A 57,671-nucleotide genomic window follows, 5' to 3' on the forward strand; every position below is an offset into this window, starting at 1 on the left:
ATGCTCATGATTGAAGAACATCGGAAAGCCGTATGAGGGAAAACTTCATGTACGGTTTGATGAGGAGGGGCTGAATATTCAGCCCTTTACTCTAGTTACATAATGGCAATTGTACAAGTAAACTGGTAAAAATCCATAGTATGAATCGTATATTCATAATCCGTATAAAGGAGAGGATAAATATGGCTTGTGGCGCGCAAGCTTTGGGGGTTTGCTCTGAGGCAGAAGGAAATAGTACCGTTGCGAGTGGAGATTATTCTCACGCGGAAGGCTTGGGTACGTTGGCGAGTTCTCTTGCTTCTCATGCGGAGGGATATGTAACCCAAGCGTCGGGTCCTGCTTCTCACTCAGAAGGCAGTGGTGCTACGGCTCTTGGTGTATACTCACATGCAGAAGGTCAGTCAACAAGTGCTGAAGATTTGGCGGCTCATGCAGAAGGTTTTTTGACCCGAGCGCAGAGTTTTGCTTCTCATGCCGAAGGCAGTGGTGCCCGTGCAATTGGACTTCATTCACATGCTGAAGGGCAGCTCACTAGAGCCGATGGCATTAATGCCCATGCAGAAGGAGAGTTGACGCATAGCTAGCGGTCAAAACTCCCATGCGGAAGGTGCATTGACAACCGCGAGTGGCTTCACTTCCCATACCGAGGGTGTTAACACATTGGCGAATAGTTTTTTTTCTCATGCGGAAGGACAAGGAACTTCAACGAACAATTTGGAAGGTGTGCACATCATGGGGCAATTTGGTGCCGCGAATGAGCTGACCTATTCTTGGTACTTAGCCAACGGGACAAGCAGCGAGGCACCTGGATTAGCTGCAAAAATATTAAGCAATGGCAATGTTAAAATAGACGGGACGGTAAGCAGTCCAGCAGCAGATTACGCGGAGATGTTCGAGACTACAGACGGTAACCCTATTGAACCTGGCTTTTTCGTCGCTTTGGAAGAGGACAAAGTTCGCATAGCTGATCCCACGGATCGCTATGTAATAGGGATTACAAGTGCGAAGCCAGCTTTTCTCTCGAACAGCGGGGAGATGCGCTGGAATGAGAAGTATCTGACGGATGAGTGGGGAAGAACCCTATACCATGAAGTGAGCGTGCCGGCCTTGACAGATGCTCAAGGGGAAATCGTCATACCCGAACGAAATGATCGACAACCGATGTTAAATCCGGAATGGGACCCTGCACAAGTCTATATCCCTAGGGCAGAGAGACCCGAATGGGTAGCCGTAGGGATGCTCGGTAAACTACTGATACGGGATGATGGTTCCTGCCAAGCGGGCGGACTTTGCGGTCCAAACGAGAGTGGAGTGGCTACAGCATCTGATCATGGTTTTTATGTGTTAAAAAGAACCCGTCCTAATCAGATTCTAGTACTCATGGGGAAATCGTATTAAGACACGTGATAGATGTAAAGAGAGTCAATACGTCTTCCTCCAAAGATTGAACCACCCCACGCTGCAGATCACACACATGGCGGTGATGGCCATTAAATCGAACCATTCTTCTTGCAGCAAATGCAGGATGTTTGGTTCTTTTTTTAACTGAAGGACAGCTAACTGAGCTAATAAGCCAGCGATGGCAACTTCAATCCAAGGCATTCTTGCAATGAATTCTTCCATTTTGGAGGAAAATATAAAGATGAGACATAAAGCCGGCAATACACCTATTACAATGGATAATAGGTTATCTGATAGCCTTGCTGTCAGCAAGATACTATCAATACTCATGATCAAATCTAAGGTTACAACACTGCTGAAGATGAGCAGATAGGTTAAGTGTCTTCTCATCATTTTCTTAGGCATGACCATCCGAATGGCGAAGAAGAACATAATGAGGGCTGTTGCAACATTGATGTATGGCACATCTGACATCGATTGCACACAGGCAATGTATAGAATTCGAAACAAGCAGAGGAGCATAAAAAGATAAAATTTCATTTTACTGCTGAGATTATATTTATGAAGGGTAAGTTGGATCATAATCGCGTTATCGATATTCGTGAATAAATTATACATGAAAATAATGAACCAATCCTGCATATATGGTTGTCCTCTCATGTAAATAACTCATGCCTGTCCGTCGAAGCTAAGATCATTATATGTGTCTACTACCTAAATAAACCCAATACTTCCAAAGAAGATGAAATGGCAAAGAACCCTCCTTTAGATAAGGAAAGGTTCTTATTTTAGTAATTGCGTTCTAATAGCTTAGATTCTGCGGCCTGTGATGTAATGGCTTGTCCAATAAGAGCTATTGAAGTCGCCGACGACAACACCTTTGTTTGGTAAATTGTTAATGAATTGACCATTACCTATGTAGATGCCCACATGGTTAATTTGACCTGGTGTACTTACACTGAAAAATACTAAATCACCCGGTTGGAGCTGATTGCGTGGAATGTAAGTGCCCAATTTGACTTGTGCCTTAGATCCCCAAGGAATTTGAATGCCATTTAGTTGAAATACATATTGCGTGAAGGAAGAACAATCTAAACGCAAACGCTGTTGATCCCTCGAACCAAATACATAATGGACCCGGCCTTTAAATGAGGAAGCTGAGCTGATAATTTTATTAGCTAAACTGCCGCCAGTAGCAGGTTTAGAAGGAGCCGGAGAAGGAGAAGGCTTATTTTCATGTACGGTTACATAAGCGCGTGAAACATAGCCCTGTTTACCATTGTAATCGACTAAAACCCAGTAGTCATTTGCTGCTTCAACAGGCAGTACAGTGCCTTGTTTAATAAGTCCCCAAACGGGTGCACTCGTACTCTGATCAGCTCGGAAGTTAACACCCTTATTCACGGTTGCAGTTGCTACAGGAGCAGCAAAAGCACTAGTTGAAAAGCCACTAAACATGGAGAGCGCTAAGCCTAAAGATAATATTGTCTTTTTTCCAAGGTAGTTCTTATTCTTTTTTTGCATGAGTTAACTTCCTCCTTATGGTATTTAAGCTGAGCTGAATCTGGGACCTACAATCACTTTATCACAGTTGAAAATCCCTAAATTTACCGAATAGAGGCGAAAACCATAACGTTCCTAGCATAATTCGCATTATTAGATTTTCGTTAGAATTTGATGAGCAATAATTCCTTGACAGGTAAATTTATCACTTCTTAACATTGAAAGCACTTTCGGCCCAATTGATTAATATGAGAGGTAATTTGATGAATAACCCCACATTTCAAGGACAAGATACCATTGGAGGTGAGCCAATGGTAAATCAACCAACTTTAGCAGCGCACGAGTCCCTGGAATTGCATGAAGCCCTTAATTTCAAAACACTTTGCGTGTTAAAATCCAAGATGATGCAAGGCTTGGTTTTCGACCAAGAATTAAAAGCATTGATGCAGAAAGACGTGGAGCAATCCATGCAAGCCATAGCTGATCTGCAGACCGTTTATGCGAAAGCGCCATTCCAAGCCCCTATCCCCAATCGTCCGACACCCATTATAAATTGAAGGTGATAATAGATGAATGAAGACTATGATTATTTAGATCCGAGTAACGCTCTCAATATGCCAGAGATGGCAGACATGACATTCGCTATGGACTTTCTTATCCGAGTTAAAGAAGGGGTCAGGAATACGGCGATTGCCTTAACGGAAACGGCGTCGGAAGGAGCAAGAGCGATCCTTCGCAACCAACTTCATCAAGGCATTGCTCTGCATCAAGAAGTATCCGATCTTATGATGAGGAAGAAATGGTTCCATCCTTATGAACTCAACGAACAATATAAATTAGATCAACTAGGTGCTATCAATGCCGTTCAAATGGCTCAAATGAAGTTGTTCCCAGATGATACCTCGCGTAAAGGCATGTTTGATCGGACACCAGATCAATAACATTATTGGAGGAAATTAAGCATGAAAGCTGTTACGTACCAGGGCCTCAAGAATGTCGTTGTGAAAGAAGTTCCCGATCCGAAGATTGAAAAAACCGACGATATGATCGTCCGAATGACGACTACGGCAATCTGTGGTTCCGACTTACATTTGATTCACGGAATGATACCCAATTTACAGGAAGACTTTGTAATCGGACACGAACCTATGGGCATCGTGGAAGAAGTCGGTTCTGGCGTTACGAAGTTAAAGAAAGGCGATCGTGTCATTATTCCTTTCAATATTAGCTGCGGGGAATGTTTTTTCTGTAAAAATCAACTCGAAAGCCAGTGCGATAACTCGAACGAGAATGGGGATATGGGTGCTTACTTCGGATATTCCGGCACAACAGGCGGGTATCCGGGTGGACAGGCTGAATATTTGCGGGTACCATTCGCGAACTTCACTCACTTCAAAATCCCAGAAGCTGCGAGCATCCGGATGAGACACTTTGCTTGATTGCGGATGCGATGACAACAGCTTACTGGAGTGTTGATAATGCTGGTGTAAAGGAAGGTGATACGGTTATCGTTCTCGGATGCGGACCTGTTGGGCTACTGACGCAAAAATGTAGTTGGTTCAAAGGAACAAAGCGAGTTATTGCCGTTGATTATCTCGATTACCGTTTAGAGCATGCGAAACGTACGAACAAGGTCGAAATCGTTAACTTTGAGCACGGTGAACATATCGGGAATTACTTGAAGGAAATTACGAAAGGTGGAGCAGATGTCGTCATCGATTGCACGGGAATGAGTGGGAAAATGACCCCACTGGAATCGATAGCATCTGGACTTAAGCTGCACGGCGGTGCGATGGGCGGTATTGTCATTGCTTCTCAGGCTGTACGTAAGGGTGGAACGATCCAGATTACGGGAGCGTATGGCGGACGGTACAATGCTTTTCCACTTGGCGACCTTTTCCAGAGAAATGTTAATATCCGTACTGGACAAGCACCCGTCATTCACTATATGCCGTTTATGTATGAGTTGATTGATACGGGCAAGGTTGATCCGAGCGATGTTATTACACACATCCTGCCGCTTAGCGAAGCCAAACATGGGTATGAAATATTTGATACCAGACAAGAAAATTGTATTAAAGTTGTTCTTAAACCGTAATTGTGAATCTAGTTATTCGGAGGTGCATGTTAGAAGATGCCATATGCTCTACACGAAACCCTTGAGGTCCATGAAATAGCAGCTTTCAAAACAGTCTGTTTAACCAAGTCGAAGACGATGAAGCTCTTAGTAACGGACCCGTCTTTGAAAGAAATTTTACTGCAAGACGTTGAGTTATCGACGCGGCAGCTTCAGGAGCTTGGGGCAATTCTAACCAAAGCGACCGTATAGGAGGTGAAAGCATGAACACCATTCTTGAACATTTGACAGGAATGCATACGATGACCGATCAAGTGATTGCGATGGACTTTCTAATTACTGCGAAGAGCGGGGTACGAAATTACGCGATGGCTGTAACGGAGGCGGGCACTCCAGAGATCAAGGCGACGCTCTCCAAGCAATTAGATGAAGCGATTGATACGCATGAGAAAATAGTGAAGTATATGATGGAACAAGGCTGGTATCATCCGTGGAACATCAAGGAGCAGATTCAATTCGACTTGAAGAACATTGAGACGGCTTTGAATGCTCCGACGTTGTAAAGATACGAATTTAATTCCCAGTAATATCAAATATTCGATTAAACCGGTAGCCTGAGGCTGCTGGTTATTTGTTTTGGTTAATCATCTGCAACATAATTTGACTGCTCAACGTTATGTAAGTAACTCAGAAAACGGGTTATACAAATACATACCCAAAGGAGAACAGTGCTGATGAAAAAAATAGCCGCGTTAACGTTAACAACCTTATTGTGCAGTAGTTTGACATTCGGTTCAGCATTTGCTTTTTCTGATTTAGAGGAAGGACAAGCAGAATCCAGTCTGGCCTTAAAAGACCGCGGCGTCGTAAGCGGGATCGATCAGGAGCATTTTGTTCCGAAAGGAAAAATTAGCTATGCGCAAAGTGTGCAAATGATTGTAAAAGGCTTGGACCTGAACTTAGATTTAATGCGTTTCAAAAAACAGCCGGTAGCAACGGACATGTATGCGAACATCTCGAATGATGCCTGGTATGCGGACGCTTTTGTCATAGCCCATTATCACGGGTTGGAGATTCCTAAGGATGTGAACCCGAATGCGACGATTACTCGCGAACAATTCGGGGACTTATTAGTTCGTGCCTTAGAAAAGAAAGGCAATTTCCCGCTGATCAAAATGTTCATCACGATCAAGGATGAGGATCAAATCACGATTGATTATCAAGGCACTTTACAGAGACTGCTGCTTTATAAAATTACTAACCTTGATAAGGACGGTAAGTTTAATCCAAAAAGTGAGCTAACGCGTGGAGAAGCGGCTAATTGGCTCTATAACGCTATTCGCGTGATGGAAGCTAATACTCAAAAGCCTGCTCCTACAGAAGAAGTAGCGGTAAAGGTTGAGAAAGTAAATGATGATGTTAACAAGGTAACGCTGTCCAGAGGTGATAAACCTAACCCTGGCTACGGTATTGAAGTTAATGCAATCCAGTTTAACGAAGATGGTCAGGCTGTCATTATGTATACACTGCTCGAGCCGAAACCTGACATGATGTATGCTCAGGTGATTACAGAAGCCAAAACTGTCACGTATATTTCGTCCAAGTATAAGGTAATAGCTGAACCAGCTGCTTCGAAATAAATGTCTAGCTTTTAAATAAGTGCTGCGAACCTTTGAAGTAAAGGTGGCAGCATTTTTTTTGTGATTTAAGGTGACAAACATATTGACAACATGTGAAGTGATGAACTATTCTGTAAGAAAGCGTTTGCCCCAAACATCAGGATAACGTTTGGCTAATGATTGGATATAGGTTTAGATAGAAGGAGCTGTATGAATTGCCTACTCTCAAAGATATTGCAGATTTAGTCGGAGTCTCCATTTCAACAGCCTCACGTGTAGTGAGAAATGATACCAGCAGGCACATCAACCCGGAGACAAAGGCGAAAGTCTGGGAGGCTGTGCGTCAATTGAATTACACACCTAATGAATCGGCGCGACACCTTGTAAACAAACAAAAGGTAGAGAAAAAGCTGACGAAGCAAATTGGCTGCATCATTCAAACGGCTCGTTTGAACGACGATCACCCTTATTACTCTCCGATCATTACTGCGTTTACCAAGAAAATTTTGGAATCCGGCTATTCTCTGGGGTTCATGCATACCTCAGATGAGCTTAAAGATGAAGCGCTTCTGCATCGTTGCATACATGACATACAAGTCGATGGCATTATAATCGTTGGTGAAGTAGGCCCCGAGATCGTTGACTATTTGCTAAAAGTGGAGGATCTGGCACTGATCGGCATTTGTACGAACGGTACGGAAATTACCATGGTTGATTACGACCGTATTCACGCCGCGAAGTCAGCTGTCGATCACCTCATTACACAAGGGCACCAATCGATTGGTTTTGTTGGCGGGCCAGGTCATACAAGTGAATTAAACAGTGAAGAGAGATTTCAGGGCTTTAAATTTGCCATGTATGACGCAGGTATTCCTTTAAATAAAGAATGGGTGATAGACACCCGGTGGGAAATCGACCGCAGTTATGAGAGTATCATGGAGCGTTTGAAGCGTACAGATCTGGAACGACCTACGGCGATATTTTCGGCGAGTGACCAATTAGCGATTCCAGCTATGCGAGCTGTCATTGAAAACCAATTACGCATTCCAGAGGATATTGCTTTCATCTCGATGGATAATATTGATTTTGCCCAATATACAACACCGCCGTTATCGTCTGTTCATGTACCAAAAGTCGAAATAGGCACAACTGCAGCTTCAACCTTGCTGGATATGCTGAATGGCGAGCAACCGCAGCTTTCCAAAGTGCTGCTTCCACATCGGCTTATTGTGAGACAATCTTCGGTATATACTAGAAACTAATTTTTTTTGGTCCCTTGGATAACGTTGTCCAGTGTTTGGCGCCAATTATATTGAACAAATTGAAGGGGGGTGAAATAGGTTTTCGGCGTATGTCATATTTGCATTTTCGATCATAAAAAATGAAAAAAAGGGTGATAGCGAAATGGTCAACAATACAAAAAAGGTTGTTCTCATCACAACGCTCATGTCGGCAATGGTTGTTGTAAGCGCTTGCGGTAATTCTGGTTCGTCTAATTCTACATCCACAACAGCTCCCAAAACCGATGGTAAGGCTACGGCTACAGCATCTGCGGAAAAAGTAACCATTACTTATGGCGGCTGGAGTATGGACACGATGACCGATGTCATCAAAGCGTTCCAAGCGAGTCACCCGAATATTGAAGTAAAAGCGGAGAATACGCCGTACAAACAATATTTCACCAAATTAGAAACGGCCGCTCAAGGCGGGACAATGCCTGATGTATTTTGGATGAATGGTCCTAATTTTGTCAAATATGCAGGCAACGGCATGTTAAAGGATTTGACAGAGACGATCAAGACCGATCAGTTAGATCTCTCCAAATATCCAACCTCGCTGGTTTCACTTTATAGTCTGGGCGGCAAAAATTATGGGATTCCTAAAGACTTTGACACGATTGGCTTATGGTACAACAAAAAGCTGTTCGATGATAAAGGAATTCCTTATCCGGACGGCACATGGGATTGGAGCAAGCTGACCGAAGCGGCTAAGAAATTAACGGACCCTGCCAAAGGCGTCTACGGCTTCGCTGCCCCAATGATGAATCAGGAGGATTTCTACAATACGATTCTTCAGGCTGGCGGCTATGTCATTTCGGATGACCATAAGAAATCAGGCTTTGACCAACCGGAAGCGATTGAAGGTTTGAAATTTCTAACGGATCTGATTCAAGTTCATAAAGTATCTCCAACACTGGCTCAAATGACGGAAACTGCTCCTGCCGATATGTTCACCTCCGGCAAGCTCGCCATGTATTTTGACGGTTCTTGGGCAGCGTTTACCATTAATCAAAACGCTGATATGAAAAACAAGGCAGACGTAGCCGTGCTGCCAAAAGGGAAAAAGCAGGGTGTTGTCATTCACGGTCTGGGCCATGTCATATCCGCGAACTCCAAGCATCCGAAAGAAGCATGGGAATTCGTTAAGTTCCTTGGCTCCAAGGAAGCGGCTGAAATTGCTGCGAAGCAAGGCGGAGCAATTCCGGCTTACAAGGGCAGCGAGACTTCCTGGTTAGCTACTTTCCCGCAATACAAAGCGAAAGCTTTCATTGATATGGCGGAGTATGCAACCCCGTACCCTGTATCCAAAAATACTTCGGTTTGGAATACTTACGAAACAGAAATTTTGAAAAATGCATGGATGGGAGATAAACCGGTAGCTGATGCGGCCAAAGAGCTCGGAGCTAAGATGAACCAAGCATTAGCAGCAGAAAAATAAGGTTCAGGGGATCCGTTTCGGAAACCAACGTTCGAAGCGGATCTCCTTTCCCAATTCCACTCATAGGAGAGTGAGTAAACATGCGATTCAGCTCGAAGCGTTTATCCGATTGGAAGTGGGCATATATCATGATTATGCCACTAATGCTTGGCTTGCTGGTGTTTTATATTTGGCCTGTGTTCCAAACCTTTTATTTTTCCTTTACGGAGTGGGGGGCCTTCGGCAAATACACTTGGACTGGCTTGGCGAATTACAAGATGTTGTTTACGGATAAAGAGCTGCTTCATGCTATCCGGAATACAAGCATTTATATCGTCCTCGCTGTGCCGATCGGGATCATCCTGTCCATTCTGCTGGCTGTTCTGCTTAATCAGCAGGTCAAAGGGTTGTCCATTTACCGCACAATGTATTTTCTTCCGGTTGTAACCATGCCGGCCGCGATTGCTATGGTCTGGAAATGGCTGTACAACTCTGATTTCGGTTTGATCAATTACTTACTAGGTTTATTGTCAATTCCTGGTCCTCACTGGTTGACGGATAATCGCACGGCGTTATTATCGATTATTATTGTTGCTATATGGTGTTCCATTGGCAGCCACATGATTATATTTCTTTCAGGACTCCAAGGTATCTCATCTTCCTACTATGAAGCTGCATCCATAGACGGTGCGGGAGCTGTAACCAAATTTATGCGTATTACGATACCTCTTTTGACGCCAACCATTTTTTTCGTACTGGTTACTTCTTTGATTGGCGCTTTTCAGGTATTCGACTTCATATATATGATGGTAGGAGATATCGTCATGGAATCCACGCAGTCAATTGTCTTCTTATACTATAAATACGGTTTCTTGAAGAATAACAAGGGCTACGCGTCCTCGATCGCTGTCCTGCTGTTTACCATTATTATGATTATTACGTATATTCAAATGAAAATTCAGAAGAAATGGGTTCACTACGAATGAGGAGGGCGGCTGAATGAACACCAGAATCCATCAACGAAAATCAGTTCAGACCGGGTTCATACATCTTATTCTTATCCTAGGTGCTGTCATCATGGTCACTCCCTTCATCTGGATGTTTCTTACATCGGTGAAAACGTTAGGAGAGTCAACAGCGATACCTCCGGTACTATTTCCTAAAACGTTTCAGTGGAGCAATTATACGAAGGTATTTTTGAACTTACCATTTTTCACTTTTTACTGGAATACATTTATTACAACGGTGATAAAAGTAATCGGCCAATTAATCATTTGCTCGCTTGCTGCTTATGCTTTTGCCCGAATTAACTTTCCGGGGCGTCATTTCTTTTTCATTCTGATGCTGTCCGTTCTTATGGTGCCAGGTCAAGTATTCCTCATCCCGCAGTATATGATTATGAAAGACTTTGGATGGCTCAACTCGCTTACAGCACTCATCGTTCCAGGTTTATTCAGCGCTTTCGGCACGTTTCTGCTGCGCCAATTTTTCATGACGCTGCCGCACGAGCTGGAAGAAGCCGCTAAGCTTGATGGCTGCAATCAATTTCGCATTTATTGGCAGATCATGCTGCCTTTAGCCAAATCGGGGATGATTGCTCTCGCTATTTTCACCATGCTGTGGTCGTGGAACGATCTGATGTGGCCGCTCATTGTCAATAGTTCACCCGACAAAATGGTGCTCTCAGCAGGCATTGCGTTCCTCCAAGGGGAGCACAAAACGAATTATACGATTATTATGGCAGGCTCTATGATGGCTATTTTGCCTATGATTATTATCTTCTTTATTTTCCAACGCTCATTTATTCAAGGGATTGCCTTTACAGGCAGTAAGTCCTAACAGACAGTATAAGGAGAGAGACCAACTATGCAAAAAGTTACAGCTATTCTGTTGGGAGCCGGCAGTCGCGGTGCCCATGCTTATGCGCCTTATGCGCTTAATTACCCTCACGAACTTGATATTATCGCGGTAGCGGAGCCGGATGAAGATAGAAGGGCAGCGTTTGTGGCTGCTCACCGAATTTCACAGGAGGATGCCTATGCGGATTGGGAAGAGCTCTTGGCACAGCCGAAGCTGGCGGATATCGCCATCATTTGTACGCAGGATCAAATGCATTACGAGCCGACACTGAAGGCGCTTGAGCTTGGTTATCACGTCCTTCTTGAGAAACCGATGTCTCCAAGTCCAGAGGAATGTGTAGAAATGGAGCGTATGGCTAAAAAGCATAATCGCTTGCTGACGATATGTCATGTACTACGTTATACGGCGTTCTGGACGGCGATGAAACGTGTCATCGATGAAGGGAAGATTGGACAAATTGTCTCCATTCAACTCAATGAGAATGTCGGCAATATGCATATGGCGCACAGCTTTGTGCGCGGCAACTGGAATAACTCGGACACATCAAGTCCGATGATCTTGGCCAAATCGTGCCACGATATGGATATTTTATCGTATATCATGGGCGAGCCTTGCGAGCGTGTGAGTTCATTTGGATCACTTATGCATTTTAATGCGGAGAACGCACCTGAAGGTGCGCCTGCACGTTGTCTCGACGGCTGTCCGGCTGAAGCCAGCTGCCAATACTATGCGCCCAAATATTATTTGGGCTCTGGCCGGGGGTGGGCAGCTAAGTTCACAACGGATACTAGCTTAGAGGGCATACTTGAGGCGCTACGCACAACACCATACGGCAAATGCGTGTACCGCAGCGATAACAATGTCGTTGACCATCAGGTAGTGAATATGGAGTTTGCCAGCGGGGCTACCGCGATGTTCAGCATGTGCGGGTTTACGCGGGATAATACGCGCATTGTGCAAGTCATGGGAACGAAGGGTGAAATTAGAGGAAACATGGAAGAGCATACATTCACAGTACATGATTTTGTGACGAATGAGCAGAATGCGATTCATGTCCATGCATCCGAAGAAGGGCACAGCGGCGGCGATGTGGGCATCGTGCGCAGTTTTCTTCGCGAGGTTCGTACGTATGCTGGGGGAGAAAGTGATTCATCCGCAGCTGCTTCTGTGCGAAGCCATTTGATGGCATTTGCTGCAGAGGAATCGCGTGTGAATGGCGGAAAGCCGATTGAAATCGAACAATTTTATAAAACATTAGTTAGGGTATAATGAGAAAAAAACGCAAGCGGCCACGGTATTCGGCTGGTTGCGTTCTTTAATAGATATAGGTGGTCCGTAGAATAATCTTAATGTTAAGAAGGCGGATAGTAAATTAAGGTTTTATAAACGGCTTTAGCGTCAGATCTATTCGTATACGTATGTGGCCGATCTGCTGTGAAGTGAATGGCATCGCCAGCTTTGAGCGTATAGCTTTCTTGGGAGATGGTTAGATCCAGACTTCCTTCCACCATGAGAATGTATTCTTCAACGCCCTCATTATGAGGTTCGGAGGCATGGCTGCAGTCGCGATCCATTTCGACCGTATAAATTTCAAAGCTCTTTTGAGGGTGAAAAGGGAAGAGCGGGAATGCGCGATACTGCCCATCTTCCTCTTCAAATGGAGAAAGCCCGGCTGCGCGGACAACTGTAATCTTCGGTTCGGTATCTTCGATGAGACTTGTAAACGAAATTTGTAAGCCGCTAACAATTTTCCAAAGTACAGAAATAGTCGGATTCGAATCTCCTCGTTCAATTTGCCCCAACATCGCTTTGCTGACACCAGTCAGATCAGCGACTTGATCTAAGCTTAATCCTCTTGTTTTGCGAATGTTTAACAGCTTTCGACCCACCATTTTATGTATCGGTTCGTTCATTTCAGGTCCTCCAATATTTATTTTCCGTTTTGTCAAAATGCCTATTTACAATATAACATACGTTTGTATAATATGGTATATATAGATGTTAAAACGCACGTTTGTGTATTATATTAAACTAAACTTGGGGGAACGATGATGGGCGCTACTATGATCGGATTGGTCAAAGAGCACAGAGGACCTGGTGCTATATTAAAAGAAGTTCCTATTCCGACTTGCGGAGCCGATGAGGTTCTTGTTCGTATTAAAGCAACATCGATTTGCGGAACAGATTTACATATTTACAAATGGGATGCTTGGGCAGACAAAACCGTGATAACGCCGAACGTCTTTGGTCATGAATTCGCAGGCATTGTTGTGGAAGTCGGGGAACGGGTCACGGGTATTGCAATCGGTGACTATGTTTCTGCAGAAGGCCACATGGTATGCGGTTCCTGTAAAGCATGTCGGACGGGTAATGCGCATGTTTGCCCGAATACCAGAAGTTTCGGGATTACGGCGCCTGGCTGCTTTGCCGAATTTGCTGTTGTGAAGGCAACCAACATTATTCATAATGCTCCTGATCTTCCTTATGAAATCGCTTGCTTGCAGGACCCGCTTGGCAACGCTGTGCAAACAGTTCTGTCCGGCGACATTGTAGGAAAGTCGGTTGCCATTATTGGTGTAGGCCCGATTGGCTTATTGGCCATTCAAGTAGCAAAAGCCTGCGGTGCAGGAGCAATTTATGCCGCGGATATTAACCCTAACCGTTTAGAGCTCGCCAAAAAAATGGGCGCGGATTTTACGATTAACGCGATGGAAACCCGAATATCCAAGGCACTCCGACAAATGACGGATGGAGAAGGCGTTGAGGTTGTTCTTGAAATGTCCGGCAATCCTCAGGCCATCGTAGACGGCTTCGAAGCTGCGGCTAACGCGGGCAGAGTGTCCTTGCTTGGTATTCCAACCAAAGAGGTGAGCCTGGACCTAACGAATCAAATCATTTTTAAAGGGCTGCGGGTTGAAGGGATTACGGGGCGAAAGATGTACCAAACCTGGTATCAAATGAAGGGATTACTGAACCAGAAGCGAATTGATCTGACATCGGTTATCACGCATAGATTTACATTAGATCAGTATGAGGAAGCCTTCAAGTTAATGGATCAAGGTCAATGCGGCAAAATTGTATTTACACATTAGGGCAAAACTCAAAAGCGGATGCTTACGAAGTAAGTTTTGCTCCGCAAAACTCTTAGGAGGTACACATGAACAACTATTTGAATGATTTAGCAGCGGATATCGAAGGGTGGAAGCGAGAAGGAAGATACCGCTCCATTAAAGTATGGGAAAGCGGTTCCGACTCCTGGATGTACCTAAACGGTAAGAAAGTTCTTCAAATGTCTTCCAATAACTATTTGGGCTTGACCCATCATCCAAAGCTCAAGGAAGCTGCGATCGCAGCTATCGAGAAGTATGGAGTTGGCAGCGGTTCTGTGCGAACGATTACGGGAACACTCGATATTCACGATGAACTCGAAATCGAGCTAGCCAAGTTTAAAGGCACTGAGGCGGCCCTTGTGTTCCAGTCCGGTTTTACAACGAATCAAGGCGCATTGTCAGCTGTTCTTGGAGCCGATGACGTGGTGATAAGCGATGAGCTGAATCACGCGAGTATTATTGATGGCATCCGCTTGACGAAAGCGAGCCGCAAAATTTTCGCTCACAAGGACATGAATCAGCTTGAAGCCATTTTGAAGGAAACGCAAAAGCATCGTAAACGCGTCGTTGTAACAGATGGTGTATTCAGTATGGATGGCGATATCGCGCCGCTTCCCGACATTGTTCAACTAGCAGAAGCCTATGACGCTATTGTTTATGTGGATGATGCTCACGCGAGCGGGGTCCTTGGCACCAATGGTAAAGGTTCGACGGACCATTTCGGTCTTCATGGCAGAGTTCATATCCAAATAGGCACGTTATCCAAAGCAATCGGAGCCGTTGGTGGCTATGTTGCCGGTGCCCAGCTCTTGAAAGAGCATTTGATTCATACCGCAAGGCCGTTTCTGTTCAGTACATCGCAACCACCTGCGGTTGCAGCAACTTGTTTGGCCGCTATACAAGTACTTAAGGAAAGCTCTGATTTAGTAACAAAGCTCTGGGACAATGCGAATGGATTCCGAGCAGCTCTACAACGTTTAGGCTTTGATACCGGCGCAAGTGAGACACCCATCATACCGATTATTATAGGTGATCCCGCACAAACCATGCGTTTTTCGGATCGTTTGCTGGAAGAAGGCGTGTTCGCTCAAGGTATCATTTATCCGACGGTTGCTATGGATAAAGGTCGAGTACGGCTTATTGTAACGGCTCAACATTCAAAGGAAGACTTATCTTTTGCCTTAGATAGATTGCAGAAGGTTGGTCAGGAATTCGGACTGATCTAGTGTAAAGTATGAAGTGCTGCTAACTCTGACAAGGGTGGCAGCACTTTTTTTGTGCTTTTGGAACCATACCATTTGGTTATGTCCGACTCTTAATCTCTCACATAGGATATATCATCCTATTTTTATAGGAGGTGAGAGAAATGAAAGTGAACTATTATACGTTAACTTTGGGCTTATTAGGTGCAGCCAAATTGATATTGAACGCTTACGGATTAGATATTATTCAAGACGATGAGATGAATGCGATTGCTAATGGCGTAGCAGCGGTCTTATCTATAATCGGGGTTTACACCAACCATCAAAAACCTGTCTAAAACCGTATGCTCGGGAGATAACTTGGATGGTAATTTGGGCTTATTCCAAATGGAATAAGCTTTTTTACCACATAAGAAAGTATAAGTTTTCGGATCACGAAAACCGCTTTCTTATTGGCGATAAAACCTAATATAGGGATCTTTGGTCGTAGATCAAAGTCTCTCCTTGTTAAACGCGGTCGCTCATCTTTGAATGGCCTCGATAGAGGTTTTCTCATTTTCTCATTTAGTCAGAACATGGACTACGCGGCGGTGGGGGAATACTAACAGGGCAATCACCATTCGACCAACAGGAGAGGTTCATCGTGATGATACGCATTGCTGTGATTGTTACAATCCTGTTTCTGACTCCCGGCTGCTTGAATAGCTTCACAAAACCCAACGTAATAAAATCGAAATCAGACCAGAACATGCCACCTATCCTACCACATCTACCTATCTCACCTAGTGATAAAGAGTTGGAAGTAACCAAAGTTACTTTAGGAGCAATTGGTGATATTTTGATTCACGATCGTGTCTACGCCGACGCAGAACAAAAAGATGGGACCTACAACTTCAAAAATATGTTTGCAGAAGTCCAGAGGATGTTACAAGTTCCCGATATTCTTGTTGCTAATCAAGAAACGATGATTGGAGGCAAAAAACTTGGACTCTCCACCTATCCTTCTTTTAACAGTCCTCATGAAGTTGGTGATGCTCTGAAAGATGCTGGAGTGGATCTAGTCACCGTCGCTAACAATCATTCCCTTGATAGAGGGGAGAAGGTTATTCAAAGTGCTCTAACATTCTGGGACATGCTTGGGATCCCTTACACAGGTGCTTTCAAATCACAAACAGATCATGACAGGATTAGGACAATAACCAAGAATGGGATTACATTTTCATTTTTGAGTTATACTTATGGGACCAACGGAATTCCAATTCCTCAAGGAAAGTCTTATTTGGTAAATATGATGAATGAGACCCAAATTCGTAAAGATGTGGAACAGGCCAAAACAATATCCGACGTCGTTGTGGTTGCTGTGCATTGGGGCAAGGAATATGAACGGTTCCCGAACCAAGCTCAAGTTGGACTAGCCCAAAAGCTCGCGGATCTTGGTGTTCATATTATCATCGGTAATCATCCGCACGTTTTACAACCCCCGGCATGGGTAAAAGGGAAAAATAAAAATGAGACCTTAGTTCTTTATTCACTCGGAAATTTTCTATCTGCTCAGAATGAGTTAGATACAAAAATTGGAGGGATGGCATCCATTGATGTTGTCAAAACAAAAATGGCAGATAAATCGATTATTAAATTGAGCAAACCAAGCTTTCTTCCGACTTACAACTATGATCTTCATTGGCGGAAATTCAAGATTATTCCAATGGATCTATTAACCAACGAACAACTAAATAAGGCTAGTTCTCACTATGAAAAAACGAAAAGACATATGAGCACTAATATTAAAGATTTACACATCGTTACTTCCAAGTAAGCAAGTTATGAGAATTGGCGTTAATAGTTACGGCATAATTCGTTACCTAATGGCAAATAATTAAACTAGATGCTAAGGAAAGGAGCAATTTACATGGGTGACAAAGGTGACATCAAACCTAACGGGTCTCAACATGCGGAGAAACCTTCAAATGATCCGGAAAAACAAGGAAGATCTGCTGCCAAGAAAAAATCTAAGTAATCGATGGAACATCGGCAAAATGCTTGATTGGCAAGGTTTTATAATATGATCAATGCTATATTTAATCACGGCTGCTATGAGCAGGCGTGATTATTTGCGTTAACCATAATAAGTATGATGATATATTATGTTTAGTTGCTTGACATAAGTAAGTATATTGAAGTATTATACGAACATAAAGTTTATGACTTTAAAAAAGTTAGTAATGAAAGGGGAAATAAGAGTGAAAAATAATGTTCATATTGGCGCATTGATACTAAGAGTGCTGTTAGGAATTACCTTCTTTGCTCATGGGGTTGATAAGTATCAAGGAGGTATTGGCAATATAGCAGGCTGGTTTGAAAGTATCGGTATACCAGGCTTTATGGCTTATGTCGTTGCAACGATTGAAGTGATAGGGGGCCTAGCACTAATACTAGGATTCGGTACACGTATTATATCCGCATTAATGGCTATCATCCTTCTAGTCGCTACTTTTAAAGTAAAATTAGCCGTCGGATTCTTCGGAAATGGCCAAATGGCTGGATACGAACTGGATCTTTCCATGATTGCGGCTGCAATTTATCTTCTCTTAAATGGCAGTTATGTCATCTCAATTGATTCTTTATTCAAAAAGGGTCAAAAACCAACACAAGTTATGTAATGTTTCTTTCTTAACGGTAGCTCGTGCGATTAAAGCAGGCTTAACTAGTTAATTACGGAATATAAGAAGTGACAGCTAGTCAGATATTGACTGCTGTCACTTTTTTCATTTGCAGATGAAGTTAGATCGATCATTTGATTGGTTAATGGTATACTGTGCTTGTTAAAACCTACCATTTCGTAAGGAAGGATACAACCAATGTCATCTGCTATGCTTGAGAAAGTCCCGCATATTGTATCGTGCTTCCCCAGCTTGTCCGATATTTCTGTGCAGGACTGGAGCGATGAGGGAATTATAATGTTAGATTTACAGCCTAGCTTTGTATTTGAAGAGGGTCAGTTCTTGGAGCATGCCGTTCTAATTCTGGAAGGTACTGTAAGAATGTATAAAATCAGCGGAAGCGGAAGAGAGATCACCTTGTATCGAGTCAATGGCGGGGAATGCTGTCCCCTCATGATGTCCAGCATTCTCGGCGAGACCGAATATGAAGCTTCTGCCTGCATCGAAAAGCCTTGCACTGTAGTTGCTATTCCAGTTGACGTGTTTAAAGATTGGATGGACCGTTACAAAAGCTTTCGACAGTTTATTTTCAGAATGTTCGCCAAACGAATTATCATAATGTCCAACTTACTGGATAGCATCAACTTCAAATCAATCCGCGGCCGGGTAGCGGAATATCTGGTTGAGATGACCGAGGATGGACGCGATAACCTTACCATCACGCATGATACCCTATCCATTGAGCTTGGAACGGCCCGCGAAGTCATCAGCAGAACGCTGAAATCGCTCGAGAAAGAAGGGCTGCTGCAATTATCCAGAGGACAGATTTCTCATATACTGCGTCAGGACTTGAAAAAATATATAGAACAATAAATGCAGCTAATATTACCTCCAAACGTTTATTTTATTGCTATGTGACAAAGTTACGGTTCTATCTAAACGCTTTTGTTATGATCGTAATCAGAAACACAATAAAACAAACCAATACAATATGGAGGTAATAGAATATGAAAAATGTTGGCGGAACTGATCGTGTGATTCGTATTATTCTAGGTGTAGCGTTATTGTCTTTGTTTTACTTCTTACCTGGTTACTGGAAATTAGCAGGATTGATTTCACTTCCGTTTCTTATTACAGGCATTGCGCAAAAATGTGCGATTAATCAAATGCTTGGCCGTAATACTTGCAAAATTCGTTAAGTGTGGAAAAAGGAATGAGGGATGTCCCAGAGTTTTCCTCGAGAGCTCTGCGAGCCAAAACTCGTTAACAGAGTTTGAGAAGCCGGAAATCAACTTCTCGGTAGGCTGTCTTGTGCGTCCGTTCAGAATAAGTGCGGAAAACGCGCTTATTCTGGAGCGAACGAACCAATAAGCGCGTTTTCCGCGCTTTCAGTGAGACCTCGCCGAGCTGACAGAGTCTGAGAAGCTGATAATCGACTTCTCAGCAAACCATCCTGCGCGTCTGTTCAGAATAAGCGTGGAAAACGCGCTTATTCTGGAGCGTACGAACTAATAAGCGCGTTTTCCGCGCTTTCAGTGAGTCCTCGCCGAGCCGACAGAGTCTGAGAAGCTGATTTAAACTAGATGTCCCTCAAGGGTTCATAACCCTTTTGGGACATCCCCTTTTTTTATCTTCAGAAGTTAGTATAAGATGATGGATTGTAGGAGATAAATATTTCGTGATATTTCCAATTACTAAGGAGTGAACTGATATGAATAAATTGTATACAGCAACGGCAACGGCTGAGGGCGGAAGAGAGGGTAAAGTCACTTCCAGCGACGGGGTCATTGACTTAGAATTGAGAGTTCCTAAGGAATTAGGGGGTCCTGGCGGACATGCAACCAATCCGGAGCAGCTGTTCGCGGCCGGTTATGCCGCATGTTTCGATAGCGCTTTGAAGCTAATCATCAGGACGAAGAAAGTCCAAGTGGAGAGCACCAAAGTTACCGCGAGTATTACCATTGGCAAGGATGGGAGTGGCGGCTATGAGTTGGCAGCCAAATTGGATGTTTCCGTCAATGGCGTCGAAGCCGATATTGCCAAGGAATTGGTTGAAGCCGCTCATCAATTTTGCACATATTCCAAAGCAACCAAGGGAAATATCGAAGTTGAGGTAAACGTTGTATAAAAAATGAATTGAATGAGCAGATGCATTACAAATAAGCAGGATTCGCTGTTAGCGATCCTGCTTATTTTTTTGTCAAAAAATGAGTTGAAAATAAAGGTTGCGGTCAAATAAGTTGTTAATAGTCTTGTAATCTATTATTTGTAAAAGTAGATGATGCAAGTGATATAATAGTCTTGTTGATTTACATATTCTGGTGTGTAGAAGGAGAGACATGAATGAGTGCTATTCGATCCCTACCAAGAAGTCAGCCTGAGCGTCAAGGTATTGCGTCTTCCTCAATTACGAGCTTTTTAAAAGAAGTTAAAGACCGCAGTCTAGAGCTTCACAGCTTCATGCTCGTCCGACACGGGCACGTTGTTTCAGAAGGATGGTGGACACCTTATTTGCCAGAACGTCCTCATATGCTGTTTTCTTTAAGTAAAAGCTTTGCTTCAACAGCCATCGGATTGTTAGTGGGAGAAGGGCGAATCTCGCTCGATGACCGGGTTGTCTCCTTTTTCCCTGAGGATATGCCGCCAGAAGTTTCACCTCATCTAGCTGCGATGACCATTCGACACTTACTTATGATGGGTACAGGACATGCAGCAGATACATCAGGGAAGATGCAGTCAACAGAAAACTGGATTAACAATTTCTTAAACCTTCCCGTGGAACATGAGCCAGGTACGCATTTCGTGTATAACAGCGGGGCGACCTACATGCTTTCGGCCATTTTGCAGAAGGTAACTGATCAAACGTTACTGGAATATTTGCAGCCGCGACTGTTGGAACCGCTGGATATCCAAGGTGCCACTTGGGAAAGCTGCCCCCGCGGCATCCACATTGGCGGCTGGGGAATGAAGATCAAAACAGAGGATATTGCCAAGTTTGGACAGCTATATCTACAAAAAGGTCAATGGGCTGGGTACCAGCTCATTCCTGAGTCGTGGGTAGAAGAAGCGACAACGAAGCAAATTTCTAATGACTCCAGCACCAATAATGACTGGGCTCAAGGGTATGGGTATCAATTCTGGAGATGCCGTCACGGCGCTTATCGAGGCGACGGGGCTTTCGGGCAGTTCTGCGTTGTTCTCCCGGAGCAGGATGCCGTCATCGCGATAACGTCCGGAGTGAATAACATGCAAGACGTTCTTGATACGATTTGGGAGCATTTGCTGCCTGCCATGAAATCCGAAATGCTGTCTGTGGACCTGGAAGCCTCTGAGTCACTAACCAATGCGCTGCAAGGCCTTAGCTTGGAACCGCCACGAGTTCTTTTAAACTCAACGCTGGAGACCAGCCTTTCGGGAATCGAGTTCGAGTTAGAAGAAAATGAGGAACAAATTCAAACACTTTCGATTGATTTTACTGAGAATTCGGCCAACGTTACGATTCAAAATAACACCGGAAAACATACGGTTTGCTTTGGTAGAAACGAATGGTTTGAAGGAACGTATACGCTGCATATGAGACAGGAAAATGTGGCAGTCGGCTCGGCAACATGGCAGGATTCGAATACACTCTTGTTAACGTTAAGATACGTGGAAGCGCCATTTTGCGTGACTGTAGTATGTACGTTCAATGATGGAAGCTTGCAAATGCAATTTCGACAGAACGTTTCGTTCGGCAATGAGGAACCTAAGTGGATTAAAGGAAAAATTAGATGAACGATTGGTGAATAAGAAAAAGGTCAGTCTGCAGCAGCAGACTGACCTTTTTCTATATACTTAAGTCACCAGATAAGACCGATTTCGATAATCTCGGGGAGAGCAGCCGGCGTAGGCTCTGAATTGCTTATTAAAAGAACTCAATGACTGAAAACCGCTTCTTTCAGCGATTTCGATAATCGAATACTCTGATGTGCGCAGTAAATCCATGGCAGACTGAATTCGCAGCTGATTCACAAAATCATGCGGCGACAAGCCCGTAAGTGATCGAAACTCGCGATAATAGAACGAGCGCCCGACACCCGCCCGACGGGCAAGCTCATCGCCATCAAGTGCCTCCAGATAATGGCTAAGAATATATCCGACGGATTCTGATATCGTGTTCGTTCCTCTCGGAGCCGCTTGATCCATTTGATCGCTAAAGAATCCGTCCACTTGTAATAAAATATCTATCAAGTGCATGTACTGACGCGTAACCCATGCCGTTTGCCCTTGCTCCTGTGCTTCCGCAGCGGAACGCGCAGCTTTTGCAATTGCCTTGGCGTAAGTCGTATCCCCCGGAATGAGCGGGGACATACCTCGCCCAGCATAAAACGGCATTAGCAGCCTGCTGCCATCGGGAAGCTTCAAAACCGGTGACGGTGTAAAAAGCACTAGGATCGCTTCGAATGGTTGATCTGTATTCGCATAGCTCCAGTGCGGTTCGAAAGGTCGACACAGGAACACGTCTCCCGGTTGACCGTGGTAGATGCGATCGCCGAATCGGTACTCCAACTCATGATCAAGCAGCACGCCGATTTCCAAGCAATCATGGACATGCAGATCGTGTTCCTCATCTGATCCCCAGACGCGGCTAAAGGCAAAAGAGCGTGTCAGCCTCAACTGCTCCACATACATCCAAATCCCCCCCAAGTCATTATACCTTTTTCTGCTCGTGGACAAAATGACAAGTTTACTGCGCATTTTGAAGAGAATCGCAATTTCGTGATGTGATACATTAGGGTCATATTTGAAATTGGAGGTTACCTTTATGCGCTTGTATTTAATTGGAGCCGGTGTCATAGCACGCACGCATGCTGAGGCAGCAGCCAAGCTTCCTCAAGCGGTCGAGCTTCGGGTAGCTGACCCGAATGCGGAAGCGCTGAAGTCGTTTCTCAGCAGCTTTCCAGAAAGCATTACATTTGCGGATGCCGAGCAAATGCTATCCTCTGAACCGCCGCTTGATGATGATATTGTGATCGTAGCTACGCCTCCATTTGCCCACTTAGAGGGGACGCGTCTTGCGTTGAAATCTGGTCGGCATACGCTATGCGAAAAGCCGTTCGCCATGTACGATGAAGAAGCGGAAGAGATGCTTCTTCTGGCAGAAGCAGAAGGAAAGCTGCTTGGCTGCTGCAGTGTACGTTATAAGGGCATGCTCCATAACGAAGCTGTTAAGAATGTCATTCGATCTGGCGCGCTTGGCGATATCTATCACGCTACGTTCGTTAACAAATGGACGCGCAGTCGTGCAGGAATCGAGTACCAGCCAGCTAGCCGTTGGTTTCTCGACAAAAGCAAAAGTGGCGGCGGCATTCTCATGGACTGGGGTCCCTATGATTTCGCCACCTTAATCGATGTGCTGGATCCTGCTGAAATTGAGGTCAGCAGCGCTTGGACGGCGAAGCCCCAAACAGCCGCAGATCCTCAAGATGTTGTGTACGATGTTGAGCACCATGTGGGTGCGCAATTAACGTTTCGGTCTCGTTCAAATGCCCGTCCAATCGCCATTCATTACGAAAGAGGCACGTGCACTCACGGGAGTGAGCAGTTTATCGGCGAAATCGAGGGCACACTCGGTGCTCTCCGCTGGACGCCATTTGACTCGCGTCAACCGGTTTTTTTCAGGAGAGACCATGATGGGGTTGTTGTGGAAGAAATTGTAGATCCGGGGCCACGCGGACCTTACACCGTTATGGATCACCCGCTTATACATTTCTATAACCAAGTCAACGCTTTGCCGTCACATGCGAACGTAGGTCGAAGAGCCGTCGATCATTTCCTATGTATTGGCGCTTTATATAAATGTGCAGATTCCGGAGAAAAGCAGTTAGTGACTGTAGCGCAGGCAACAGATGCAAGGGAGGCTTCAGAATGAATATTCGCGGCTTTTCGAGCAACATGTATGGTTGGTTTGAACGATGGAAGTCAGATGGTAAGGAGCCAGTGTGGGACGATTTGTACCGTGCCTGCGCTGAAGCGGGTCTTGACGCTGTCGAGACGGATGCTACACCTGAGAAGCTGGCACTAGCCCGTACTTTCGGACTAACAGTTTCCGCTTCCTATATCGGTCTTTCTCTGCATGGCGAGTATGCAGATCTTGAAGCGGAAGTTCTTCCTTATGCAGAACGGCTCGCCGCTGCGGGCGGTACCGATCTGCTCGTCAACGCTGACCCCTATGGCGGTTGGAAGCATCCGCTGCCAAAGCCGGAGGAGCTTGTCCAGCGACAAGGAGACAACTTGTCTCGTCTTGCCGACAAGCTAAGCCCATTTGGACTGCAGCTCTCGCTGCACAATCATGCGGCGGATCGCCATAATGCTGAGGCTGATTTGCGCTCTGTTGTGCATTTCGCCGACAAAGCAGTTGGCCTTTGCGTTGATACGGGCTGGGCGCATGTAGCAGGCTGTGATCCGGTTGCTTGGGTGCGCTCATATCCTGAACGCATCAAAGCCTTTCACCTGCGCAACCAACGTGGCCGCGTTCCGGCCGAGGATGTGACCGAAGGGGACATTGACATGCGGGTCTTGCTGGAAGCAGCAGCCCATGCAAACTATGGAGGTTGGATAGCGCTCGAGCTATGGCATCCGCCAGAAACGAACCCTGCGCGTACGATGACTGAGGACGTGCAGCGGTCCATCGCTTTTTTACGGGAGATAGTGGGAAATCTGTAGGGGAAATGATTCGATTCTATCGAATGACTATGGATTTAGTAACAGTTGAGGTGAAAATATGGCAGTTGTTAAAGCCAGGGATTAGGATGTTGCACTTTTGGCAAGGCTGCTTCGTGCGGAAGCTGAAGGTGAAGGCAAACCTGGCTTGATGATGGTCGGAAATGTTGGACCCTCCTACATGGCATAATCAGCCTTTTGTAGGGCGTTATAAGAAGCATTGCTTTTATTAACCATTAGGAAAAGAGTGCGAAAATATTTATAAAACTTACTGAAACAAATGTAAACCAATAGGAGCCGAGAGTTTCGAGGTAGTGCTTGAGGGCACCCCCTTTCTAATAAGGGCTATATCCGCGATGCGTGTGGCTTGTAACGATGTTTTACATCGTTGCAGATGTCTCTGCCGTGTCTGTTGCGCGCTAGAACGATGATTTTCATCGTTGCAGATGAAAACAGTGCTGGCTCCTGCGCTACGTGCAACTTGTAACGATGTTTTACATCGTTGCAGATGTCTCTGCCGTGGCTGTCGCACGTTGCAACGATGATTTTCATCGTTGCAGATGAAAACAGTGCTGGCAGCCGCGCTGTGTGTGGCTTGTAACGATGTTTTACATCGTTACAGATGTCTCTGCCGTGGTTGTCGCACGTTGCAACGATGATTTTCATCATTACAGATGAAAATAGTGCTGGCTCCCGCGTTTCGTGGAAGGAAGCACAATGTAGAACAGAAGAGGGGTGGGTGAGGGTGGAAAGGCGCTTTGCGGTGGGCCGCCTTTGAAGTCGTGTTTATACCGCATAATAAATTCAAAGAACACGACTTCAACAGCGGTTGGAACCCCACATTCATCGCTCCCCGTGCTCAAAATGTATGGGTTTACACGAAAAAGGACCGTCAGGATGATCTTCCCTGACGGTTTTTTTATTTCTTGACAGTTGGCACGATATGGAACAATAATAAAAATAATAAAACGACTGGTCAGTCTTTATTATTTGAAATTTATCTCGAAGGAGGATTTCAATGAATTCATTCCATAACAATTTAGATAAATATGCATCACTAGCCATACAATTAGGGGTCAACATACAACCAGGACAAACATTGGTCGTTTTCGCACCTATAATATCGGGGGATTTCGTACGCAGATTGGTAAAGCAAGCCTATGAGGTCGGTGCAAAGCACGTTTATGTCGAGTGGTTCGACGACGAGCTTACTCGGTTAAAGTATGAACTAGCACCGCACGAAGCATTGCTTGAGTACCCTATGTGGCGTGCAAAAGGATATGAGGAATTAGCAGAAAATAATGCTGCATTTCTGTATGTCGTGGCGAATAACCCTGATCTTATGAACGGCATCGATCCCAAACGTATTCAAACAGCGAGTAGAACATCCAATAATGCTTTGCGGGAACTATCTGCTGCTAGGTTAACTAATAAAGTCAGTTGGTCGATTATCGCCGTTCCTTCACCAGCATGGGCGGATAAAGTGTTTCCATCACTCCCCGAAGAAGAGCGGGTTGGCGCCCTATGGAATGCCATCTTCGAAGCAACAAGAGTTGACCGTGATGATCCGGTACATGAATGGAAAGAACATTCAAGTGCTTTAAACACGAGATCAAAAAGACTTAATGAACGCCAATACAAGGCGCTTCATTACCGCGCCGGTGGTACTGACATTACAGTGAGTCTGCCGCATGATCACATTTGGGTTTCGGCTGGCAATACCAACAGCAATGGAATCTCTTTTATAGCAAACATGCCTACTGAAGAAGTATTTACATCACCTTTAAAAAATGGTGTAAACGGTACCGTAAAAAGTACCAAGCCGCTTAGTTACAATGGCAATCTTATTGAAAACTTTTCATTAACTTTCAAGGATGGGGAGATTATTGATTTTAAGGCAGAGAAGGGGGAAGAAAATTTGAGAAGTCTCATTGAGATTGATGAGGGTTCTCACTATTTGGGTGAAGTTGCTTTGGTTCCGCATCGCTCGCCTATTTCTAACACGAATCTTATTTTCTACAATACGCTTTATGACGAAAATGCTTCATGCCATTTTGCCATCGGCAGAGCTTTTCCGTTCTGCCTGAAAGGCGGAACAGAGATGAGCCAACAAGATCTTCAGAATTATGGGCTAAACGAAAGCTTGACGCACGTTGACTTTATGATGGGATCAGCAGATATGAATATTGATGGGATCTTGAAGGATGGGGAAAAAGAACCGCTGTTTCGTAACGGAGATTGGGCGTTTTGACGTACTAACAGAATAAAGGGAGATGCTGAATGTCACCTAAAGTTACGCAAGCTTATAAAGATGAAAAAAGGGCGGTTATCCTTGAGGGAGCGCTGCATTGCTTTATACAAAAGGGATTTCAAGCTACAACTATTGATGATATCGTACGTCATTTGGGGATGAGCAAAGGCACTATCTACAGTTACTTTTCCAGCAAAGAAGAGATGTATATTCAAATGGCCGACGATAAAATGAATGCGATGGTGGAGAACTCCAGTGAGCAGTTCAAAAATATGCCAAGCGCGGCGGATCAAATCCGCTATATGTTTGACCGATTCCGTCGACAATCGCTTGACGAACTGCGTAAATGGTTAGCTTTTCATTTGGAGTTTATGCTGTATGCAGCACGCCAACCGGAATTAACGGAACGATGGAATCAGTATGCAAGTAAAGCTTTATTGTTCATGCAGGAAATTATGGAGGGCGGCATAAAGACTGGTGAGTTCCGTTCTGATCTTGATATCGCGGCAGCTTCCCGTTTGTTCTGGTCAGTTAGAGATGGCCTTGCTCTACAATTTATGCTTAGCGGTGAGGAAACCGAATATAAGTCCATAATTAATGAGATGGAAAAAAAGGTATTCCGATATATCATAGGATAATTCACTATGGAGGTAGAGGATTATGATTTTCAAAAAAATGAGCGAATTGTCGGCTGACGATATGGTTTCGTTATGGAATAAGGGATTCGAAGGATATTTCATAAATAGTACACTGAACTTGGACAAATTTCTTTCAAGAACTGTCAACGAAGAGCTCTCACTAGAGCACTCCTTAGTCGTGTATGAAAATAGTGAACCTATTGGCTTCGTGATGAATGGGTTCCGTGTCATAGAAGGAAAGAAAGTGGCATGGAACGGGGGTACTGGCATTGCGGCGGAACATAGGGGCAAAGGGATCGGAAAAAAATTAATGGAAAGAAACCTCCAGTTGTATCGTGAACAAGGTGTGGATATCGCCTTGCTGGAGGCACTCATTCAAAACGAAGCAGCGAAAAAGCTGTATCAAAGTGTCGGCTATGATATTACCGAGCAGCTAATCTGCTTACAACATACAGAAACTCTGGATGCAAGTCTCTTACAGCCAAACGTTCCTAGTCGATATGTTACGAAACGAGGACTACCTGTGGAAGTCAAAGGACTGTCTTTCTACAGACATTTGTCAGCGTGGCAAACACAATGGGCCAGTATAAAGGATGGGGAATGTATAATTATCTCAGATGAAGAGGATGAGGTGGTTGGCTACGCACTTTTTAAGCGCGTTTTCGGAGAAGACGGTAAGCTGGCTACCATCGCTCTTTACCAATGTGAATCGATTCCGGGTCGAGCAGATGCAGTAAATATCCTCAAGGCTGTATTAAGTGAAGTATTCGCACCATTTTCTTCCTCTTGTAAGCGTATAACCATGAACATAATAGATTCCAATACGAAGCTCGTTGGGTTATTAGAGCGTTTAGGATTTACTACATTTGTGGAACAAGTGCACATGATTCGGCATTTATAAGTACTTACGAGCCTAAATTTTTAATTCGATTGATTAAGCCTGTTATATCATTAATTGTCGTAAAGATTTGTGAATTTTGAAGTTTATCAAGTGCCAAATGACCATTCTCTACCACATTATTTATCTCTTTTAACAAAACTTCATTTTTGTCTACCAATTGTTGATGAATATCCTTTGCAATCGTAGGAACACTTTTCAGATTAAATTGTTCTATTTCCGTTTTTAATTCGTTTAATTGATTTTCAAGTTCCTGTTTCGTTTCCGGATTCAAAGCAGCATCTTTCATCATTTGCGGTGCTTGTTCGGCAAAATTACTTAGTATATTTATGTGCTGCGTAGCTTGATTTACATAGTCTATCGAGTTATTTGCTCCTTCTAATAGTGAACATGCACTCAGCATCATAGTTGCAAGAATTAATGATAGTAACATCCATTTTTTCATGTTAACGTCTCTCCTTTACCTGTTATTTTGCTGACAGAACATAATCTTTGTTATTGATTTATTACGTTTTTCTAGAAATAGGGTTTCAATTTCAGAAGGGCTGCCACATGGCAGTCCTTTTTTCCATTCATGCGAGAAAAGATGATTACGATCTCACTTTTTTTTGAAGTTGTACTTAATTCGGTAAATCATTAATAAGTATCGTATTAGAAAACTTTGTTAGTCATTCTAACTATCAAAGGGGGTGAACAAGGTGCTTGGTCGCAATCAAACCGGAAATAGCAAGCTCGTTAAACAATTGAACAGACAAGAGATTCTGCGTAAGCTTCGGGAAAATAAGCGAGTTTCTAGAGCAGATTTGGCGAAGTTAACAGAGCTAAGCCGTCCATGCGTTTCTGCGTTGGTCGATGAAATGATGAAGGAAGGGCTAATCCATGAAGTTGGTGTAGGTGAGTCCAAAGGCGGAAGGAAGCCGATCCTGCTTGAATATAATTTTCAAGCTTATGGCGTAGTTGGGGCGATTTTTGAAGGTAGTACGCTGTATATGTCTATCGCTGATCTAAGTGGAGATTTGTTAGTTGATTACAACTTTCGCTTGCAACAACCAACGAATGGCGATATGGCTATTCGTTGTCTGGAGCTAGGTCTACAGACTTTGCTTAGCCAGAGTGGGTTCGAGAAATCTCGCTTACTAGGTATTGGTTTAGGCTTACCCGGAATTACACAGCGTCGTGATGGAACCGTGAGTTATGCGCCAAGCACAGGATGGATGGGGTTACCGGTGAAACAGGAGATCGAAGAACGATTAGGTCTACCTGTTGTGATTGATAATGACGTTAACTTGATGACATTAGGGGAGTTTCATAAGGGTGTCGGCAACGGAGTTAAGAATCAGGTTTATATGTATGTAGGGACGGGAATCGGCGCGGGAATCATCTTAGATGGGCAATTTTATAGAGGCTCGCGTGAAGCATCAGGAGAGATCGGATATATGATGGTAGGTCAGATAAAGAAGCTTAACCGGGGTGAATATGGCGTTTTTGAAGGGAATTACTCGGTCCCTGTCATCCAAGAAAAAGCCAGAAAAGTGCTGCCTTCCCTTGTGGAAGAGCCGGGTGTGATTAAACAACTAATTCGTCATACGGAAGATGGCCATATAGAGGCAGGCCGATTATTAAATGACATCTACAGACATTGGGCCTACGGAATCGCGAATATGGTCAGTATACTCGATCCTGATTTGTTGATTTTAAGCGGGGAGATGATTGACATCGAGGAAAGCGGTGTTGAGAAGATCCAAGGTATGCTGACGGAATGGGTTCCGTACGTACCACAAATCAAGCTGGCGGCTCTAGGCTACAAAGCTGGCATCATCGGGGCGATTCACAGTGTCCTAGAAGCTTTCCCCGTAGTAAATTCCAACAAAATATACCTTTCGGGAGGTTATGTGAATGAAAGCAAGTAAGGGGAATGTGTCCAGAATGCTCGTAGGCACTCTAGTGAGCATCATGATGGTTGTGATTACAGCTTGCGGAGGCTCCGCGCCGAGCTCTGGAAATGCTAGTCCAGCACCCACGGTGAAGCCTTCTGACAAACCTGCAGCTACGGAGGCACCTAAACCGGCAGAGAAGCAAAAGCTTGTTATTTATACAGCTAGGGATAAAAGTGTTGTCGATGAAATTATTCCAAAATTCAATACGAAGCATCCGGAAGTTGAGGTCGAGGTATTAACGATGGGTGCACAGCAGATTCTGGAGCGTGTGCGGGGAGAAAAGGCTAACCCTCAAGCAGATTTCTGGTGGGGCGGCACCCAATCCGGTCTGATGACTGCAGCGAACGAAGATCTCTTGGAAAGCTTCAAACCAAGTTTCGCAGACAGCATACCAGCTTTGTACAAAGATGCTAAGGATCGTTGGTATGGTGAAATGCTGCTGCCCGAAGTGATCATGTACAACTCCAAAGCACTTAAGCAGGAGGATGCACCTAAAGATTGGGATGCACTTCTTGATCCGAAATACAAAGGTAAAATCATTATCCGGGGCGTACTTGCATCGGGAACGATGAGAACGATTTATTCCGCTATGATTTTCAAAGAAGGTGCCGCTGATCCTAAAAAAGGGTATGACTGGCTGAAGAAGCTGGATGCAAATACGAAGGAATATGCGCAGGATCCTACTAACCTTTACTTAAAATTAGCCCGTGAAGAAGGAACACTTTCGCTCTGGAATTTGCAGGACATTATGATTCAGAAGCATTTGAAAAATCAGCCGTTTGATTTTATTTATCCAGCGAGTGGGGCACCTATCCTAGTAGACGGCGTAGGAATAGTGAAAAATGCCAAAAACAAAGAAGCTGCGAAGAAATTTTATGAATTTCTTTTCGACTCGAAGCTTCGTATAGAGCTTGCCGATAAATTGTTTCAGATCCCTACACGTACGGATATTAGCAAAGACTCACTTCCAGCATGGCTGAAAGGTATTGAATTGAAACCAATGAATCTCGATTGGACCGTCATGGCTGATAAAGAGAAAGATTGGATGCAGTATTGGGATGAGAGCATTAAAGGTAAAGGCGGGAAATAAGCAAAACATCCGTTCGGGTAGAGATAGCTCCTCTACCCGAACTCAAAGTAAGGGGGTACTGTACGTGATCGAAGTCGCTCTAGAACATGTAACCAAGCAATTTGGGAAAGTATCGGGTGTTCAGGATGTGCATATTCGGATTAAGCCCGGTGAATTCTTTACTTTCCTTGGACCTAGCGGATGCGGAAAAACAACAACTTTGAGAATGATTGCCGGTTTTTACTATCCAACCTCTGGGCGTATCGTATTTGGCAATCAAGATGTAACAACAGTGCCGCCTCACAAGCGCAATACGGGAATGGTATTTCAGAACTATGCCTTATTTCCTCATCTGACGGTATTTGAGAATGTGGCCTTTGGTCTTCAAGTTAGAAAACGACCGAAAGAAGAACGTCTCCAAAGGGTAGAACGCGCCTTACAGCAAGTACACTTACAGGGTTACGGAAATCGGCGTATTGACCAATTATCAGGCGGTCAGCAGCAGCGTGTTGCACTAGCCAGAGCACTTGTTATTGAGCCGAATATTTTACTGCTAGATGAGCCTTTATCCAACTTAGATGCCAAACTGCGAGAAGAAACACGCTTGGAGATTAAAAGGCTGCAGCTTGAATCAGGCATTACGACCATTTACGTGACGCATGACCAAGCTGAGGCCATGGCGATGTCGGATCGGATCATGGTCATGCAGGGCGGCGTTGTACAGCAGGTTGGAAAGCCGGAGGAAATCTACAACCGACCTATTAATCGTTTTGTCGCTTCTTTTATTGGTGAGTCTAATCTTTGGAACGGAACCGTGGAGCGAATAGATGGAGATCAGGTCTATGTCAGAGTTTCACCCGATCTTGTTCTATGCGGGTTGGTGAGTCATTCGGCACCTAATCGTCACCTGGCAGTGGGCGCACAAACCACTCTGTCTATCCGTCCTGAGGCAGTACGGGAGGCACAACCAGAATCTTCACAATCGGAGAACACATTCCTAGCTAAAGTTGTCATCGCAGAATTCACCGGGGTGAATGTCAATTATTTGACGGACGTATCCAATAAGCCCTTGAAAGTGATGTTCGTCAATCAAGGTCATCAAGTACGACAGCGTGACGATGCACTCGCGTTGCATATACCAAAGGAAAGCATTTACTTTCTAGAATAGGCGGAGGATGAGAATATGACCTTCAAGAAACCAGTATCTCATCAACCAGTGATCAAACGACCATCCATCACTGCTTCGCCTCATTTCGTATATGTATTAATCGCTCCCTTGTTTCTGATACTGCTGGGCTATGTGCTCTTTCCGCTGTATCAGACCTTCATTCAGAGCATTCAAATGGACGGTAATCTTACATTTAAAAACTATACACGGTTCTTCAGCTTGGAGCATACCGCCAATTTGGAAGCCCTCTGGACCAGTGTATATATCTCTGTTCTAAGTGTAGTGACATGCGCGATTGTCGGAGTCACCATGGCTTTTCTATTGGAACGTTATGAGTTTCCAGGACGCAAAGCGCTGACTGTGCTTGCCATGGTGCCGATGGCGCTGCCACCGCTGGTAGGTGTGCTTTCATTTACTTTTCTATATGGAGAAAGCGGTATTATTCCGCGGACGCTCAAGCTTTGGTTTGAGATGGACCACGTGCCGTTTTCACTAAAAGGTGTATGGGGCGTTCTCATGGTTCACACCTTTACGATGTACACCTATTTCTATATGACGGCTTCCGCTGCGATCAAGGGGCTCGACCCCTCATTGGAGGAAGCAGCTGCAAGTCTTGGAGCCGGACGTCTTTATATCTGGCGGAGAATCATATTACCCATGCTCACCCCAGCTATCGTGGCTTCGTCCTTGCTTGTCTTCATGATTGCCATGGCTTCTTATACGGCTCCTCTCATCTTCGGGATTGACAGAACGATGACGATGCAAATCTATTTGTCCCGAACAAACGGAAATTTGGATATGGCAGCTACGCAATCTACCTTATTATCCATTGTTTCCATCCTATTTCTCATTATTATGCGTTGGTATCAAGGCTTGCGAAATTATCAGAACTTGAGCAAAGGAGTTAGTGTACATCGGACAGAGGTCAAGAGTGCATGGGGGAAATATACAGCTATGGTCCTCTCCACGATAGGCGTCATCATTCTGCTCCTGCCTATTCTAGTATTGATTCTCATTTCCTTTTCCACTGATGGTACATGGACAACACAAATTCTACCGCCAGAATATACATTTAGTCATTACGTGGAGTTGTTTACTGACAGCAAAACATGGCGTCCTATTGCTAACAGCTTCAAAATGAGCTTTGTAGCAACGGTTGGCAATGTGATATTCGGTGTGGCTGCTGCCTATGCGATCGTTCGCCTTAAATTTAAAGGGAAGACATTGCTTGATGTATTTATTATGCTCCCTTGGGCATTACCAGGAACGGTAGTAGGGATTAATTTAATTACTGCTTTCAGTACTCCGTCTGCCTACAGTTTCGGGCAAGTTCTTGTGGGAACTTTCTGGATTTTGCCACTAGCCTACTTTGTGCGTCATTTACCGCTTGTCTTCCGTTCAACGTCGGCTACGCTTATGCAGATGGATCCTTCGATCGAAGAGGCAGCCCGTAATCTGGGAGCTTCGTGGTGGTACAGCTTTCGTCGAATCGTCTTCCCCTTGTCGCTTAGCGGGATTCTAGCGGGAACTTTATTGGCCTTCGTAACAGGCATTGGTGAATTCGTATCATCGATTCTGTTGTTTACTTCTAAAACAGCCCCGATTTCGGTGGAAATTTTCCAAAGAATGTATGCATTTGAATTCGGAACCGCTTGCGCCTATGGCGTTCTTCAGATCATCCTCATTATCATTGTTCTCTTTATTTCTAAAAAATTGACCGGAGACAAAGCGGGTACAGCTGTGTAAAGGATGATCATTCTGCGGGAGGGTTCAAGACCGCTGCTTGATACTAGCGGGAATTTGGTTTCCCGCTCAACTCTCAGAGGTGTTATAAGGAGGAGTAAAAGTGAAGAAAGCTACATGGAGGAAAGTGTTTACGAGTGTCACTAGCGTTGCCGTATTAAGTACCTTGCTGTTTCCTAGCATGGCGCAGCCAGTCAGCGCTGACAGAGGCGTAGTTGATCTCTGGAAATCGATTAAACCTCTCACGACCATCGCGAGCGCTATGAACACAGGAGCTCACCCTGACGATGAACACAGCGCTATGCTTGCCTACCTTTCATTAGGAAGAGGGGTTAATACGTTAAGTGTCATTGCAAACCGTGGGGAAGGAGGCCAGAATGAGATCGGCAGTGAACTAGGTAATGCGTTAGGCATTATACGAACACGCGAACTGCAGGAAGCTTCCAAAATCACGAATGTCACTTTGGGTATGTTAAGCGAGCAAATTAATGATCCTATATTTGACTTCGGTTTTTCAAAAAGCCCCGATGAAACACTGCAGAAGTGGGGAGATTCGGTGGTCTATGAAAGACTTATTCGGAAAATCCGAGAGTTGCGGCCTGACGTAGTCATTCCTTCTTTCCTCAACGAAGAATCGACACATGGTCATCATCGGGCCATTAACGTCATAACCGTTCGTGCATTCAAGGATGCGGCTAACCCTGAGGTGTTTCCAGAACATTTGAAAAACGGCCTGCAGCCTTGGCAAATAAAGAAGCTATACCTTCCTGCCAATGATAAGGATTACAACGTGGCTGTACCTGTAGGAGATTATGACGAAATTTACGGCGCTTCTTATGTCCAATTGGGAGAAGAATCCCGTTTTATGCATAAGAGTCAAGGGATGGGAAGACATGTTGATGAAGGTCCAAGCTTCAACTATTACAAATTAAATTCATCGGTTAAATCCGAAAAAGAGAATGATTTCTTCGACGGCATTGCTTTCTCCTTTGATGATTTGGCCAAAGAGATAGAAGCGAAGGGCAAAGATAACAATGTGATTAAAGATTTACGAGCCCTCCAAAAGGATGCGGAAGAAGTCATTAAAGCATACCCTGTTTTCTCTGACGTGGCTCGAGAGGTACAAGAAATGAAGGCGCATGTAGAAACGGCCGTGAGCGATGTGAAGGCATCGACACTAGATGCAAGCGTCAAGACCGATTTGCTGTATCGCCTTCAAGTGAAGGATGCTCAACTGAATAAAGCAGGTATGGAAGCATCGTCGTTGGTTGTGAAGGTAAAACCGGAAACCGGCGAAATCGTTGCAGGTCAAACGGTCAAAATGGTAGTTTCCGCTTATAATGGCGGCAAGACCAACCTGAAGAACGTTGGGCTCGGGCTGAATGTGCCTGAGGGGTGGACGACAAAAGCAGTCGGAAACACAAAATTTGACCAACTTAGCTACAATCAGACGGTTTCTGCCACTTTTGAGGTTCAAGTCCCTAAGGATGCAGTAGAGTTCCAGGTGTATCAACCATCTGTAGTAAGTGCAGATGTGTTGTATCAGTTAAATGGTGTTTCTGGAAAAATACGTGTTACCCCATCGAATCAAGTGGCTGTGCTCCCTGCGTTCGCACTTTCATTAAGCCCTGAGGCTACGGTACTTAACACATTGAAGACCGAAGAGCCTCTTCCGGTCAAGGTTACGGTTCGCAACTACTCGCCAGGAGCTGCCAAAACGTCCATTTCCTTGAACGTCCCTAAGGATTGGAATGTAACACCTGCATCTCAAGAAATAAATTTCTCTGCAAAAGGTGAAACAAAGCCGGTTACGTTCCAAGTCAAAGCTCCGGCTGGAACAGCTGTTGGCAAATATACAGTAACAGCGGTAGCAACAAGCGGTGATGTTACCAGCAAGGAAAACGTACAAATTATCGATTATCCACATATCGGTAAAACCTATTTGATTCAGCCAGCAGAATTAAAGATTCAGGCCTTTGATTTGAAGGTGCCTACAGGTCTGAAAGTGGGATATGTATCCAGTGGATTCGACAATATTGATCAGTACTTAACCCAATTTGGCGTGAACGTAACGAAACTCGACGAGAAAGCGATCCAATCCGCTGACTTATCTCAATATGACACGATTGTATTGGGCATTCGGGCATATGGTTTCCGTCCAGAACTGCTTTCGAGCAATCAAAGACTTCTCTCTTATGTGGAAAACGGCGGTAATCTGGTCGTTCAATATCATAAGCCGGAAGATAAATGGAAACCTGAGCTTGCTCCTTATCCGATAAAAATTGGTGAACCGTTAATTCAATGGCGTGTCACGGATGAGAATTCCAAAGTAACGATGCTAGCACCTGATCATCCGATCTTTACAACTCCTAATAAAATTACAGATGCAGATTGGAACAATTGGATTCAAGATCGCTCGGCTTACAACCCGGCTGAGTGGGGCAAAGAGTACACGCAGCTGATATCTAACGGCGATGCAGGGGAGAAGGAATTTACCGGAACGTTCTTAAGCGCTAAATACGGTAAGGGAACCTACACCTACAGTTCACTTGTATGGTATCGTGAAATTCCGAACCTGGTCCCTGGTTCTATTCGCCTCTTCGTGAACATGATCAGCTTAAAGCAATAGGAATAACTACAAAGGGAGGCCTGAACCGGCCTCCCGATTTATCAAACGGGGGAATCAAGCCCATGGATATTAGGGAAGTACACGGTCGTGATCTACAGACTGTATTAGAAGAAGTCCGATTTGCAGTGGTACCGCTCGGATCCATCGAATATCACGGACCGCATTCACCTCTCGGAACGGATGTCATTCTAGCGAATGGTTTTGCAGAGCGTCTCCATCCTGCTTTGAAGCCGCTTATTTATCCCATTGTTCCTTACACGGCTTGTCCTGGAAAGACCCGTCATTATCCAGGAACAATCTCCGTGAGTCCGTCTGTCATCACCGATTACTTATATGAAATTGTTGACGGGATCTGTCAGATGGGTATCCGAAATGTACTGCTGTTAAACGCACATGATGGGAATATGGGTGTTTCCAGAACAGTAGCTGAAGCCATTACAGCAACCTATAAAGACGCTAGTGTTCTATTAGTAAACTGGTGGCAAATGGTATCAACGCAAAGTGCCGAAGAAGTTGGAATCTTTACAGGGACTACTGGTAGAGGGCATGGAGGCCCCTATGAAATGTCGGTTGTCAAAGCATTTCGACCTGATTTGGTTCACGTAAGTGACAGTGACCTAGACCTAACAGCAAATCATTCACTTTCGAAACTGCCTTATGTATTAGTGGAAGGCAGTCCAGCAGGTTGGGATGGCTACACGGGGCATGTTGGGCAGACATCATTAGAAGCAGGGGAATGGATTATTGCAGAAGCAGTTACTAACTTACATCAATTACTTGAAAGCTGGTTACAGAAACCAGTAATGAAAGACGGAGGTGAATAATTGAATGGGAAATCGTGAGTCGATTATGGAAGTTGAAGGTAAAGCATTTCCTGGTAAAACATATACTGAGGCTGTTCTAGAACCTGCTTACAATGAAGCCAAACAGCATCTATTGGATGCCATGATGGCCATTAATAAAGCTCATTTGATTATGTTGAAGGAGCAGCAGTTGATTTCACAAGATGAGGCAAACCAGATTGCGAATGCTATTGTACATCTTGACCTTGATCTTTTACGCCAATCTAATTATTCGGGTGAGTTTGAGGATTTATTCTTTCAGGTGGAAAGCCAGCTGCAGCAGCACGCAGGCGATGTTGCGGGAAATTTGCATCTAGCGAAGAGCCGTAACGATATGGGTGTTACGATTTACCGTATGGTACTTAGGGAGAAGCTTCTGGTCACAATGCAATCCGGTTTAAAGTTACGTAAGCAGCTTCTGCAATTCGCAGAGGAGCATATTCATACGCTGATGATTGGCTATACACATACCCAGCAGGCGCAGCCAACGACCATGGCTCACTACATCATGGCTGTTGTTGACTCGCTTACGAGAGACATCCGCCGGATGACAGCCGCTTACAAAAATTGTAACCGCAGTAGTATGGGAGCAGCTGCGCTTACAACGTCGGGTTTTCCTATTGATCGGAAACGAGTGAAAGAGCTTCTAGCCTTCGACGAGCTTGTAGAGAATTCCTATGATGCGATTGGCGGAGCGGATTATTTGGGAGAGGTTGCAACTTCTATTAAACTTGCAGCCATCAACCTGGGGCGAGTCGTTCAGGATTTATTGCTCTGGTGTACGCAAGAGTTCGCCGTTATCAAGGTAGCCAGTCCTTATGTTCAGATCAGTTCCATCATGCCGCAAAAGCGAAATCCTGTATCTCTAGAACATATGCGCGCCCTTCTTTCCAGCTGCGTTGGCAATGCGGATTCCGTGCTTGCGATGATGCATAATACGCCTTTCGGCGATATTGTTGATACCGAAGACGACATGCAGCCTTACGCGTGGAAATCTCTTGAACTCATGGACAAGATCTATCGACTTCTAGCCGTCGTAGTGGGGACGATGGATGTTAATAAAGAGGTGCTTCGTAAACGCACAGAAGGCAGCTTCGCTACCGTTACCGAACTGGCGGATACCTTGGTTAGAACGGACAAACTCTCCTTCCGAACTTCCCACCATATCGTAAGTTCAGTCGTAAAGAGAGCGATGTCGGAAGGATTAGCAGCGAACGAAGTTACATGGGAACTTGTCAATGAAGAAGCTAAGGAGATCATCGGTCGTAATTTGATAATGGATAGAGTCACATTGGCACAAGCCTTAGACCCTGAGAACTTTATTCAAATACGCTCCTTGCCAGGAGGACCAAGCCCCCAAGAGATGATAAGAATGATTCAGATACGTTGTAAGGATCAACTAGCTCTGGATCAATGGTTAACGGAGTCGGATCATAAAAGCCGTACTGCTCTGCAGGTTTTGGATGAAGTCATGAGGGAGTGGGGGAACCCATAATGTCAGCAAAAAAGATTCCATTTCTTGCTGTGGACGGCGGAGGAACCAAAAGCCTGTGCTACTTCTTCGATGAGCATGGTCAGATTCGAGGTCAAGGTAGATCAGGATCTTGCAATTATCAGGGGGTCGGTAAAGAAGCAGCTGTGAGGGAGCTTATCCATGCGATTCGAAATGCTTTGGAGGACGGTAAATTAGTAGGGAATGGGGAGGTTGGCGAAACAGAATTAGAAACGGATTGTGCGGCATTGGGGATCGCTGGTTTGGATACCGAATATGATCGCAGGATCATCCTGGCGTTAGTTGAAGAGGCGCTGCAGCATTTACGTATATATGCCAAACGTTTAATTATTGAAAATGACGGCTTCGCAGCATTACTGGGGGCAACGAATGGTCAACCAGGCATTCTTATGATTGCTGGAACAGGATCCATCGTTTATGGCGTTAATGATCAGGGCGTTGTTGCCAGAGCAGGAGGGTGGGGACATCGAGTTGGAGATGAGGGAAGCGGGTATTGGATCGGTAAACAAGCGATCATTCACATTTTAAAAACATGGGATGGACGGACGGCCCCCAACAAGCTGGCTGATCATATTCTTCCTTACTTGGATCTAAAAAATCCCGAGGATTTGTTTAATTGGACATACAACTCGAACTATTCTGTGGAAAAAGTAGCTGAATTGTCCAGTCTCGTCTCCCAAGCGCATACGCAGGGCGATCAAGTGGCTAAGTCCATTATGATTCAAGCAGCCGAACAGTTATTTACTTGTGCTAAGGCCGTCATTGAGCGAATAAATTTATATAGACAACCTTTTCAAATTATTTTGCAAGGCGGCGTACTACAAAACAATGCGTTTGTAAGGGAATATATAACGAGCCAATTCAACACCTTTGCGCCATCTGGACAAATCGAAAACAAGAATAAGGAGCCTATATTTGGAATGATGGCTTTGGCTCTAGATCACTATCAGAAATTTCATGATGGATGATTAGTCTAGTGGAGGGATCCTATGAAAAAAAGGCTGTTGTTCGTTTTTGCCCATCCTGATGATGAGTCATTCGCTTGCGCCGGCACCATGGCAAAATATAGGGAAGCCGGTCACGACGTCCATTTGATTTGCGCAACCTCTGGTTGCGGGGGGAAGTCTGGCGAGTATTCAGTAACCTGCAAGAAGGAACTCGCCACACTCCGGGAGCTGGAATTGTCACAGGCTTGCTACGTCATAGGCGTAACTAACTTGTATTTGCTTCATTACGCGGATGGCAGCTTGATTAACCAGGATATCAACGAAATAGCCGCAAAAATCGAATCCCATATTGTACAGCTGCTACCGCAAGTCATCGTAACGTTTCCTCCAAACGGAGTGACTGGACATCGAGATCATATAGCCATATCCCGAGCTACAGAACAAGCGGTTCTTCAATCTGAGGAGAAATTGATGCCATCTCAGTATTGCACCTTGTTTTTCGCATCGATTCCTCACTACTATGATTATTGCGCAGATTCAGCACCAACCGGTGCAGTCCCCATAACTGGAAAAGTAAACATAGTGAATCAACGTGAAACAAAAGGGCGTGCGCTACACGCACATCGAAGTCAAATCTATTCGGTAAACCGAGCCTATCCAGGTGTCATGCAAGGAGACTATGGGGTTATCGGACAATATGAGTACTACACGAAGGTGCGGGCTGATGGACTGTTTGAAGACATTCAGGAAAGCACGGAAGGAATTCCAGAGATAGAGCTTTGTTAACGAATGAGCAGATGATACTAAAATTGAAGTTAAACAATGGAGACCCTAAACCCGGTGAATAATCCTACATGGATTGTATATCGGTTTTTTTGTGTTCCTGTATAAGTGACAAATCATAGTTTATTCGAGGCATATAAAATTCGCGAGCTCTTACGTACAATAAATGTAAGGGCTTTATTCATTTATGTAAATTTGGAAGGTGTCTATAGTACAGCTAATCTAAAGGAGGATAACGCAGTGAATATCGTTGGTTGGAATGAGTATCGACATGAGAAATCAAATGAAGCTGTGGCTGCCATTTACCCTGAAGGCATTCATTCTGTGATTGCACAAGGTTTGCAACAAGAAGGTGTGAATGTAAAGACGGCCACACTAGATGAGGTCGAACACGGGCTTACGGATAAAGTTCTTAGTGAGACGGACGTATTGGTTTGGTGGGGACATAAGGCGCATGATCATCATCCACAAATCAAGAAGGTCATTGCGAATGCCGCACGGTGGGCTGCTCCAATGGATGGACCTCAACTGCAATTCGGCAAATCTGAACCTTTGGAGAAGCTCTAATGAAGGTCATTACGATCGGGATTATAGGTACCGGTTTTTCAGCAAAAGCCCATATAGAAGCTATTCGGCGTATTCCTTATTTACAAGTGGTAGCAATTGCGGCTAGCAGTTTGGAGAGAGCAGAAGAGTTTGCTAAAGAATATGGGATTCCTAAGGCGTATGGAAATGAAAGTGAACTCATCCAAGACAACGAAGTCATGGCTGTTCACAATTGTACGCCGAACTATATGCATTACACCATTAATCGCGAGGTTTTATTGGCAGGTAAGCATATATTGTCTGAAAAACCGCTAGGGATTAGCGGTGAACAAACAAAAGAGTTGACACGATTGGCTGAAAATAGTACGGGAGTAAACGGTGTCGCATTCAATTATCGTCATTTTCCGTTGATTGCCGAAATTAAACATCAACTTCATAAGCAGACTTACGGAAAAGTAAACCTCGTATACGGCGGTTTTTTGCAGGATTGGTTGTTAAACAATACAGATTACAATTGGCGACTAGAGCCGAAATATAATGGTGCTTCACGTGCTTTAGCAGATATAGGATCACATTGGTGCGATACGGTCCAATACGTGTTAGGCAAGAAAATTGTTAAAGTCTTTGCTGATTTGAAGGTTGTTCATCCTATCCGGTTAAAGCCGTACGAAAAAGCGAGTCCCATAGATATACATTCGGAAACACTCTATGAGGAAATTCCCATGGAGACGGAAGACTATGGGAGTGTGCTCGTCCATTTTGAAGGTGGTATTCAAGGTGTATTTACCATTTCTCAAGTGAGTGCTGGTCGCAAGAACAAGCTGTTTTTTGAAATTGCAGCGGATAAAGGGACACTGGCTTGGAATCAAGAACAACCCAATTCCTTATGGATTGGTCGAAGAGATCAAGCAAATCATGAGCTATTCTCAGACCCGCGTTTGCTTACCGAATCGGCAGCAGCGCTTTCCCATTATCCTGGAGGCCATCAAGAAGGTTGGCCGGATGCTTTGAAAAATATGTTGATTGATTTTTATTCCGCTATTCGAAACCGAACGGCGAATGAATCAATCTGTTCCAGATCATTTGCCAACTTCGAAGAAGGCGATCAGATCATGAAAGTCATGGACGCTATTCTGGAAAGCCACCATACGGAGCAATGGGTGAAAATTGAATAACCTGTATTAGTGACAAATATCTATTTATTAGAGTCATGTATTAAATCTCAATTCCCTTTATAATTAAGATGTAAGCGTATAACAAAATAAAATATTTTTGATAATTGATTTTAATACATCACAAATTCATATAGAATAACTTGGAGGTTTCAAGATGCCAAAACAGCTTGTCGCAACTGCACCACGCAAAGCAGAGTTACTTAACTATGAAGAGACTCCATTAGCTCAAGGACAAGTTAGAGTTAAAGTGGACTATGCGTCTCCTAAGCATGGATCTGAATTAGCTGATTTTCGCGGAGAGCGCAACCAAATGGAAGACATATATGATAACGACTGGCAACTCTTTATGCCGCCAAATCCAGACGTGGCTGTAGGCAGTCCTTTTGGTAAATGGAATATTGGCAATCAATGGGTAGGGCGGATTACGGAAATCGGGCCAGAGGTGCAAGGGTATGAGGTTGGCGAACGACTTTGCGGTTATGGCGGCATTCGTGAATCTCATGTGGTAAACACCATCAACCCGAAGCGGTTAATGAAAATGCCAGAAGATATGTGTTGGAAAAATGCCGTCTGCTTTGACCCTGCTCAATTTGCTTTAGGCGGCATTCGAGATGGTCAAGTTAAGCTAGGTGATCGAGTTGCTATTTCAGGCCTTGGAGCTATAGGTGCAATTGCTGCACAAATGGCTAAGTTAGCCGGTGCCAGCTACGTTGCCGTCATAGACCCAATCCTGAAGAGAAGAGAAGCTGCTATCCGTGCAGGCGCAGATGAAGCATTTGATCCTTTGACACAGGATGTAGGTATGGAATTGAAAAAAGCGACCAACAAGTTGGGTGTCGATGTCATCATTGAGACAAGCGCTAACGAGCATGCTTTACAAGCCTGCTTACGAGGATTAGCTTATGGGGGAACGATCGCTTTTGTTGGCTGGGCCAGACCCTTTAAAGGCGGGTTAAATTTAGGGATGGAAGCACACTTCAATAATGCGAAAATTGTCTTTTCTCGTGCATGCAGTGAGCCCAATCCGGAGTATCCACGTTGGAGCTGGAAACGAATTCAAGAGGTTTGTTGGAGTTTGTTGGCAACTAATCAGGTCAATTGCGAAGAAATTGTTGACCCTGTGATTCCTTTTTCAGAAGTGGCAGATGGATATGAGCAATATGTAGATCGCACACCCGAACAAAGCATTAAATTAGGCGTAATCTTTACGGCGTAATACAGGGATTGAATGAACCAAAAGGGGTGGTAATGTGTCGGACGGTGTCATGGATTTAGATCTCTTATTACAAAATGCGGTGCTTAATATTATACAATTTGATATTCATACCAGACGTGAGATGAAAACCTATAACCGTACCCGACCTTGTTACGTCATGTCCTACCATAAGAAAGGCTATGCCAAACTTAGGATCGGAGATGAATTATTTTCAATTGAACCGGGTACAGTCATTCTGATCCCGCCTAATGTCGTACATGATCATTTCAAGGAGAACGCAGATGAATCGATCTTTTTATGGTCCCATTTTACGTTTGAAATTGGCGGGGTCATTGATGTGCTTAAGCTTTTTCAAATCCCTTACACATTTAAGTTAAAGGATTCAGAAGAGTTCGAGAAGGTTTTCCTGCAATACAATGAGCTTAAGCAGCAAACAGGATTTTTACCTACAACCATTTTACGCAAAGCGAAAGCCCTTGAGTTAATTTACTTAGTTCTCGAAAGCGCCATTCATATGGATGAGAACGCGGGTTCCAATATTCAATCGCGCAGCTTCATGGAAATATTGGCGAGAATTATTCAACACCCTGAGCAGGATTTCTCCTTGTCTCAATTTGCTAAAGAATTAAATATGCATCCAACTTACATTAGTAATCGATTCAAAGAATTGTACGGTAGATCGCCCATTCAAGTGCAGCGTGAAATGAAAATCCACAATGCCAAAGCGTTGTTAAAAACAAGTCAATTATCCATTACCGAAATTGCGCTATCTTTAGGCTTTAATGGGATACCGAATTTCACAAGATTGTTTAAAACCTACGTGGGTACTTCACCATCGCATTATCGTGAACTCAATAAAAAGAAAATTGACGGGTATTTTACAAAGAATTAATTTTTAAATTGAACATGTAGGAGAGAACAACATGAAATTTGCTATTCAAGATAAGTTAACGGGTTTATCTGACTACAAAGAAGTTTTTCTTATGGCAAAAGAGATTGGCTATGACGGAGTTGAATTAAACCTTTTCCAGCAGCCCTTGAATGATCATTTAACCGGTGAGCTGCTAGCTGCAATCGATTCTACGGGAATTCCGCTCACAGCAATTTGCGGCGGTTATCGGCACTGGATAGGGCACTTCGACGAATCAAAACGCTTAGAAGCTATATCGGATATTCAGAAATCTTTGAAATACGCAGCACAATTAGGTGCCCAAGGCATTATTGCGCCTGCAGCTTATGGCATGTTCTCCAAATCCTTGCCGCATCAAGTATTACCTCGAGATGATCAAGGAGACCACATCGCATTAATAGATTCCTTGAAGCAAATAGCCGAGCAAGCTGAGAAGCTGCAAGTGACCCTATTTATTGAACCTTTGAACCGTTATGAAGATCATATGCTGCACACCGTATCGCAAGCTGCCTCGTTGATTAAAGAGGTTGAAAGTCAGCATCTTAAGGTTCTAGGCGACTTTTTTCACATGAATATTGAAGAGGCTGATATTTCACGCACCATTGAAAACGATTACAGCAGCTTGGGATACTTTCATCTGGCTGACAGCAATCGGCAGCTTCCTGGTAAAGCACATACTGATTTTCGGACACCTTTTCAAACCTTGAAAAGACTTAATTATGAGGGCTATTTATCCATGGAATGCAGAATTGGCGAAGAAAGGAGAGAGCTTTTACAAGAAACTTTACAATTTTTGCGGGGTTGTTTGCAGCATTAATCCAAAATGAGAGGGAGAGATAAAAATGAAAAAATGGATTCGATCCATGGTCCCAATTATGTTAATGAGCAGTTTGATATTGTCAGCTTGTACGACGAATGCTCCTGTAAAACAAGAAAGCAAATCCGCTGGTGATGCGAAAAAGGGTGAAGTGGTCACTGTTAATTTTTGGGATAATTATACGGATACAACGCAATCTAAAGCTATGGATGCCATAATTGCCAACTTTGAGAAACAAAATGGAAACATCAAGATCAAAAGATCTTCCATGAAAGCTGACGATCAACGTAAATTAATTAAGCCAGCTTTATTGAGTAAAGAAGGACCGGATTTGTTTGCTTATGATGCAGGCCCAGGTTATCTGGGCGTTCTGGCTAAAGCTAATTTACTCATGGATTTGACAGCGAAATCAGAAAGCTTAGGATGGAATAAACGTTTCCCAGCCTGGATCCAAGAGCGAAATACGTTCGATAAAAAGATTTATGGCGTTGGTACGCAAGTGGAGATGTTAGGTGTTTACTATAACAAAAAGATCTTCAAGGATTTAGGCGTAAACGTGCCAAAAACGTATGATGAATTTCTGGCCATTTGTAAAGCGGCCAAAGATAAAGGCATCGTAGGTATCTCTTTGGATGATAAAGACCAATGGCCTGCGCTCCATTTGGAAAGCATATTCTATACAGCGGTTGCTGGAAAAACAGGAATTGAAGCTGTTTTGAATGGTCAAAAAAGCTTCGATCAACCTATTTTTGCTGAATCATTAGATATCTTTAAGAAATTGATTACAGACGGCTATACAACAAAAAGCCCATTGGCGATTTCTTATGAAGACGGCAATAAAGAATTTTTTACAGGTAAAGCTGCGATGCGTATGACGGGTACCTGGATGGTATCCGGTATGGTTGAGAACTTGAAAGAAGATGTTGGTTTCTTCCCACTTCCATCCATTAAGCCGGAGCAACCGCTCATGGCACCAGGTGGAATTGGCGGCACGTTTGCAGTCTCTTCCGGTACCAAGCACCCTGATGAAACTGTTAAATTCCTGGATTATATGTACTCGACGGATACCGCAAAAACATGGTACGAGGCAAGCATTATTCCTCCAATGTCAATTGATATCAACACGATTAATGCGAATTCTCTCTTTAAAGAAGTCGTTAGTTTATCTGCATCAACGGCTGGTCAATCCTATAGTATTGATGTGTTAATGCCACAGAAGGTTAATGATGTTACGATGAATGATTTGCAGGAATTGATTGCTGGGAAGAAGACTGGCGCAGATGTGGTCAAGAATAAGCAAAAAGCTTTTGAAGAAGAAAAGGCAAAAGGTAACTACTAAGCCTTCATGATGAAAAAGATAGCATAGAGATAGTGCTTCTAGCACTATCCCTATGCTTATCTAACAGAAGAGGCACTGGAGGTGAACATATGAGCATCCTCACCAAAATAAAACCATTTAAAGCATTGTTTTTTATTTTACCAGCATTGCTTTTTTATATCCTATTTCTGATTGTGCCAATCATTCAGACGGCTCAATATAGTATGTTTGATTGGGATGGTGCTAGCCCAGTCATGAATTTCGTAGGGTTTGATAATTATGTGCGTTTGCTGCATGACTCTATTTTCTGGAAAGCGTTAGGGAATAATTTATTTTGGATTGGCTGTTCGGTGACGATTCCCATATTCATCGGTTTAATTCTGGCTATTTTAGTCCTATCCAAAGGAATTCGGGGAGCTATTGTTTTCAGAGTTACTTATTTTATGCCGACGATCATCTCTCTGGTTGCGGTTGGTATCGTTTGGAATTGGATTTATCATCCGAGCTTTGGGTTCATCAATATAACCTTAGAAAAAATGGGTTTAAGCAGTCTGGCATTAGATTGGTTGGGTAATGAGCATACCGTAATGCCCGCACTGGCAACAGCTGGGAACTGGACTTATTATGGATTTTGTATGGTCATCTTTATGGCTGCTATGCAGGGAATTGATAAAAGCTTCTACGAGGTAGCAAAGATAGAAGGGGCATCTATTATACAAACCTTTGTCCGTGTAACAATCCCCTTACTGAAGAGCACAATCACATTATTGATCTTAAATTCGTTAATTGGCTCGTTTAAAGTGTTTGATATCATTTATATGATGACGAAAGGTGGACCTTATCATTCATCGGAAGTGATCTCTACGTATATGTTTGACAGCGCTTTTCGCTTAAACGAAGTGGGTTATGGAGCAGCAATTTCGATAACGTTGGCTCTTATTATTGCCTCTTGCTCTGTCGTCTATATGCGTTTTGCAGAAAGGAATGGTTAGAAATGAGGCGTTTATTGATGAAGGATACAATCAGAATGCAACTGACGGCTCCTAAAAGCTCTTCCTCGTATGCACAGCAAACTTTAACCTATTTGATCTTGCTTGCCTTTCTGCTTATATCGGTCATGCCAATCGTTTGGATCATTCTAGCTGCACTCAAACCAGTAAGTGAATTAAATACAAACTTGTTTGCATTTCCTAAGCATTTGACTTTCGGCAACTTTTCAGAAGCTTGGACCGTAGGGAAAATGGGGAAATATTTGTTGAATAGTGTGATTGTTGCTGTTCCTCGCGTGTTTTTTATTATTGTATTGGCTTCTTTAGCAGGCTTTGGCTTCGGAAAGCTTAAGTTCCCGGGCAGAGATGTCTTGTTCTTCTTCTTTCTCTTCGGAATGATGGTGCCGATACAAGCAATGGTCATTCCACTTTATTACACGATGCAGCGTTTGGATTTGATTAATTCCTATTGGGCGCTAATCCTGCCGAGTTTTGGCTTGGCCATGCCGTTTGCGATCTTCATGATGCGAACATTTTTTAAGGATTTACCGGATGAGTTGATGGATGCTTCAAAAATAGATGGTTGTAATCATTTCACATCCTATCTTTATATTATGCTCCCGTTGACAATACCTGCGTTAACCTCATTACTGGTATTTGAATTTATGTGGTCGTGGAACGATTTCTTACTTCCGCTGCTCTTTGTATATGACGATGCTTATCGCACATTGCCGCTCGGGATGATGTATTTCTTCGGTGAATACACATCTAATCAGTCACTAATTGCAGCAGGGGTATCCATTGCCATTGTACCCATTATTGTGATCTATATTATTTTCCAAAGGAAATTTATAGAAGGTATTACAGCAGGTTCTGTGAAGGGCTAGCACTCGCCATTTTCATGGATGCAACGCTATTGTATGGTATTGAACTCGTCATGCAGAGTGCGAATATGAGAAAACAATTGGAGAATGCTGATTTGGTCGTTACGGGTGAAGGAAGATTAGATCAGCAAACTCTTTCTGGCAAATGGATCACAGATCAAATAGAACAAATTATGAGATTGTTGAGCATAACGCAAGAGAATCATTTTAATAAAAAATAAAGACTATTTTTTTTGTATAATTATTGACCGTACAGTAAAGTATATCTTGAAATTTTATACACTTTTTCTTGAAATTGTCCACATTTTCTAGAAATGATGACATATTTTAAACGCACGTGTGGGCTTAAAATGAGAGTAGATCATCCGGGATATTAAGTGTTGACATTCGTTGATCTATCACAGTAACCAGTCGAATGTTAAAGACGGAAGGGAGGTGAACTTGACGAATATAGGCCTCAATGGGTAGGAAAGGAGTTCGTAAAAGAAAACTGGTAAGGACAGCTTCACGATTGACCGCAGCCAAACTTTGTGTGAGGAGTGGTAATTATGAAAGCAATTACGTTTCGCCCCATGTGGATTCGCCTCGTTTGTATGGTGTTTAGTTGTTTGCTTATTATCAGCTGTTTCCAGAACCTCGATGCTCGCGCATCTGGCATCACGATATCTATCCCCAACTCTTCTTTCGAGGATGTCGGAACCGGCATACCACAATGGTACACACACCCCACGTACGGCCAAAATACAGCAACCGTCTCGAGTGAGAAAGCTTACACTGGCTTGAACAGTATGAAAATGGTGGACACCAGTACTTCGGGTTCACTTGCTCGGATTAGCGAAAAGGTCAGCATTACGCAGAATGAAGAGTACACCGCTTCAGTCTTTGCTTATATTGAGCAAGGATCGATTGATGTTTGGCTGATCTTCTATAACGGTACTACGGAAACGCTTGCTTGGCCCACTGGCGTTACGCCCACGCTCAATCAATGGACGAAGAGATCTATTACAGCAAAAGCTCCAGCTGGAACAACTCAAGTAGCGGTCATGGTTTACAGCTCCTTAGCGTCTGTTACGACTGCCTACGTTGACGATGTTTCGATCGGTCAAACCGTTAAAAATGCAGGCTTCGAAGACTCGTTAAGTGATACATGGATAGTGTCCTCCGGTGCAGCCGTTTCGACGGTGCAAAAGGCGGGGGGAACCAACAGTCTTAAACTGGACGATTCCAGCCCAACCACTGCTAGCACTGCGGAAAGCTCGAAGGTAAAGGTTTATTATGGCACAAGAGTTGGAGCTACAGCCAAAATATACGCGTCCAGCGGCTCCGGGCTGAGCATCCACCTTCTTTTCAAGAATGACGCTGGAATTGTCCTTAAAGATGCTGCAAACGATTTCACGGGCATTGCTTCACAATGGACCCCGGTTTCTGTATCAGCTACCGCCCCTTCAGGTACAACATCTGTCTCCGTATATCTAACAACGGGAGCGACAACTTCGATGGTTGCTTACGTTGATGATGTGACGCTGGATAGTCCGATTGAATACAATCTCGGTACTCAAATAAAGAACAATCCCCTCGACGTCGCTGTATTCGGTAAAGATGCAAGCGGTAACACGGATCTTATGTATGTCGGTTCCAGCGGATATCCGTCCAAGTTGGTGGTTTACGACGCCAGAACGGGTGAGCTGTTGGAAGATCGAGATCTCATGGTTGCTCCGAATAACACGAAGATAGAAGCAGTTTGGGGAATGACGGTGGCTGCTGATAAGTCCGTCTATTTGGGAACGGCGAACAAGAAAACGATGTTTCGGTATCTCCCAGGCACAGTTAGCACGGCCAATGGGAATAAATTAATTACTGGCAGCTCGTTAGTGCCAATCACCCTGCCTACCGGAATGGATGTTATTTGGGATGTAACGGCGGGAAGCAACGGAAAAGTCTACGGCGGAACTTCCACCGAAGGCAAAGCGTACCGTTACGATCCGACCGGAGGGACTGTCGTCTTAAACAGTGGCCTACCCATCGTCAATGGCCTTGGTTTCGTGAGGTCAATCGCTTATGCGAGCGATACTGAGGTATATATGGGTATGGGACCGACCTCGAATGCGACAATCATTCGCTTTAATCCGACGAATGGAACTCAAACCACCATTTCCCCGCCAAATTATGGCAGCAAGTTTGTGAATAGACTCGATTATATTTCGAACGGATCGGCGTCGAGGGTGTTCGCCCAGCTATCGGCGGGTCCAACGCTGGTATTGGATAGCACAACGGGTGCGATTGCCTCTTCCTTAAGCGATGTCGACTCACGCGGCGTATCGATGAAACACCCTTCGGATGACAAAGTGTTCTACACGAAAGGGAATAATCTTTACAGCTACGATATTTCATCAGCGGCAGAATTAAATCTGGGCGATGTAGGAGGAAGCGCAGCTGGTTATACTTATTTGACCGATGCAGGCAACACTTATCTGTATGCTGCGCTTAAATCAGGAAAAATTTTGAAATATAAGCTCGCAGCAACGCCTACAATTGATACGACGACATCGTTCGTAATTCCAGAATCTGTGACCAAAATTCGGTCACTGGTCAAGGGGCCAGCCGACAATATTTATACAAGCGGCTATTTGCTTGGAGGGATGGGCGTCTATAATCCGGACACATCCAAAGAAACGTACTTTAAAGGCGCAGGCCAAGCGGAAAATATGACGCCATTGGGCAACAATCTGTATTTAGGCATATATCCCGGCGCGTGGATCAAGAAATACGATACAACATCGACGTGGAATGATACTACGAACCCTTCGCTCCTGTTCCAGGATATCGACGACGCCCCTTACAAACAGGATCGTCCGTTTGGCATGTTAGCAGAACCCTCAATGAATCGGCTTTATGTCGGTTCAGTAGCGAGTTCCGGGAATAATAAAGGCTCCTTCACCGTCTATGACTTGTCTACTTCCCAACAAGTCACGACCATTAACGATATTGTCTACCATCAAAGTGTTATTTCACTTGCATACAAGAACAATAAAGTTTTTGGCGGCACATCCGTTTACGGGGGAATCAGCAGCACGGTTGATGCGACGGAAGGAAAAGTGTTCGTTTGGAATACAACTGGCGCCAACTCGACACCAGTTCCTCAATTCGTCCCAGCCCCCGGAAGAAAAGTCATCTCAGATCTCATCGTTGGTCCGGATGGGAAAATATGGGGACTTGCGGAAGGGAACTCGTCAGGCAATTCGTCCCATGACACGACCGCAGATTTATTTATTATCGATCCGAATAATCCAGATGCTGCTCATACGACAGTATATCCCGACAAATTCAGCTCAATACCCGTGTCTTGGCAAGGCGGCAAAATGGTTGTCGGCAACGACGGTAACGTCTATGTGAGCGTTGGTGGGAAATTGTACGCCGTTGACGCCAATTCTGCCAACAAAGACGCGGTTGCTTTAATCGGGGCAGGTGTGACCCTGCTGACAACGGATAAGTATGGCGATCTTTATTACGTGAAGCACGAAATTAATCTCTACAAGTATGATAAATAAAGGACTCTTCCGTTCAGGTTCATTCGACCATGTCATCGACATGGTCTTTTTTTCATAGGGATGCTGGTCGTATCATCCGGTTGATTTTGTCATCACCGAATAGGATGCTGAGAGTAAGTGGACATAATGCTAAGCTTACAAAGCTCCTGCATCTCTAGCTGAATAAAACGAAGGGTAGATTGGCCGATAGTTTAATTCTTCCCTGATGCGTGTCGTATCTACGATCATATCCCATGGGTTGAACTCTTGCTGCACGGCATCTGATAAATGGTTGTCAGTAAGACCATGAAGACGAAACAGTTCTTCAACAGTGATGGAATCATCAGCAACGTTATAAATGTGGCCATCTATTCCATGCATGCAGGCGGCAAGCAGCAAAGCTTGACTTACATCCGCATGGTGTACCATATGAAGCCGTTTGGCGAGGTTCCATTTGCTCATTATTGGAAGAAATTCTGTGACATGGGGATCATGTTCACCATAGACAAAACCAAACCGCAGAATACGAAGCCCCAATCCCTTCTCATGATGAAGACGGAGCAAAGCTTCTTCTGCTGCGGCTTTGGTCTGAGGATAAGGGAATTCAGGACGTAATTCATCCTCTTCACGGTTCGGTCTGTTACGAGCTCCAGCTCCAGAACCATACACTAAATTGGTGCTCGCAAACACAAATCTTGGAACTTCTGCATCTAAGGTTGCTCTTGCTAAAGCAATGCTGGCATCGAAGTTTGACAGTTTCGCCGTAGCTTCATCTACACCACGAAACTGAGCGGCCAGGTGCACTACGACGTCAATGCCTTGCAAAGCAGTTGCGAGACTTTCCGTCTGTAAAAGATCACCTTCAATAATCTCAACGCCTAGCTGTTGAAACGTACTCGCCTTTGAAGCATCTCGGATCATTGCTTTAACGTTATGCCCGTGCTGCAGCAAACGTGGTACAAAGCGGCTTCCTATTTTTCCTGTTGCCCCAGTTAAAAAAACATTCATTTTCGATTACCTCCTCGGTTTTGTCAATGCTATACTAACGTATTACAGAAACTGGAATCAGCTGCCTTCCTGTGTTAAACGTAGGATTGGCAGTGTCAGGATAGGGGGAGCAGCCAATGAAAGAGTTTTCTTCCAGCTTATCGCTGGGTGAGTTTTTGCGGGCACGCAGAGAACGTCTTACTCCAGAGGAAGTTGGGTTGCCGTCTTATGGTCGGCGTCGAACGCCCGGGCTTCGGCGTGAAGAGGTGGCCCAACTTGCCCATATTGGAATTTCATGGTATACCTCATTGGAGCAGGGAAGAGAAGTGAATCCATCTGAGGAAGTATTAAATAGTTTAGCGGGAGCATTACGATTATCCGTTGATGAGTGCCGCCATCTCCATATGCTTGCAATGCCATCAAAACTGGAGGTAGAAGAGGATCAAGAAGTGAGTACCGGGTTGGAGCAAACGGTGAGGGCTCTTGAACCTAATCCAGCTTTCATTTTGGCAAGAGGTTGGGATATATTGATGTGGAATCGAGCGGCAGAACTTGTATTTCGACTACCGACATTCTCAAAGGATTTGCAGCCGCGCCCAAATTGGTTGAGACGTTTTCTGACGGATTCGTCTTTACAAAAGAATAATTTGGATTGGGAAGCTAAAGCAAAGGTCATGATTGCGCGGTTTCGTGCGGATTACCCACTTTCTCACAGGATGAAAAGCTTAAGGGGTTAATTGAGGATTTTATGGAGACAAGTGGATTATTTCGTTCTGTTTGGCCAAAACATGATGTTCAGACCGTCGCTGACTGCCACAAACGATGGAACGATCCCTTTATTGGGGAGATGGAATTTGAACATGTGACCTTACAACCACCGAGCAATCCGGAACTTAAAATTATGATTTATACCGCATCACCGTCTACGGCTGAGCGATTGAAAACGTTACTGGGTCGGAACATTCCAAATGAAGAGAGAGATGTTTTTTTATGAGAAAAGTTGTCATGTTTAACAGTGTTTCAATTGATGGTTATTATGCGGGCCCGAACGGAGAATCGATTGGTTTATACATGACCCCGAAGTCGATAAAGCCGCACATGAGATGATGAATCCTGACACATCCCAATAAACTGAACCAACATAAAATCCCCTTAGTAGCCGCTAATATTGCGGCTTTTATTTATTTTCTATGAATCAAAGGCTTTATGTTAAAATGTGGATATATGAATCAAAGGTGGATGTGCACTCAAATGGAGAACTGTTCGAATATCATGGGAATTCCAGTTCCTAAAATAACAATGGATGATACCGTTAAATTGATTAGTGAGGTTATCACGGAGAAAAAAACAGAACTGTTTCATATTGTTACGCTCAATCCGGAGATCACCATGTCTTGTCAACACGACCAACAGCTGCGTTCCATTATAGACGAGGCCGATCACCTCACAGCTGACGGAATCGGAATCGTCATGGTATCGCGTTTAAAAGGGAATCCCTTGCCCGAGCGTGTTACGGGTTGTGACCTTCTAGTCAAATTGCTTGAGACTGGAAATCGAAACAATTGGTCTTTTTACCTTCTGGGAGCGGATGAAACGACTAGTAAAAAGGCTGCCGAAAATATCAATAAGACATACCCCAATGTATCGGTTCTGGGAAGACATCACGGTTTTTATGATCAGATGGAAGAGGCACAAATTATTGAAGAAATAGAAATATTGAGTCCCGATGTCTTAGTTGTTGCTCTAGGGGCTCCAAAAGCTGAACGTTGGATTTATAAGTTTAAGGAAATGCTCAATGTTAGAGTAGCTATTGGCGTTGGAGGAAGTCTTGATATCATCGCTGGAAAAGTGAAACGAGCACCTACCATTTGGCAAAAACTACAGCTGGAATGGCTGTTTCGATTAGTAAATCAACCTTCAAGATGGCGGAGACAATTGATTTTGCCTCGTTTTGCTATTAGAGCGTTGTTTTTTAAAGAAGAAAGCTAAGTATATTGTAGTATTGTACATTTCCATATTAGATGGACTGCCCATTCAAGAATTTCAGCGAAGCGAAGGTGCTGCTCAAGTCTGTTTCTTTCAAGCCGATCGAGGACCACTAGCAGGATGTTTACCTTTCGATTTCGCACCTCGACTAAAATAAATATCAGTATGATTTTGGATACGATTTTTCGGAAGGGCTCGGAAGAGTGAAGATTGGCGATAAATTCGGTTTTATCGATAAATCGGGAACAACCGTGATCGACGTGAAATACGACGAAGCTTTGGATTTCCATAATGGATTAGCTCCGGTTAAAGTCAGTGAGAAATGGGGCTATATCAACAAAAGCGGAGAGTGGGAGATTCAGCCTCAATATGAAGATGCGCAGCCATTCTCGGAAGGTCTTGCCGCCATTCAAACAGGGAGTAAATGGGGCTTTATTGACTACAAAGGGACTCTAGAGATACAACCTTCTTTTGATAAAGCAAAGTCATTCACAGGAGGCCTGGCAGCCGTTCAAGTAGGTGATTGGAAATGGGGTTATTTGAATAAAAAAGGAGAGTTCCAGATAAAACCGGCTTATTACTTGGCAGAGCCTTTCACAGCCGGAATTGCGAATGTTCGTGTCGGCTGGGAAGGAGAAGGCCCGGATTCAGGATATATCGACGTAAATGGGAACTACATATGGACCCTTAGCAGATAAGAGTTCGAAATAGATCCAATAATTATTTTGATTAGATAAAGAACAACTTTCTATTGAACAAAGAACGAGAGTTATATTTGAAACAAGGAAGGTAGCCGTTCAGAGGATGATCGGCTGCCTTCTTCGCTATGATAAATATTCGATCAACTGCTCGTGGTTTATTTGGAGTTCTTTCGGCAAGGGATTATTGGTTAAAAGAGAATTGTAATATTTTTCGGGAATGACTGAGGAAAAAGTCTCCTGCATTAATTCTTCGAATACTACATCCTTATAACCCCAACGTGTCAAAAGTCTTTTCAAAAATTCGGAATGAAGCATGATATCAGTAGTCCCAAGGTGGAAAATGCCCGTCAGCCCTTGTTCCATTAAATAGGTAATTTGCATCGATAATAACTGATCTGTGTTCCGGGTGGAATACAAATTCGTATAGATCTTTATTGACTCTTTGTCTTTAAGCTGTTGTCTCAATTCATTAGTTCGCGGTGTGTTATGACCAAAAATGGTTGGAATCCTAACGATGGTAAGTTTGTCGAGTAGTATTTCAGCCATTACTCTTTCGCAGTCCACTTTAAATTGTCCATAATCACTGGCAGCGCGGGGAGGATCCTCTTCGAAATGAGGCGAATCTGTACTCGCATCAAACACGTTGGAGGTGGAGCAAAAAATCATTCGACCACCTGTATTTCTTAAGTAGTCAGCAGTTTGAATATGGAACTTAAGCTGCTCTTCAAAATCTCCGCGCAAAGCCATAACTACGAAATCGGGATTGACTTCCGTTAAAAACTTGTCCAGTAAATCAAGATCACCTATCGGAAGATGAATAGTGCGATCCGAAGGTAAAAATGTCGGTTTACTCAGATTATAACTTCCATAAACATCATGATGATTACCTGTTAGAGTTTTAGTTAATGCCTTTCCGATTGTTCCGCTTACTCCGAAAATGATGATTTTCATTTAGCCTAATCTCCTTTGAGGATTTGGAGAACCACTAACTCGATTGTAACATAACAATGACATGTGAAAACATCTATGGCAGGTGAGGAAAAAGAAAGAATAACAGTGTTAGCGTCATAGGTGCTCTCAATTTAGGTGTAGAATACTTGAATCCGATTTTTACTCATCCTTATCATGCAGCGCGTCACCCATCCAAACAAAATCTGCATGATAAGTATACGAAATGACGCAACGTTAAAGTGGGAACAAAGGGCACGCTTATGGCAACGTAGTGAAGACTGGATAAACCAACGATGATGAATCCCACCCTCAAGCTTAATCTTGGGGATGGGCTTTTTTGGCGTTTTGGGATCAAAATCGTCGAGCGATATCCGAAAGAAGCCTGACTCCATCCCGCAGTTGCCCCTCATTGACG

General features: G+C 44.0%; 54 protein-coding genes and 5 pseudogenes (1 of these 59 running past the window's edge). 51 read left to right on the forward strand and 8 right to left on the reverse strand.

What is annotated here, in order from left to right:
* The first annotated feature begins 182 nt into the window (after nt 1-182).
* Nucleotides 183-584, forward strand: coding sequence for a hypothetical protein (locus tag ASD40_RS38515; protein ID WP_057302841.1), 402 nt, complete (start codon nt 183-185; stop codon nt 582-584).
* A gap of 76 nt (nt 585-660) precedes the next feature.
* Complete coding sequence (locus ASD40_RS38520; RefSeq protein ID WP_057302842.1) at nt 661-1,398, forward strand: peptidase G2 autoproteolytic cleavage domain-containing protein; 738 nt, start codon at nt 661-663, stop codon at nt 1,396-1,398.
* Between the two features lie 24 nt (nt 1,399-1,422).
* On the opposite strand, the gene ASD40_RS08250 is transcribed toward ASD40_RS38520, so the two are convergent.
* Together ASD40_RS08250 and ASD40_RS08255 are read right to left on the reverse strand one after the other, a co-directional pair.
* Entirely contained in the window at nt 1,423-2,061 is a 639-nt protein-coding gene (locus tag ASD40_RS08250; protein ID WP_082562125.1) for a TerC family protein, read from the reverse strand.
* Between the two features lie 150 nt (nt 2,062-2,211).
* Nucleotides 2,212-2,925 (reverse strand): C40 family peptidase, encoded by a 714-nt coding sequence (locus ASD40_RS08255; protein ID WP_057302844.1) that lies wholly within the window; start codon nt 2,923-2,925, stop codon nt 2,212-2,214.
* A gap of 290 nt (nt 2,926-3,215) precedes the next feature.
* On the opposite strand from ASD40_RS08255, the gene ASD40_RS08260 reads away from it, so the two are divergent.
* The 11 genes and pseudogenes from ASD40_RS08260 (at nt 3,216) to ASD40_RS08310 (ending at nt 12,426) form a co-directional block, all read left to right on the forward strand.
* Nucleotides 3,216-3,461 (forward strand): hypothetical protein, encoded by a 246-nt coding sequence (locus ASD40_RS08260; RefSeq protein ID WP_057302925.1) that lies wholly within the window; start codon nt 3,216-3,218, stop codon nt 3,459-3,461.
* Between the two features lie 12 nt (nt 3,462-3,473).
* Entirely contained in the window at nt 3,474-3,845 is a 372-nt protein-coding gene (locus ASD40_RS08265; RefSeq protein WP_057302845.1) for a spore coat protein, read from the forward strand.
* Nucleotides 3,846-3,866: 21 nt separating this feature from the next.
* A pseudogene (locus tag ASD40_RS08270) lies at nt 3,867-5,002 on the forward strand (zinc-dependent alcohol dehydrogenase).
* A 36-nt stretch (nt 5,003-5,038) separates the two neighbouring features.
* The gene (locus tag ASD40_RS08275; protein WP_057302846.1) at nt 5,039-5,233 is read left to right on the forward strand and encodes a hypothetical protein; all 195 of its coding nucleotides are present in this window, start codon (nt 5,039-5,041) and stop codon (nt 5,231-5,233) included.
* Between the two features lie 11 nt (nt 5,234-5,244).
* Nucleotides 5,245-5,544, forward strand: a complete 300-nt coding sequence (locus ASD40_RS08280) for a spore coat protein (RefSeq protein WP_057302847.1) — start codon at nt 5,245-5,247, stop codon at nt 5,542-5,544.
* 171 nt (nt 5,545-5,715) lie between these two features.
* On the forward strand, nt 5,716-6,621 hold the full coding sequence (locus ASD40_RS08285) for a protease complex subunit PrcB family protein (protein WP_057302848.1): 906 nt from the start codon (nt 5,716-5,718) through the stop codon (nt 6,619-6,621).
* 194 nt (nt 6,622-6,815) lie between these two features.
* Nucleotides 6,816-7,862, forward strand: a complete 1,047-nt coding sequence (locus tag ASD40_RS08290; protein WP_057302849.1) for a LacI family DNA-binding transcriptional regulator — start codon at nt 6,816-6,818, stop codon at nt 7,860-7,862.
* A gap of 142 nt (nt 7,863-8,004) precedes the next feature.
* On the forward strand, nt 8,005-9,318 hold the full coding sequence (locus ASD40_RS08295) for an ABC transporter substrate-binding protein (protein ID WP_057302850.1): 1,314 nt from the start codon (nt 8,005-8,007) through the stop codon (nt 9,316-9,318).
* A gap of 80 nt (nt 9,319-9,398) precedes the next feature.
* Entirely contained in the window at nt 9,399-10,283 is an 885-nt protein-coding gene (locus ASD40_RS08300) for a carbohydrate ABC transporter permease (RefSeq protein WP_057302851.1), read from the forward strand.
* A 13-nt stretch (nt 10,284-10,296) separates the two neighbouring features.
* Entirely contained in the window at nt 10,297-11,136 is an 840-nt protein-coding gene (locus ASD40_RS08305; protein ID WP_057302852.1) for a carbohydrate ABC transporter permease, read from the forward strand.
* A 27-nt stretch (nt 11,137-11,163) separates the two neighbouring features.
* Nucleotides 11,164-12,426 carry a Gfo/Idh/MocA family protein gene (locus ASD40_RS08310; RefSeq protein ID WP_057302853.1) on the forward strand — a complete coding sequence of 421 codons (1,263 nt, stop codon included), beginning with the start codon at nt 11,164-11,166 and terminating at the stop codon, nt 12,424-12,426.
* An 83-nt stretch (nt 12,427-12,509) separates the two neighbouring features.
* On the opposite strand, the gene ASD40_RS08315 is transcribed toward ASD40_RS08310, so the two are convergent.
* The gene (locus tag ASD40_RS08315) at nt 12,510-13,070 is read right to left on the reverse strand and encodes a helix-turn-helix domain-containing protein (protein WP_057302854.1); all 561 of its coding nucleotides are present in this window, start codon (nt 13,068-13,070) and stop codon (nt 12,510-12,512) included.
* 138 nt (nt 13,071-13,208) lie between these two features.
* On the opposite strand from ASD40_RS08315, the gene tdh reads away from it, so the two are divergent.
* The 9 genes from tdh to ASD40_RS08355 all read left to right on the forward strand — a co-directional run bounded on the left by tdh (nt 13,209) and on the right by ASD40_RS08355 (nt 21,903).
* Complete coding sequence (tdh, locus tag ASD40_RS08320) at nt 13,209-14,249, forward strand: L-threonine 3-dehydrogenase (protein WP_057302855.1); 1,041 nt, start codon at nt 13,209-13,211, stop codon at nt 14,247-14,249.
* A gap of 65 nt (nt 14,250-14,314) precedes the next feature.
* The gene (locus tag ASD40_RS08325) at nt 14,315-15,493 is read left to right on the forward strand and encodes a glycine C-acetyltransferase (RefSeq protein WP_057302856.1); all 1,179 of its coding nucleotides are present in this window, start codon (nt 14,315-14,317) and stop codon (nt 15,491-15,493) included.
* A 140-nt stretch (nt 15,494-15,633) separates the two neighbouring features.
* On the forward strand, nt 15,634-15,807 hold the full coding sequence (locus ASD40_RS38165; protein ID WP_164484181.1) for a hypothetical protein: 174 nt from the start codon (nt 15,634-15,636) through the stop codon (nt 15,805-15,807).
* Between the two features lie 308 nt (nt 15,808-16,115).
* Nucleotides 16,116-17,285, forward strand: coding sequence for a CapA family protein (locus ASD40_RS08330; RefSeq protein ID WP_057302857.1), 1,170 nt, complete (start codon nt 16,116-16,118; stop codon nt 17,283-17,285).
* Between the two features lie 424 nt (nt 17,286-17,709).
* The gene (locus ASD40_RS08335) at nt 17,710-18,129 is read left to right on the forward strand and encodes a DoxX family protein (RefSeq protein ID WP_235549203.1); all 420 of its coding nucleotides are present in this window, start codon (nt 17,710-17,712) and stop codon (nt 18,127-18,129) included.
* A gap of 198 nt (nt 18,130-18,327) precedes the next feature.
* Nucleotides 18,328-19,002 carry a Crp/Fnr family transcriptional regulator gene (locus ASD40_RS08340; RefSeq protein ID WP_235549204.1) on the forward strand — a complete coding sequence of 225 codons (675 nt, stop codon included), beginning with the start codon at nt 18,328-18,330 and terminating at the stop codon, nt 19,000-19,002.
* Between the two features lie 134 nt (nt 19,003-19,136).
* Nucleotides 19,137-19,328: a YgaP family membrane protein gene (locus tag ASD40_RS08345; protein WP_057302858.1), complete on the forward strand. Its 192-nt coding sequence runs from the start codon at nt 19,137-19,139 to the stop codon at nt 19,326-19,328.
* Between the two features lie 512 nt (nt 19,329-19,840).
* On the forward strand, nt 19,841-20,257 hold the full coding sequence (locus ASD40_RS08350) for an organic hydroperoxide resistance protein (protein WP_057302859.1): 417 nt from the start codon (nt 19,841-19,843) through the stop codon (nt 20,255-20,257).
* A 215-nt stretch (nt 20,258-20,472) separates the two neighbouring features.
* A complete protein-coding gene (locus tag ASD40_RS08355) occupies nt 20,473-21,903 on the forward strand; it encodes a serine hydrolase domain-containing protein (RefSeq protein WP_057302860.1) in 1,431 nt (476 codons plus the stop codon).
* A 60-nt stretch (nt 21,904-21,963) separates the two neighbouring features.
* Here the strand turns inward: ASD40_RS08355 and ASD40_RS08360 are convergent, their stop codons facing one another.
* Complete coding sequence (locus tag ASD40_RS08360; protein WP_057302861.1) at nt 21,964-22,800, reverse strand: AraC family transcriptional regulator; 837 nt, start codon at nt 22,798-22,800, stop codon at nt 21,964-21,966.
* A gap of 133 nt (nt 22,801-22,933) precedes the next feature.
* Here ASD40_RS08360 and ASD40_RS08365 point away from each other — a divergent pair, with 133 nt between their 5' ends.
* From ASD40_RS08365 to ASD40_RS08385, 6 genes and pseudogenes are all read left to right on the forward strand, one after another.
* A complete protein-coding gene (locus ASD40_RS08365) occupies nt 22,934-24,040 on the forward strand; it encodes a Gfo/Idh/MocA family protein (RefSeq protein ID WP_057302862.1) in 1,107 nt (368 codons plus the stop codon).
* Nucleotides 24,037-24,834, forward strand: a complete 798-nt coding sequence (locus ASD40_RS08370) for a sugar phosphate isomerase/epimerase family protein (RefSeq protein ID WP_057302863.1) — start codon at nt 24,037-24,039, stop codon at nt 24,832-24,834. The genes ASD40_RS08365 and ASD40_RS08370 overlap by 4 nt, the downstream gene beginning before the upstream one ends.
* A gap of 97 nt (nt 24,835-24,931) precedes the next feature.
* Nucleotides 24,932-25,064: pseudogene (locus ASD40_RS38525) on the forward strand (hypothetical protein).
* A gap of 785 nt (nt 25,065-25,849) precedes the next feature.
* Entirely contained in the window at nt 25,850-27,082 is a 1,233-nt protein-coding gene (locus tag ASD40_RS08375; RefSeq protein WP_057302864.1) for an aminopeptidase, read from the forward strand.
* Nucleotides 27,083-27,111: 29 nt separating this feature from the next.
* A complete protein-coding gene (locus tag ASD40_RS08380; protein ID WP_057302865.1) occupies nt 27,112-27,720 on the forward strand; it encodes a TetR/AcrR family transcriptional regulator in 609 nt (202 codons plus the stop codon).
* Nucleotides 27,721-27,742: 22 nt separating this feature from the next.
* Nucleotides 27,743-28,621 (forward strand): GNAT family N-acetyltransferase, encoded by an 879-nt coding sequence (locus ASD40_RS08385; RefSeq protein WP_057302866.1) that lies wholly within the window; start codon nt 27,743-27,745, stop codon nt 28,619-28,621.
* 4 nt (nt 28,622-28,625) lie between these two features.
* On the opposite strand, the gene ASD40_RS08390 is transcribed toward ASD40_RS08385, so the two are convergent.
* Nucleotides 28,626-29,063, reverse strand: coding sequence for a DUF6376 family protein (locus ASD40_RS08390; RefSeq protein ID WP_063870746.1), 438 nt, complete (start codon nt 29,061-29,063; stop codon nt 28,626-28,628).
* Between the two features lie 253 nt (nt 29,064-29,316).
* Between ASD40_RS08390 and ASD40_RS08395 the strand changes: the two genes are divergently transcribed.
* From ASD40_RS08395 to ASD40_RS08485, 19 genes and pseudogenes are all read left to right on the forward strand, one after another.
* Nucleotides 29,317-30,528, forward strand: a complete 1,212-nt coding sequence (locus ASD40_RS08395) for an ROK family transcriptional regulator (RefSeq protein ID WP_057302867.1) — start codon at nt 29,317-29,319, stop codon at nt 30,526-30,528.
* Complete coding sequence (locus ASD40_RS08400) at nt 30,515-31,645, forward strand: extracellular solute-binding protein (RefSeq protein WP_057302868.1); 1,131 nt, start codon at nt 30,515-30,517, stop codon at nt 31,643-31,645. The genes ASD40_RS08395 and ASD40_RS08400 overlap by 14 nt, the downstream gene beginning before the upstream one ends.
* A 64-nt stretch (nt 31,646-31,709) precedes the next feature.
* On the forward strand, nt 31,710-32,792 hold the full coding sequence (locus ASD40_RS08405) for an ABC transporter ATP-binding protein (RefSeq protein WP_057302869.1): 1,083 nt from the start codon (nt 31,710-31,712) through the stop codon (nt 32,790-32,792).
* A 15-nt stretch (nt 32,793-32,807) separates the two neighbouring features.
* Nucleotides 32,808-34,538: an ABC transporter permease gene (locus tag ASD40_RS08410; protein ID WP_057302870.1), complete on the forward strand. Its 1,731-nt coding sequence runs from the start codon at nt 32,808-32,810 to the stop codon at nt 34,536-34,538.
* 178 nt (nt 34,539-34,716) lie between these two features.
* Nucleotides 34,717-37,164, forward strand: coding sequence for an NEW3 domain-containing protein (locus ASD40_RS08415; RefSeq protein WP_156389943.1), 2,448 nt, complete (start codon nt 34,717-34,719; stop codon nt 37,162-37,164).
* Nucleotides 37,165-37,226: 62 nt separating this feature from the next.
* Nucleotides 37,227-37,988, forward strand: coding sequence for a creatininase family protein (locus ASD40_RS08420; RefSeq protein ID WP_057302872.1), 762 nt, complete (start codon nt 37,227-37,229; stop codon nt 37,986-37,988).
* Nucleotides 37,989-37,992: 4 nt separating this feature from the next.
* A complete protein-coding gene (gene argH / locus ASD40_RS08425) occupies nt 37,993-39,501 on the forward strand; it encodes an argininosuccinate lyase (protein WP_057302873.1) in 1,509 nt (502 codons plus the stop codon).
* Nucleotides 39,501-40,487: an N-acetylglucosamine kinase gene (locus tag ASD40_RS08430; RefSeq protein WP_057302874.1), complete on the forward strand. Its 987-nt coding sequence runs from the start codon at nt 39,501-39,503 to the stop codon at nt 40,485-40,487. The genes argH and ASD40_RS08430 overlap by 1 nt, the downstream gene beginning before the upstream one ends.
* A gap of 21 nt (nt 40,488-40,508) precedes the next feature.
* Entirely contained in the window at nt 40,509-41,252 is a 744-nt protein-coding gene (locus ASD40_RS08435; RefSeq protein ID WP_057302875.1) for a PIG-L deacetylase family protein, read from the forward strand.
* A 237-nt stretch (nt 41,253-41,489) separates the two neighbouring features.
* Nucleotides 41,490-41,708: pseudogene (locus ASD40_RS08440) on the forward strand (ThuA domain-containing protein); the annotation flags it as partial.
* Nucleotides 41,709-41,815: 107 nt separating this feature from the next.
* Nucleotides 41,816-42,970 (forward strand): Gfo/Idh/MocA family protein, encoded by a 1,155-nt coding sequence (locus ASD40_RS08445; protein WP_057302877.1) that lies wholly within the window; start codon nt 41,816-41,818, stop codon nt 42,968-42,970.
* A gap of 154 nt (nt 42,971-43,124) precedes the next feature.
* A complete protein-coding gene (locus tag ASD40_RS08450) occupies nt 43,125-44,186 on the forward strand; it encodes a zinc-dependent alcohol dehydrogenase (RefSeq protein ID WP_057302878.1) in 1,062 nt (353 codons plus the stop codon).
* Nucleotides 44,187-44,220: 34 nt separating this feature from the next.
* A complete protein-coding gene (locus ASD40_RS08455) occupies nt 44,221-45,078 on the forward strand; it encodes a helix-turn-helix domain-containing protein (protein WP_057302879.1) in 858 nt (285 codons plus the stop codon).
* A 31-nt stretch (nt 45,079-45,109) separates the two neighbouring features.
* Complete coding sequence (locus ASD40_RS08460; RefSeq protein WP_057302880.1) at nt 45,110-45,913, forward strand: sugar phosphate isomerase/epimerase family protein; 804 nt, start codon at nt 45,110-45,112, stop codon at nt 45,911-45,913.
* A 25-nt stretch (nt 45,914-45,938) separates the two neighbouring features.
* A complete protein-coding gene (locus ASD40_RS08465; RefSeq protein ID WP_057302881.1) occupies nt 45,939-47,252 on the forward strand; it encodes an ABC transporter substrate-binding protein in 1,314 nt (437 codons plus the stop codon).
* A gap of 89 nt (nt 47,253-47,341) precedes the next feature.
* The gene (locus ASD40_RS08470; protein ID WP_057302882.1) at nt 47,342-48,223 is read left to right on the forward strand and encodes a carbohydrate ABC transporter permease; all 882 of its coding nucleotides are present in this window, start codon (nt 47,342-47,344) and stop codon (nt 48,221-48,223) included.
* Nucleotides 48,224-48,240: 17 nt separating this feature from the next.
* Complete coding sequence (locus tag ASD40_RS08475) at nt 48,241-49,107, forward strand: carbohydrate ABC transporter permease (protein ID WP_200957387.1); 867 nt, start codon at nt 48,241-48,243, stop codon at nt 49,105-49,107.
* A gap of 29 nt (nt 49,108-49,136) precedes the next feature.
* Complete coding sequence (locus ASD40_RS08480; protein ID WP_235549205.1) at nt 49,137-49,325, forward strand: glycerate kinase; 189 nt, start codon at nt 49,137-49,139, stop codon at nt 49,323-49,325.
* A 327-nt stretch (nt 49,326-49,652) separates the two neighbouring features.
* Entirely contained in the window at nt 49,653-52,652 is a 3,000-nt protein-coding gene (locus ASD40_RS08485; protein WP_057302884.1) for a carbohydrate binding domain-containing protein, read from the forward strand.
* 135 nt (nt 52,653-52,787) lie between these two features.
* Here ASD40_RS08485 and ASD40_RS08490 read toward each other — a convergent pair whose 3' ends face one another.
* On the reverse strand, nt 52,788-53,639 hold the full coding sequence (locus tag ASD40_RS08490; protein ID WP_057302885.1) for an NAD-dependent epimerase/dehydratase family protein: 852 nt from the start codon (nt 53,637-53,639) through the stop codon (nt 52,788-52,790).
* Nucleotides 53,640-53,755: 116 nt separating this feature from the next.
* Here ASD40_RS08490 and ASD40_RS08495 point away from each other — a divergent pair.
* The 4 genes and pseudogenes from ASD40_RS08495 (at nt 53,756) to ASD40_RS08505 (ending at nt 56,302) form a co-directional block, all read left to right on the forward strand.
* A pseudogene (locus ASD40_RS08495) lies at nt 53,756-54,612 on the forward strand (helix-turn-helix transcriptional regulator).
* A gap of 257 nt (nt 54,613-54,869) precedes the next feature.
* The gene (locus ASD40_RS08500; protein WP_057302886.1) at nt 54,870-55,607 is read left to right on the forward strand and encodes a WecB/TagA/CpsF family glycosyltransferase; all 738 of its coding nucleotides are present in this window, start codon (nt 54,870-54,872) and stop codon (nt 55,605-55,607) included.
* A gap of 158 nt (nt 55,608-55,765) precedes the next feature.
* Nucleotides 55,766-55,822, forward strand: a pseudogene (locus ASD40_RS39055) (hypothetical protein); the annotation flags it as partial.
* Nucleotides 55,808-56,302, forward strand: coding sequence for a WG repeat-containing protein (locus tag ASD40_RS08505; protein WP_057302887.1), 495 nt, complete (start codon nt 55,808-55,810; stop codon nt 56,300-56,302). The pseudogene ASD40_RS39055 and the gene ASD40_RS08505, both read left to right, overlap by 15 nt.
* Nucleotides 56,303-56,428: 126 nt before the next feature.
* Here the strand turns inward: ASD40_RS08505 and ASD40_RS08510 are convergent, their stop codons facing one another.
* Nucleotides 56,429-57,256, reverse strand: coding sequence for a sugar nucleotide-binding protein (locus ASD40_RS08510; RefSeq protein ID WP_057302888.1), 828 nt, complete (start codon nt 57,254-57,256; stop codon nt 56,429-56,431).
* 351 nt (nt 57,257-57,607) lie between these two features.
* Nucleotides 57,608-57,671: the end of an aminotransferase-like domain-containing protein gene (locus ASD40_RS08515; RefSeq protein WP_057302889.1), read on the reverse strand. Its footprint extends 1,361 nt past the window's final position; the window shows 64 of its 1,425 coding nt (coding positions 1,362-1,425); its start codon lies beyond the right edge, outside the window; its stop codon occupies nt 57,608-57,610.

The organism is Paenibacillus sp. Root444D2 (assembly GCF_001426375.1).
GTDB lineage: Bacteria > Bacillota > Bacilli > Paenibacillales > NBRC-103111 > Paenibacillus_E.

Bases quoted from the DNA above. Each gene is read 5' to 3' on its own strand.
- ASD40_RS38515 (WP_057302841.1), top strand. From the start codon at position 183: ATGGCTTGTGGCGCGCAAGCTTTGGGGGTTTGCTCTGAGGCAGAAGGA.
- ASD40_RS08385 (WP_057302866.1), top strand. From the start codon at position 27,743: ATGATTTTCAAAAAAATGAGCGAATTGTCGGCTGACGATATGGTTTCG.
- ASD40_RS08280 (WP_057302847.1), top strand. From the start codon at position 5,245: ATGAACACCATTCTTGAACATTTGACAGGAATGCATACGATGACCGAT.
- ASD40_RS08500 (WP_057302886.1), top strand. From the start codon at position 54,870: ATGGAGAACTGTTCGAATATCATGGGAATTCCAGTTCCTAAAATAACA.
- ASD40_RS08305 (WP_057302852.1), top strand. From the start codon at position 10,297: ATGAACACCAGAATCCATCAACGAAAATCAGTTCAGACCGGGTTCATA.
- ASD40_RS08340 (WP_235549204.1), top strand. From the start codon at position 18,328: ATGTCATCTGCTATGCTTGAGAAAGTCCCGCATATTGTATCGTGCTTC.
- ASD40_RS08450 (WP_057302878.1), top strand. From the start codon at position 43,125: ATGCCAAAACAGCTTGTCGCAACTGCACCACGCAAAGCAGAGTTACTT.
- ASD40_RS08415 (WP_156389943.1), top strand. From the start codon at position 34,717: ATGGCGCAGCCAGTCAGCGCTGACAGAGGCGTAGTTGATCTCTGGAAA.
- ASD40_RS08365 (WP_057302862.1), top strand. From the start codon at position 22,934: ATGCGCTTGTATTTAATTGGAGCCGGTGTCATAGCACGCACGCATGCT.
- ASD40_RS08420 (WP_057302872.1), top strand. From the start codon at position 37,227: ATGGATATTAGGGAAGTACACGGTCGTGATCTACAGACTGTATTAGAA.
- ASD40_RS08330 (WP_057302857.1), top strand. From the start codon at position 16,116: ATGATACGCATTGCTGTGATTGTTACAATCCTGTTTCTGACTCCCGGC.
- ASD40_RS08475 (WP_200957387.1), top strand. From the start codon at position 48,241: ATGAAGGATACAATCAGAATGCAACTGACGGCTCCTAAAAGCTCTTCC.
- ASD40_RS08375 (WP_057302864.1), top strand. From the start codon at position 25,850: ATGAATTCATTCCATAACAATTTAGATAAATATGCATCACTAGCCATA.
- ASD40_RS08435 (WP_057302875.1), top strand. From the start codon at position 40,509: ATGAAAAAAAGGCTGTTGTTCGTTTTTGCCCATCCTGATGATGAGTCA.
- ASD40_RS08430 (WP_057302874.1), top strand. From the start codon at position 39,501: ATGTCAGCAAAAAAGATTCCATTTCTTGCTGTGGACGGCGGAGGAACC.
- ASD40_RS08370 (WP_057302863.1), top strand. From the start codon at position 24,037: ATGAATATTCGCGGCTTTTCGAGCAACATGTATGGTTGGTTTGAACGA.
- ASD40_RS08295 (WP_057302850.1), top strand. From the start codon at position 8,005: ATGGTCAACAATACAAAAAAGGTTGTTCTCATCACAACGCTCATGTCG.
- ASD40_RS08400 (WP_057302868.1), top strand. From the start codon at position 30,515: ATGAAAGCAAGTAAGGGGAATGTGTCCAGAATGCTCGTAGGCACTCTA.
- ASD40_RS08465 (WP_057302881.1), top strand. From the start codon at position 45,939: ATGAAAAAATGGATTCGATCCATGGTCCCAATTATGTTAATGAGCAGT.
- ASD40_RS08325 (WP_057302856.1), top strand. From the start codon at position 14,315: ATGAACAACTATTTGAATGATTTAGCAGCGGATATCGAAGGGTGGAAG.
- ASD40_RS08510 (WP_057302888.1), bottom strand. From the start codon at position 57,256: ATGAAAATCATCATTTTCGGAGTAAGCGGAACAATCGGAAAGGCATTA.
- tdh (WP_057302855.1), top strand. From the start codon at position 13,209: ATGGGCGCTACTATGATCGGATTGGTCAAAGAGCACAGAGGACCTGGT.
- ASD40_RS08275 (WP_057302846.1), top strand. From the start codon at position 5,039: ATGCCATATGCTCTACACGAAACCCTTGAGGTCCATGAAATAGCAGCT.
- ASD40_RS08345 (WP_057302858.1), top strand. From the start codon at position 19,137: ATGAAAAATGTTGGCGGAACTGATCGTGTGATTCGTATTATTCTAGGT.
- ASD40_RS08255 (WP_057302844.1), bottom strand. From the start codon at position 2,925: ATGCAAAAAAAGAATAAGAACTACCTTGGAAAAAAGACAATATTATCT.
- ASD40_RS38165 (WP_164484181.1), top strand. From the start codon at position 15,634: ATGAAAGTGAACTATTATACGTTAACTTTGGGCTTATTAGGTGCAGCC.
- ASD40_RS08360 (WP_057302861.1), bottom strand. From the start codon at position 22,800: ATGTATGTGGAGCAGTTGAGGCTGACACGCTCTTTTGCCTTTAGCCGC.
- ASD40_RS08350 (WP_057302859.1), top strand. From the start codon at position 19,841: ATGAATAAATTGTATACAGCAACGGCAACGGCTGAGGGCGGAAGAGAG.
- ASD40_RS08300 (WP_057302851.1), top strand. From the start codon at position 9,399: ATGCGATTCAGCTCGAAGCGTTTATCCGATTGGAAGTGGGCATATATC.
- ASD40_RS08260 (WP_057302925.1), top strand. From the start codon at position 3,216: ATGGTAAATCAACCAACTTTAGCAGCGCACGAGTCCCTGGAATTGCAT.
- ASD40_RS08470 (WP_057302882.1), top strand. From the start codon at position 47,342: ATGAGCATCCTCACCAAAATAAAACCATTTAAAGCATTGTTTTTTATT.
- ASD40_RS08355 (WP_057302860.1), top strand. From the start codon at position 20,473: ATGAGTGCTATTCGATCCCTACCAAGAAGTCAGCCTGAGCGTCAAGGT.
- ASD40_RS08285 (WP_057302848.1), top strand. From the start codon at position 5,716: ATGAAAAAAATAGCCGCGTTAACGTTAACAACCTTATTGTGCAGTAGT.
- ASD40_RS08460 (WP_057302880.1), top strand. From the start codon at position 45,110: ATGAAATTTGCTATTCAAGATAAGTTAACGGGTTTATCTGACTACAAA.
- argH (WP_057302873.1), top strand. From the start codon at position 37,993: ATGGGAAATCGTGAGTCGATTATGGAAGTTGAAGGTAAAGCATTTCCT.
- ASD40_RS08410 (WP_057302870.1), top strand. From the start codon at position 32,808: ATGACCTTCAAGAAACCAGTATCTCATCAACCAGTGATCAAACGACCA.
- ASD40_RS08250 (WP_082562125.1), bottom strand. From the start codon at position 2,061: ATGAGAGGACAACCATATATGCAGGATTGGTTCATTATTTTCATGTAT.
- ASD40_RS08380 (WP_057302865.1), top strand. From the start codon at position 27,112: ATGTCACCTAAAGTTACGCAAGCTTATAAAGATGAAAAAAGGGCGGTT.
- ASD40_RS08490 (WP_057302885.1), bottom strand. From the start codon at position 53,639: ATGAATGTTTTTTTAACTGGGGCAACAGGAAAAATAGGAAGCCGCTTT.
- ASD40_RS08265 (WP_057302845.1), top strand. From the start codon at position 3,474: ATGAATGAAGACTATGATTATTTAGATCCGAGTAACGCTCTCAATATG.
- ASD40_RS08310 (WP_057302853.1), top strand. From the start codon at position 11,164: ATGCAAAAAGTTACAGCTATTCTGTTGGGAGCCGGCAGTCGCGGTGCC.
- ASD40_RS08390 (WP_063870746.1), bottom strand. From the start codon at position 29,063: ATGAAAAAATGGATGTTACTATCATTAATTCTTGCAACTATGATGCTG.
- ASD40_RS08315 (WP_057302854.1), bottom strand. From the start codon at position 13,070: ATGAACGAACCGATACATAAAATGGTGGGTCGAAAGCTGTTAAACATT.
- ASD40_RS08445 (WP_057302877.1), top strand. From the start codon at position 41,816: ATGAAGGTCATTACGATCGGGATTATAGGTACCGGTTTTTCAGCAAAA.
- ASD40_RS08485 (WP_057302884.1), top strand. From the start codon at position 49,653: ATGAAAGCAATTACGTTTCGCCCCATGTGGATTCGCCTCGTTTGTATG.